Origin of the sequence: Gracilibacillus saliphilus (genome assembly GCF_010994085.1) — a bacterium.
GTDB classification, from domain to species: Bacteria; Bacillota; Bacilli; order Bacillales; family Amphibacillaceae; genus Gracilibacillus; species Gracilibacillus lacisalsi.
Map to the genome: position 1 here is coordinate 1 of NZ_WJEB01000014.1, position 57,671 is coordinate 57,671.

55 protein-coding genes and 3 other annotated features (1 of these 58 running past the window's edge) are annotated in these 57,671 nt (G+C 37.2%); of the genes, 7 read left to right on the forward strand and 48 right to left on the reverse strand.

What is annotated here, in order from left to right:
- From GHT08_RS11580 to GHT08_RS11595, 4 genes are all read right to left on the reverse strand, one after another.
- On the reverse strand, window positions 1-170 hold a 170-nt coding region (locus tag GHT08_RS11580), incomplete at its 3' end, for a helix-turn-helix domain-containing protein (RefSeq protein ID WP_163581570.1).
- A 525-nt stretch (window positions 171-695) separates the two neighbouring features.
- Complete coding sequence (gene sdhB / locus GHT08_RS11585; RefSeq protein ID WP_018931323.1) at window positions 696-1,457, reverse strand: succinate dehydrogenase iron-sulfur subunit; 762 nt, start codon at window positions 1,455-1,457, stop codon at window positions 696-698.
- Window positions 1,458-1,472: 15 nt separating this feature from the next.
- Window positions 1,473-3,224 carry a succinate dehydrogenase flavoprotein subunit gene (gene sdhA / locus GHT08_RS11590; RefSeq protein WP_163581571.1) on the reverse strand — a complete coding sequence of 584 codons (1,752 nt, stop codon included), beginning with the start codon at window positions 3,222-3,224 and terminating at the stop codon, window positions 1,473-1,475.
- Window positions 3,225-3,256: 32 nt separating this feature from the next.
- Window positions 3,257-3,865, reverse strand: coding sequence for a succinate dehydrogenase cytochrome b558 subunit (locus GHT08_RS11595; RefSeq protein ID WP_163578400.1), 609 nt, complete (start codon window positions 3,863-3,865; stop codon window positions 3,257-3,259).
- Window positions 3,866-4,207: 342 nt separating this feature from the next.
- On the opposite strand from GHT08_RS11595, the gene GHT08_RS11600 reads away from it, so the two are divergent.
- A complete protein-coding gene (locus GHT08_RS11600) occupies window positions 4,208-4,633 on the forward strand; it encodes a YslB family protein (RefSeq protein WP_163581572.1) in 426 nt (141 codons plus the stop codon).
- Between the two features lie 74 nt (window positions 4,634-4,707).
- Here the strand turns inward: GHT08_RS11600 and uvrC are convergent, their stop codons facing one another.
- From uvrC to zapA, 7 genes are all read right to left on the reverse strand, one after another.
- Complete coding sequence (gene uvrC / locus GHT08_RS11605; RefSeq protein WP_163581573.1) at window positions 4,708-6,486, reverse strand: excinuclease ABC subunit UvrC; 1,779 nt, start codon at window positions 6,484-6,486, stop codon at window positions 4,708-4,710.
- Window positions 6,487-6,627: 141 nt separating this feature from the next.
- Entirely contained in the window at window positions 6,628-6,942 is a 315-nt protein-coding gene (gene trxA / locus GHT08_RS11610) for a thioredoxin (protein WP_018931318.1), read from the reverse strand.
- Between the two features lie 198 nt (window positions 6,943-7,140).
- Window positions 7,141-7,548, reverse strand: coding sequence for a DUF350 domain-containing protein (locus GHT08_RS11615; protein ID WP_163581574.1), 408 nt, complete (start codon window positions 7,546-7,548; stop codon window positions 7,141-7,143).
- Window positions 7,549-7,562: 14 nt separating this feature from the next.
- On the reverse strand, window positions 7,563-9,911 hold the full coding sequence (locus GHT08_RS11620; protein WP_163581575.1) for an endonuclease MutS2: 2,349 nt from the start codon (window positions 9,909-9,911) through the stop codon (window positions 7,563-7,565).
- A gap of 19 nt (window positions 9,912-9,930) precedes the next feature.
- Window positions 9,931-11,643 (reverse strand): DNA polymerase/3'-5' exonuclease PolX, encoded by a 1,713-nt coding sequence (gene polX, locus GHT08_RS11625; protein ID WP_163581576.1) that lies wholly within the window; start codon window positions 11,641-11,643, stop codon window positions 9,931-9,933.
- A gap of 75 nt (window positions 11,644-11,718) precedes the next feature.
- Entirely contained in the window at window positions 11,719-12,270 is a 552-nt protein-coding gene (locus GHT08_RS11630) for a CvpA family protein (protein WP_163581577.1), read from the reverse strand.
- A 7-nt stretch (window positions 12,271-12,277) separates the two neighbouring features.
- Window positions 12,278-12,538 (reverse strand): cell division protein ZapA, encoded by a 261-nt coding sequence (gene zapA / locus GHT08_RS11635; protein ID WP_018931313.1) that lies wholly within the window; start codon window positions 12,536-12,538, stop codon window positions 12,278-12,280.
- A gap of 170 nt (window positions 12,539-12,708) precedes the next feature.
- On the opposite strand from zapA, the gene rnhC reads away from it, so the two are divergent.
- Window positions 12,709-13,650: a ribonuclease HIII gene (gene rnhC, locus GHT08_RS11640; protein ID WP_163581578.1), complete on the forward strand. Its 942-nt coding sequence runs from the start codon at window positions 12,709-12,711 to the stop codon at window positions 13,648-13,650.
- 446 nt (window positions 13,651-14,096) lie between these two features.
- Here the strand turns inward: rnhC and pheT are convergent, their stop codons facing one another.
- From pheT to GHT08_RS11655, 3 genes are all read right to left on the reverse strand, one after another.
- Window positions 14,097-16,523, reverse strand: a complete 2,427-nt coding sequence (pheT, locus tag GHT08_RS11645; protein ID WP_163581579.1) for a phenylalanine--tRNA ligase subunit beta — start codon at window positions 16,521-16,523, stop codon at window positions 14,097-14,099.
- Window positions 16,524-16,538: 15 nt separating this feature from the next.
- Window positions 16,539-17,573, reverse strand: coding sequence for a phenylalanine--tRNA ligase subunit alpha (gene pheS, locus GHT08_RS11650; protein WP_163581580.1), 1,035 nt, complete (start codon window positions 17,571-17,573; stop codon window positions 16,539-16,541).
- Window positions 17,574-17,648: 75 nt separating this feature from the next.
- Window positions 17,649-17,884, reverse strand: a binding site (T-box leader).
- Window positions 17,885-17,942: 58 nt separating this feature from the next.
- Window positions 17,943-18,683, reverse strand: coding sequence for a TrmH family RNA methyltransferase (locus tag GHT08_RS11655; protein ID WP_163581581.1), 741 nt, complete (start codon window positions 18,681-18,683; stop codon window positions 17,943-17,945).
- A gap of 96 nt (window positions 18,684-18,779) precedes the next feature.
- Here GHT08_RS11655 and sspI point away from each other — a divergent pair, with 96 nt between their 5' ends.
- Entirely contained in the window at window positions 18,780-18,989 is a 210-nt protein-coding gene (gene sspI, locus GHT08_RS11660; RefSeq protein WP_018931308.1) for a small acid-soluble spore protein SspI, read from the forward strand.
- A gap of 209 nt (window positions 18,990-19,198) precedes the next feature.
- Window positions 19,199-19,834 (forward strand): lytic transglycosylase domain-containing protein, encoded by a 636-nt coding sequence (locus GHT08_RS22400; RefSeq protein WP_272953895.1) that lies wholly within the window; start codon window positions 19,199-19,201, stop codon window positions 19,832-19,834.
- 96 nt (window positions 19,835-19,930) lie between these two features.
- Here the strand turns inward: GHT08_RS22400 and GHT08_RS11670 are convergent, their stop codons facing one another.
- Both GHT08_RS11670 and GHT08_RS11675 read right to left on the reverse strand, forming a co-directional pair.
- Complete coding sequence (locus GHT08_RS11670; protein ID WP_018931306.1) at window positions 19,931-21,013, reverse strand: M42 family metallopeptidase; 1,083 nt, start codon at window positions 21,011-21,013, stop codon at window positions 19,931-19,933.
- An 18-nt stretch (window positions 21,014-21,031) separates the two neighbouring features.
- A complete protein-coding gene (locus tag GHT08_RS11675) occupies window positions 21,032-21,517 on the reverse strand; it encodes a dUTP diphosphatase (RefSeq protein ID WP_163581582.1) in 486 nt (161 codons plus the stop codon).
- Between the two features lie 127 nt (window positions 21,518-21,644).
- On the opposite strand from GHT08_RS11675, the gene GHT08_RS11680 reads away from it, so the two are divergent.
- Window positions 21,645-22,028 (forward strand): hypothetical protein, encoded by a 384-nt coding sequence (locus GHT08_RS11680; protein WP_018931304.1) that lies wholly within the window; start codon window positions 21,645-21,647, stop codon window positions 22,026-22,028.
- 1 nt (window position 22,029) lies between these two features.
- Here the strand turns inward: GHT08_RS11680 and GHT08_RS11685 are convergent, their stop codons facing one another.
- The 22 genes from GHT08_RS11685 to GHT08_RS11790 all read right to left on the reverse strand — a co-directional run bounded on the left by GHT08_RS11685 (window position 22,030) and on the right by GHT08_RS11790 (window position 44,072).
- Window positions 22,030-22,608: a TVP38/TMEM64 family protein gene (locus GHT08_RS11685; RefSeq protein WP_163581583.1), complete on the reverse strand. Its 579-nt coding sequence runs from the start codon at window positions 22,606-22,608 to the stop codon at window positions 22,030-22,032.
- Window positions 22,609-22,839: 231 nt separating this feature from the next.
- On the reverse strand, window positions 22,840-23,091 hold the full coding sequence (locus GHT08_RS11690) for a DUF1294 domain-containing protein (protein ID WP_163581584.1): 252 nt from the start codon (window positions 23,089-23,091) through the stop codon (window positions 22,840-22,842).
- A gap of 12 nt (window positions 23,092-23,103) precedes the next feature.
- A complete protein-coding gene (locus GHT08_RS11695) occupies window positions 23,104-23,835 on the reverse strand; it encodes a DUF3784 domain-containing protein (RefSeq protein WP_163581585.1) in 732 nt (243 codons plus the stop codon).
- A gap of 160 nt (window positions 23,836-23,995) precedes the next feature.
- Window positions 23,996-24,352 carry a 50S ribosomal protein L20 gene (gene rplT / locus GHT08_RS11700; protein ID WP_018931300.1) on the reverse strand — a complete coding sequence of 119 codons (357 nt, stop codon included), beginning with the start codon at window positions 24,350-24,352 and terminating at the stop codon, window positions 23,996-23,998.
- Between the two features lie 201 nt (window positions 24,353-24,553).
- On the reverse strand, window positions 24,554-24,748 hold the full coding sequence (gene rpmI / locus GHT08_RS11705; protein ID WP_018931299.1) for a 50S ribosomal protein L35: 195 nt from the start codon (window positions 24,746-24,748) through the stop codon (window positions 24,554-24,556).
- A 50-nt stretch (window positions 24,749-24,798) separates the two neighbouring features.
- Window positions 24,799-25,305 carry a translation initiation factor IF-3 gene (gene infC, locus GHT08_RS11710; RefSeq protein ID WP_018931298.1) on the reverse strand — a complete coding sequence of 169 codons (507 nt, stop codon included), beginning with the start codon at window positions 25,303-25,305 and terminating at the stop codon, window positions 24,799-24,801.
- Between the two features lie 83 nt (window positions 25,306-25,388).
- Window positions 25,389-25,520 (reverse strand) — a sequence feature (ribosomal protein L20 leader region).
- Window positions 25,521-25,612: 92 nt separating this feature from the next.
- Complete coding sequence (locus GHT08_RS11715; RefSeq protein ID WP_163581661.1) at window positions 25,613-26,167, reverse strand: GNAT family N-acetyltransferase; 555 nt, start codon at window positions 26,165-26,167, stop codon at window positions 25,613-25,615.
- 416 nt (window positions 26,168-26,583) lie between these two features.
- Entirely contained in the window at window positions 26,584-28,527 is a 1,944-nt protein-coding gene (gene thrS, locus GHT08_RS11720) for a threonine--tRNA ligase (RefSeq protein ID WP_163581586.1), read from the reverse strand.
- An 83-nt stretch (window positions 28,528-28,610) separates the two neighbouring features.
- Window positions 28,611-28,840, reverse strand: a binding site (T-box leader).
- A 43-nt stretch (window positions 28,841-28,883) separates the two neighbouring features.
- Window positions 28,884-29,732 carry a putative sporulation protein YtxC gene (locus GHT08_RS11725; protein WP_163581587.1) on the reverse strand — a complete coding sequence of 283 codons (849 nt, stop codon included), beginning with the start codon at window positions 29,730-29,732 and terminating at the stop codon, window positions 28,884-28,886.
- 93 nt (window positions 29,733-29,825) lie between these two features.
- Complete coding sequence (gene dnaI / locus GHT08_RS11730) at window positions 29,826-30,761, reverse strand: primosomal protein DnaI (RefSeq protein WP_163581588.1); 936 nt, start codon at window positions 30,759-30,761, stop codon at window positions 29,826-29,828.
- Window positions 30,762-30,771: 10 nt separating this feature from the next.
- Entirely contained in the window at window positions 30,772-32,139 is a 1,368-nt protein-coding gene (locus tag GHT08_RS11735; protein WP_163581589.1) for a replication initiation and membrane attachment family protein, read from the reverse strand.
- A gap of 22 nt (window positions 32,140-32,161) precedes the next feature.
- Window positions 32,162-32,635 carry a transcriptional regulator NrdR gene (nrdR, locus tag GHT08_RS11740; protein ID WP_018931293.1) on the reverse strand — a complete coding sequence of 158 codons (474 nt, stop codon included), beginning with the start codon at window positions 32,633-32,635 and terminating at the stop codon, window positions 32,162-32,164.
- Window positions 32,636-32,655: 20 nt separating this feature from the next.
- Entirely contained in the window at window positions 32,656-33,045 is a 390-nt protein-coding gene (locus tag GHT08_RS11745; protein WP_163581590.1) for a cytosolic protein, read from the reverse strand.
- A 775-nt stretch (window positions 33,046-33,820) separates the two neighbouring features.
- Complete coding sequence (gene speD / locus GHT08_RS11750) at window positions 33,821-34,198, reverse strand: adenosylmethionine decarboxylase (protein ID WP_163581591.1); 378 nt, start codon at window positions 34,196-34,198, stop codon at window positions 33,821-33,823.
- A 233-nt stretch (window positions 34,199-34,431) separates the two neighbouring features.
- Window positions 34,432-35,040, reverse strand: a complete 609-nt coding sequence (gene coaE, locus GHT08_RS11755; RefSeq protein ID WP_163581592.1) for a dephospho-CoA kinase — start codon at window positions 35,038-35,040, stop codon at window positions 34,432-34,434.
- A 142-nt stretch (window positions 35,041-35,182) separates the two neighbouring features.
- Window positions 35,183-35,938 (reverse strand): manganese efflux pump, encoded by a 756-nt coding sequence (locus tag GHT08_RS11760; RefSeq protein WP_163581593.1) that lies wholly within the window; start codon window positions 35,936-35,938, stop codon window positions 35,183-35,185.
- Between the two features lie 67 nt (window positions 35,939-36,005).
- Window positions 36,006-36,833, reverse strand: a complete 828-nt coding sequence (mutM, locus tag GHT08_RS11765; protein ID WP_163581594.1) for a DNA-formamidopyrimidine glycosylase — start codon at window positions 36,831-36,833, stop codon at window positions 36,006-36,008.
- Window positions 36,834-36,847: 14 nt separating this feature from the next.
- Window positions 36,848-39,487, reverse strand: coding sequence for a DNA polymerase I (gene polA / locus GHT08_RS11770; protein ID WP_163581595.1), 2,640 nt, complete (start codon window positions 39,485-39,487; stop codon window positions 36,848-36,850).
- A gap of 464 nt (window positions 39,488-39,951) precedes the next feature.
- On the reverse strand, window positions 39,952-40,884 hold the full coding sequence (gene hflC / locus GHT08_RS11775; RefSeq protein ID WP_163581596.1) for a protease modulator HflC: 933 nt from the start codon (window positions 40,882-40,884) through the stop codon (window positions 39,952-39,954).
- Entirely contained in the window at window positions 40,868-41,875 is a 1,008-nt protein-coding gene (hflK, locus tag GHT08_RS11780; RefSeq protein ID WP_163581597.1) for an FtsH protease activity modulator HflK, read from the reverse strand. Before hflK ends, hflC begins: the two co-directional genes overlap by 17 nt.
- Before the next feature lie 122 nt (window positions 41,876-41,997).
- A complete protein-coding gene (gene pnpS, locus GHT08_RS11785) occupies window positions 41,998-43,377 on the reverse strand; it encodes a two-component system histidine kinase PnpS (protein ID WP_163581598.1) in 1,380 nt (459 codons plus the stop codon).
- Window positions 43,377-44,072 carry a response regulator transcription factor gene (locus GHT08_RS11790; protein ID WP_018931283.1) on the reverse strand — a complete coding sequence of 232 codons (696 nt, stop codon included), beginning with the start codon at window positions 44,070-44,072 and terminating at the stop codon, window positions 43,377-43,379. The genes pnpS and GHT08_RS11790 overlap by 1 nt, the downstream gene beginning before the upstream one ends.
- Before the next feature lie 324 nt (window positions 44,073-44,396).
- Here GHT08_RS11790 and GHT08_RS11795 point away from each other — a divergent pair, with 324 nt between their 5' ends.
- Window positions 44,397-45,416, forward strand: a complete 1,020-nt coding sequence (locus GHT08_RS11795) for an NADP-dependent oxidoreductase (RefSeq protein WP_163581599.1) — start codon at window positions 44,397-44,399, stop codon at window positions 45,414-45,416.
- A 471-nt stretch (window positions 45,417-45,887) separates the two neighbouring features.
- On the opposite strand, the gene icd is transcribed toward GHT08_RS11795, so the two are convergent.
- The 3 genes from icd to GHT08_RS11810 all read right to left on the reverse strand — a co-directional run bounded on the left by icd (window position 45,888) and on the right by GHT08_RS11810 (window position 48,974).
- Window positions 45,888-47,153, reverse strand: coding sequence for an NADP-dependent isocitrate dehydrogenase (gene icd, locus GHT08_RS11800; protein WP_163581600.1), 1,266 nt, complete (start codon window positions 47,151-47,153; stop codon window positions 45,888-45,890).
- Window positions 47,154-47,208: 55 nt separating this feature from the next.
- The gene (citZ, locus tag GHT08_RS11805) at window positions 47,209-48,324 is read right to left on the reverse strand and encodes a citrate synthase (protein WP_163581601.1); all 1,116 of its coding nucleotides are present in this window, start codon (window positions 48,322-48,324) and stop codon (window positions 47,209-47,211) included.
- A 179-nt stretch (window positions 48,325-48,503) separates the two neighbouring features.
- Window positions 48,504-48,974 carry a DUF441 domain-containing protein gene (locus GHT08_RS11810; protein ID WP_163581602.1) on the reverse strand — a complete coding sequence of 157 codons (471 nt, stop codon included), beginning with the start codon at window positions 48,972-48,974 and terminating at the stop codon, window positions 48,504-48,506.
- 96 nt (window positions 48,975-49,070) lie between these two features.
- Between GHT08_RS11810 and ytvI the strand changes: the two genes are divergently transcribed.
- A complete protein-coding gene (ytvI, locus tag GHT08_RS11815; RefSeq protein ID WP_163581603.1) occupies window positions 49,071-50,195 on the forward strand; it encodes a sporulation integral membrane protein YtvI in 1,125 nt (374 codons plus the stop codon).
- On the opposite strand, the gene GHT08_RS11820 is transcribed toward ytvI, so the two are convergent.
- The 7 genes from GHT08_RS11820 to dnaE all read right to left on the reverse strand — a co-directional run.
- Window positions 50,176-50,568 carry an FxsA family protein gene (locus GHT08_RS11820; protein ID WP_163581604.1) on the reverse strand — a complete coding sequence of 131 codons (393 nt, stop codon included), beginning with the start codon at window positions 50,566-50,568 and terminating at the stop codon, window positions 50,176-50,178. The genes ytvI and GHT08_RS11820 overlap by 20 nt on opposite strands.
- Before the next feature lie 133 nt (window positions 50,569-50,701).
- Entirely contained in the window at window positions 50,702-52,462 is a 1,761-nt protein-coding gene (pyk, locus tag GHT08_RS11825) for a pyruvate kinase (protein ID WP_163581605.1), read from the reverse strand.
- A 59-nt stretch (window positions 52,463-52,521) separates the two neighbouring features.
- Window positions 52,522-53,481 (reverse strand): 6-phosphofructokinase, encoded by a 960-nt coding sequence (gene pfkA / locus GHT08_RS11830; RefSeq protein ID WP_163581606.1) that lies wholly within the window; start codon window positions 53,479-53,481, stop codon window positions 52,522-52,524.
- A 782-nt stretch (window positions 53,482-54,263) separates the two neighbouring features.
- A complete protein-coding gene (gene accA, locus GHT08_RS11835; RefSeq protein ID WP_163581607.1) occupies window positions 54,264-55,238 on the reverse strand; it encodes an acetyl-CoA carboxylase carboxyl transferase subunit alpha in 975 nt (324 codons plus the stop codon).
- On the reverse strand, window positions 55,216-56,082 hold the full coding sequence (gene accD / locus GHT08_RS11840) for an acetyl-CoA carboxylase, carboxyltransferase subunit beta (RefSeq protein ID WP_238343564.1): 867 nt from the start codon (window positions 56,080-56,082) through the stop codon (window positions 55,216-55,218). Before accD ends, accA begins: the two co-directional genes overlap by 23 nt.
- Window positions 56,083-56,144: 62 nt before the next feature.
- The gene (locus GHT08_RS11845) at window positions 56,145-56,699 is read right to left on the reverse strand and encodes a FadR/GntR family transcriptional regulator (protein ID WP_163581609.1); all 555 of its coding nucleotides are present in this window, start codon (window positions 56,697-56,699) and stop codon (window positions 56,145-56,147) included.
- A gap of 88 nt (window positions 56,700-56,787) precedes the next feature.
- Window positions 56,788-57,671, reverse strand: the 3' portion of a protein-coding gene (gene dnaE / locus GHT08_RS11850; RefSeq protein WP_163581610.1) for a DNA polymerase III subunit alpha. The gene runs 2,404 nt beyond the window's last position; 884 of the gene's 3,288 nt are visible here — the last part of the coding sequence; the start codon falls outside the window, past its right edge — the gene reads right to left on this strand; it ends in the stop codon at window positions 56,788-56,790.

Here is a 57,671-nt window from a genome sequence, read left to right on the forward strand (position 1 = left end):
TTTACACCCAGCTTCTGCATGGCATTTGAGATATGATTCCTCACAGTTTTTTGCGAAATAAATAACTCTTGGGCGATTTCCTTTGTTGTTTTGTCCTGTACTAGTAGCTCAAATACTTCTCTTTCCCTTTTCGTTAGTAATTGCTTCGGCTTGTAGTCATTATCTTTCAAATGTGAACCCCTCCTTGCTAACTTTAGGGCGTTGAAAATAAGAGGGTAATTACTTAGTCAATCTTATAATATGTCAACCACAGTGAAGTTGTGCTCTACAAACGTCTAAATTGGCTACAAGTTTTTATGGATAGTTATTAGCATAAAAAGGTACATGCGATATCTAGATCATTGTCTTTATTCCCTCACATCTTCTCCTGGTACATAATAACTTATGATTGACAATTGAACTTTGCAATCAACTGTAGCCCATTGCCATTATTTCTTAACAAAAGGATTTTTACTAGCAAGTTTATGGTTTTATTGGCAACTCCGGGGGCTTTACTGGCAACCTTTCGACTTTACTGGCAACTCCGGGGGCTTTACTGGCAACTTTCCGATTTTACTGGCAACTCTGGGGACTTTACTGGCAACTTTCCGATTTTACTGGCAACTCCGGGGACTTTATTGGCAACTTACAACTTCAACTACAAGAAGCACAGAAAACCCTTCTCCATCTCTGGAGAAGGGTTTTGAATAATGATATTAGTGTGCGTTGTCGCTTCCGAAGAAGTTTTTGAATGATTGGATGTTGGTATCACGGTTTAGTGCTGCGATGGATGTTGTTAAAGGAATTCCTTTTGGACAAACTTGTACGCAGTTTTGTGAGTTACCGCATCCTGCTAGACCGCCATCTTCCATTAGTGCTTCTAAACGTTCACTCTTGTTCATCTCACCAGTTGGATGAGAATTGAATAGGCGAACTTGTGACAATGGTGCAGGACCGATGAAGTCGGACTTGCTGTTCACGTTTGGACATGCTTCTAAGCAAACACCACATGTCATACATTTGGATAATTCATATGCCCATTGGCGTTTCTTTTCTGGCATTCTTGGTCCAGGACCAAGATCGTGTGTACCGTCGATTGGAATCCATGCTTTTACCTTTTTTAAGGAGTCAAACATACGACTACGATCAACAACTAAGTCACGAACAACCGGGAATGTCGACATCGGTGCGACACGGATAGGTTGTTCTAATTTATCGACAAGCGTTGAACAAGCTTGTCGTGGTTCCCCATTAATTACCATCGAGCAAGCACCACATACTTCTTCTAAACAATTTGATTCCCATTGCACTGGTGCTACAGATTCTCCGTTTGCATTGACTGGATTTCTTTGTGTTTCCATTAATGCGGAGATAATATTCATATTTTTACGGTAATTTACCTTGAAAGTCTCCTCATAGGGAGCTGAATCTGGACTATCTTGACGAGTTACTATTAGTGTTAATTTCTCCTCTGCCATTTCGCGCTACCCCCTTTATTTTTTCTTACTGTAGTCACGTTTTCTTGGCTTAATTAATGACACATCCACATCTTCATATTCAAATTTCGGTGCTTGATTTTGTTCGTCAAAAGATGCTTTCGTTGTCTTTAACCATTCTTCATCATTACGATCAGGGAATTCTGGTTTGTAATGGGCGCCACGGCTTTCATTACGATTATATGCCCCTTGTGTAATAACGCGAGCTAAATGAAGCATGTTCTTCAATTGACGAGTAAACATAACACCTGAGTTATTCCAACGTGATGTATCGTCCATATTGATGTTTTCCCAACGTTCTAATAATTCCTGGATTTTTTCATCTGTTTTTAACAGTTTATCGTTGTCACGTACAACGGTTACGTTATCAGTCATCCATTCCCCTAGCTCTTTGTGGATCTGATATGCATTCTCGTCACCACGCATATTCAATAACGCTTCAAATTTCTCTTCTTCTTCTTTTAATTGGTTATCAAATAAAGTGGATGATACGTCTTCAACTGTTTTTTCTAGACCATCCATATATTTAATCGCATTAGGTCCGGCAACCATACCACCGTAAATAGAGGATAGTAATGAGTTAGCACCTAGACGATTGGCACCATGTTGTGTGTAATCACACTCACCAGCGGCAAAAACACCAGGAATATTGGTCATTTGTTCGTAATCAACCCATAGACCACCCATGGAGTAGTGTACAGCTGGGAAGATTTTCATCGGTACTTTACGAGGGTCTTCCCCAACGAATTTCTCGTAAATTTCGATGATACCACCAAGTTTTACATCTAATTCCTTTGGATCTTTGTGTGATAGATCCAAGTAAACCATGTTTTCACCATTGATACCTAATTTTTGGTTGACACAGACATCAAAAATTTCACGTGTTGCAATATCACGAGGTACAAGGTTACCGTATGCAGGATATTTCTCTTCTAAGAAATACCATGGTTCTCCATCTTTATAAGTCCATACTCGACCACCTTCACCACGAGCAGATTCACTCATGAGACGAAGTTTATCATCACCCGGGATTGCAGTTGGGTGGATTTGAATGAACTCACCATTTGCGTAAATACCACCTTGTAAGTAAAGAGCTGCAGCTGCTGAACCAGTATTAATAACGGAGTTGGTAGATTTACCAAAGATAATACCAGGTCCACCTGACGCTAATATAGTGGCATCCGCTTTAAATGCTTTTAGTTCATGAGATTTGATGTTTTGACCGATAATACCTCGTCCAACACCTTCATCATCAATAATAGCCGAAATGAATTCCCATCCTTCATATTTCGTTACAAGTCCTTGTACTTCATAACGACGAACTTGTTCGTCTAATGCATACAATAATTGTTGCCCTGTTGTCGCACCGGCATATGCTGTACGGTGATGTTGTGTTCCACCGAAACGACGGAAGTCTAGTAACCCTTCTGGCGTACGGTTAAACATAACTCCCATGCGATCGAGCATATGTATAATTCCCGGTGCAGCTTCACACATTGCTTTTACCGGTGGTTGATTCGCTAAAAAGTCACCACCGTAAACAGTATCATCAAAGTGCTCCCAAGGAGAATCTCCTTCCCCTTTTGTATTTACTGCACCGTTAATTCCACCTTGTGCACAAACAGAGTGAGACCTTTTTACAGGTACAATTGATAATAGATCAACGTGTACGCCTGCTTCTACTGCTTTAATTGTGGCCATTAAACCTGCCAGACCACCACCAACAATAACAATATTGCGATCACTCATTTATACTCACTCCCTTTACTCCCTACTACTTATTAAACAAACGCGAACAATGCGCGAATACCGATATATGTTACTGCTAAGAAAACTAATAGTGTTGCATATGTAGCAATTTTTTGTGAACGTGGTGTAACGGTAATACCCCAGCTTACTAAAAAGCTCCACAAGCCATTTGCAAAGTGGAATGTAGTGGAAACTACACCAATCACATAGAACCAGAACATGACAGGATTAGCCAGAATGTTTTCCATTAAGCTATAATCCAATTCTTTTGTTCCCATTCCAATTTGAACTCGTGTCTCCCATACGTGCCACACAATAAATACAAGTGTAATGATACCTGTTATTCGTTGCAGATAGAACATCCAGTTACGGAAGAAACCATAACGGCTGACATTGTTTTTAGCAACAAATACGATATACACACCCAATACTGCGTGGAATATTATAGGAAGAAAAATGATAAATATTTCAAGCACGATACGGAATGGTAAATCATGCATAAAGTGTGCCGCTTTATTAAAGCTCTCAGGACCATAAACTGCAAAGTGGTTGACAACCAAGTGCTGAATTAAAAAGATCCCGATTGGCACAACCCCTAATAGTGAATGTAACCTGCGATAAAAAAATTCCCTATTCTCCACCTTTTGTGTACCCCCCTCTAGTTCATCATAAATTCAACATACGACTCTTTTTTTGCGCGAAAATTTTAAAGCGCTTTACATCTCGTTGTACGGATTCTTTCTTTCGTTTCCACCCTCTTACGAGACATCCCATCCAAAGAATTTCGTATATTGGTACCACAACTATTGTACTTCTATCAGGAAAAAGCGTCAAGAAAACGAATTCTTTTTCTTCAAATATTTGTCGATTATCCATGGAAAAACAGAGAAAGTTACTTTTGAACGATTGCAGAAAACGGTAAAAAAGGTGATAATAGTTGTAAAGAGTAAGGTTTTGATTGAGGTAAGAGAGGGGACAATGAAGTGACAAATAAAAAGACAAACATTGCTACAGTACTTACAAACCTTCAAACAACAAGCAGTGGCTATGATTTACTTCGCTATATCGGATTACCAGATATGTTGGGACAGGAATCCGATCTTATTTTATATGTTATGGGTAAAAATTTGGCCAGACAAGCGGAATGTGCATCAACAGAAGAAATACAGGAATTTTTCCAACATGTTGGCTGGGGAGAGTTAGCTTTAACACACGAAAAGCGGCGTGGTTTTATATATGAATTGGGTGGTAGCTTAGTTAAAGCACGACTGCAAACCTTAAAAGAGATTGATTTTCAACTGGAAGCTGGATTTTTAGCAGAAACTATGCTACAAATAACGGACAAAAGCTGTGAGTGTGTAGCTGAAATCAATAAAGACCATATTATTTTACACGTACTACATAATTAAAGCCCCTTATTCCTAATAGTCGGTATTGGCCACGTCCTGTGCCCATACCGACATCAAATTTAGGAAAAGGGGCTTTATTCATCGTCCTGGAGATGTTCTAAGATGTTTTCTGCAACAGGTTTTGGGATTCCCAGCTTTACGATCGAGTCAACAGGTGCCTGCTCGATATCCTTAATCGATTTAAAATGAGTAAGTAATAATTTCTTCCGTTGGGCACCTACACCATCAATTTCATCCAATTTAGAATGAAAGGCACTTTTTCCTCTGAGCTGACGGTGGAAGGTGATTGCGAACCGGTGTACTTCATCTTGTATCCGTTGAATAAAATAAAATTCCTGTGAACGCCGATCTAATTCGACTACTTTTGGCGGATCTCCATACAATAATTCACTTGTCCGGTGTTTATCATCTTTTGCTAAGCCACAAAGTGGAATATCTAAACCTAATTCATTTTCTAATACGTCTATAGCGGCCGACATCTGACCTTTGGCACCATCAACAAGGATTAAATCAGGCAGTGGTGCTCCTTCTTTTAATACTCTCGTATATCGCCTACGGATAACCTCTCGCATTGTTTCATAGTCATCAGGACCATCCACATGTTTAATTTTATATTTACGATACTCTTTTTTTGCCGGTTTACCATCAATAAAAACGACCATCGCTGATACCGGATCTGTCCCTTGAATATTCGAGTTATCAAACGATTCAATTCGGTGAGGTGTCTCGATATGCAGTTTGTCACCTAGTGTTTCGACAGCTCGGATAGTCCGTTCTTCATCTCGTTCAATTAAGCTGAATTTTTCCTGTAAAGCAATTTCGGCATTTTTCTGAGCTAACTCTACTAGTTCCTTCTTGCGACCTCTCATTGGGATATGAACATCTACATCTAATAATTGCTTGAGCAACTCAACATCCGTTGGAATTGGTACGAGAATTTGCTTTGGTTTCGGATGATGGTGGTGCATGTAAAAACTCCCGATAAAACTTAGGAAGGTTTCCTCTGCTTCATCATAAAACGGAAACAATGAGACATCACGTTCAATTAATTTTCCTTGGCGGATAAAGAATACTTGTACACACATCCAGCCCTTATCATAACTAAAGTTAAACACGTCTCTGTCAACCTGATCTTTCATCGTCATTTTTTGTTGTTCCATGACTGATTCGATATGCTGGATTAAATCACGAAATTCCTTAGCTCGCTCGAAATTTAAATCCTCAGAAGCAGTTAGCATCTTTTCTTTTAATTCCGCTTTTATTTTTTTATGTCCACCATTTAAAAAACTCGTGACTTCTTGGGTAATGTTGCGATATTCTTCTTTAGATGGTGGCTTATCAGCACAAGCCAAGCACTGACCCATATGATAGTACAGACAATGCCGCCCTTTTTGATTATTACATTTGCGCAATGGATATAGGCGATCTAACAATTTTTTCGTTTCTTTTGCTGCCAATACGTTAGGATAAGGTCCAAAATATTTTCCTTTATCCTTTTTGACTTTTCTTGTAATAATTAAACGCGGATGTCGTTCATTAGTAATTTTTAAAAAAGGATAAGATTTGTCATCTTTCAATAACACATTATATTTTGGATCATATTTTTTAATTAAGTTCATTTCCAAAATTAATGCTTCGATCTCCGAACTGGTGACAATATATTCAAAGTCTCTTATCTCACGGACAAGACGTTGCGTTTTTTGATCATTAGCCCCAATAAAATAAGAACGAACCCGGTTACGAAGAATTTTGGATTTACCGACATAAATAATCGTTCCATGCTTATCCTTCATTAAATAACAACCAGGTTGCGCTGGCAACACTGCTAATTTCTCCTTAATATGGTCGTTCACCACTTCACCCCCCAGAATTTCAAAATGTTTCTCTCTATTCTTTATTTTTCGGTGTAAATATTATTATAGTACAAAAAAAGACGTATTACGTAAAGAATCCCTTATTATAGGGTCTCTATAATAAGGGATAATCGCGTTTTATTAAGCGTGTTTGTTAATTAGTTCTACAAGCGCTTCTTTTGGTTGATAACCAACTACTTGGTCAACTACTTCCCCATCTTTGAAAAGTAGAAGTGTTGGAATACTCATTACGCCGTATTTTCCAGCTGTTTCTTGGTTTTCGTCTACATCAAGTTTGACGATTTTAACTTGATCACTCATTTCACCATCTATTTCTTCTAGGACTGGTGCAATCATTTTACATGGTCCACACCAAGTAGCCCAAAAATCAGCTAATACTAATCCCTCGCTAGTTTCATTACTAAAAGTGCTATCGCTAGCTGCTACAATTGCCATTATGAAATTCCTCCTTCATTATTCCGATTTCTTTACAAGTATAACATTGACAAAATAATCAGCCTAATACTTTGCTTATCGTTATTATATGTTGCCAAAAAAATACTATACAGTCATGATATAATAGATTCCTACTGCTAAAAAGATGACTGCTATAACCATTAAAACATAGGCTAATGTTTTCACGACGCCACTCCTTTACTGGATGCTTGACCCGATAACATAGGATAATCCAACAGAAATCACTAGCGATATAAAGCCTACAGCTCGGTTATCGTTGGCAATTTCCTGATCAATTTTATAAGTTGGGGTTAAAAATTCAAAAATAAAGTATCCGAATAACAGTAACAAGAACCCATATCCACCCCATGCAATGCTTTCTAAAATCGTATCATTATGTTGTATAGAATAGCGGATAACATTAGCAATCCCAAAAATTTTCCCACCTGTTGCCATCGCTACACTGAAATTACCTCGTTTGATTTCTTCCCAATTTTTATAAGAAGTGACTAATTCAAAAATAACAAGAAATATAACTAAACATAACACTGCTACACTATAACGAGCTGCGGTTTCGACAAAGATATTTCCCCAAAAGTCAGACATGACATGGCCTCCTTTTATTTTAATTCCATTACTGTAACACCAAGACCACCTTCACCCATATCACCATCACGTGCACTGGCAACTTTCGAATGCTTCCGGGCAAAATCTTTAACCCCTTTTCTTAGTGCTCCGGTTCCTTTTCCATGAATGATTGATACTTTGTTATAACCTGCAAGCAAGGCATCATCAATATATTTCTCTAGCTGTTGCACAGCATCTTCAAAACGTTCCCCACGCAAGTCTAACTCTGGTTTGACATGGTAGGCAGAACCTCTGACCGTTGCTAATGGTTTTTCCATTTTCGGCTCTTCTCTTCTAATAAATAAAAGATCTTTTCGTTTTGCCTTCATTTTCATGATACCTACTTGGACCTGGAATTCATTTTTACCTGTCTGTTCAGTAATAGTTCCTTTTTGATCGAGTGTTAATAATCGTACCTCATCACCAGGCTTTAACGCTTTTGCTTTTTCTTCATCAATGGTTGGTGCTTGTTTTTCCTGTTTTTTCGTTAACTCAGGCCTTGCTTCATTTAATAATTTCTTCGCTTCGATCCATTCATGCTCTTTTAATTCCGCCTCTGTCTGCATATTGCGCAGTTCAGATACGATGGTTTCAGCTTCTTCTCGTGCTTTAGTAACTGCTTTTTCTGCCTTTTCTTCCGCTTTCTTATATAATACTTCGCGTTCTTTTTCGAACTGCTGCCATTGTTTTTCCAGATCCTGTTTTAACTGTTCTGCATCTTCTAAAATGGCCTCTGCATCTTCATAATCGCTTTCCGCTTTTCGACGTGAATCTTCAAGGGATGCGATCATATTTTCCACACTTTTCGAATCCGTTCCGATATGTCCTTTAGCGTCTTCAATAATGACTTCATTTAGGCCTAGACGTCTAGAAATTTCAAATGCATTACTCCGTCCTGGTACACCAATCAGCAGGCGATAGGTTGGCTTTAATGTTTGAATATCAAATTCAACCGATGCATTTGTCACGCCTTCGCGGTTGTATCCATACGCCTTCAGTTCTGGATAATGGGTAGTTGCGATAACCCGAGCTTGTTTGCTGATGACATGATCGAGAATAGACATGGCTAATGCTGCCCCTTCTTGCGGGTCTGTACCAGCACCAAGCTCATCAAATAATAGCAATGATTTTTCATCGAAAGTATTCAAGATCTCTACAATATTCGTCATATGCGAGGAAAAAGTACTTAAGCTTTGCTCAATCGACTGTTCATCGCCTATGTCTGCGAATACATCTGAGAATATGGCTAACTCACAGCCGTCCAGTGCAGGAACCTGTAATCCTGATTGGGCCATTAACGTACAGAGTCCTACCATTTTTAAGGTAACGGTCTTACCACCCGTGTTGGGACCTGTTATGACAATCGCCGTGAAGTCTTCACCTAATTCAACATCATTTGCTACAACTTCATCTCCCGGAATCAGCGGATGGCGCGCCTGTTTCATCTTGATGACCCCACGGTCATTCATCGTTGGTCTGCTTGCTTTCATTTGATGACTTAATTTTGCCCTAGCAAAAACAAAATCAATCATAGCAAGTGCTTCGACATTTTGGATTAAAAATCCTTCATCAGCAGCGATTCTTTGTGACAAATCTTTTAAAATCCGTTCGATTTCCCTTTTTTCATCAACTCGTGCTGCTTGTAATTGATTATTTAATTCCACAACTGATTGCGGCTCCATGAACAATGTTTGTCCTGAGGCTGATTGATCGTGGACAATGCCTCCTATACTAGAGCGATATTCTTGTTTTACTGGAAGCACATAACGGTCATTACGAATCGTAATAATCGCATCTGACAGCATTTTTGCTTTTGTTTTTGTAACATTATCTAAACGATCACGGACCTTATTTTCATTAGTACGAATTTTAGATCGTAATCCTCGGAGTTTATCGCTTGCTCCATCCATCATATGGCCATGGTCATCAATACAGCTTTTGATCTCTCGCTCTAGTTCATTTAAGGGGACAATTTCATCTGCTAAACTCTGAATAATTGGTAATTCGATATCTTCTAACTTATCAATAAAAAGCTTTAACTGTTTACCTCCGTAAATAGTACTAGCGATATCCAAGCATTCATGGGTAGTCAATATCCCTCCAATAACAGCTCTTTTCACACTAGGTTTAATGTCGGAAATGCCACCGAGCGGGACATTGCCTTTTAAGCGAATGACATGATAAGCTTCATCTGTTTCCTCTTGCCAATTCACAACTTGATTGAGATCCGTTGATGGCTTCAACTTACGTATTTTTTCGATACCTAGGGAGGAAGCTGCTTTTTCAGCTAGTTGATCGATAATTTTATTAAATTCTAAAACATGAAGAATTCTTTCGTTCATAAACGGACCTCCTTTTAGTTTATTTCGTTAAAAATTCGATTAATTGTTCATTCGTCCACGTATTTACGACGGTTTGTTTTTTTAGTTTACCTCTTCTAGCCGTTCCTACCCCTGTCGTCATGTCTTCTAACATAGCATAGCTGTGGGCATCCGTATTAATTGCAATGTGCACACCTTGTTGTTGGGCAAGTTCCACCCACTTAGCTGCTAGGTCAAGACGATTTGGGTTCGCATTTAATTCTAATATCGTATTGGTTTCTTTGGCTTTTTCGATCAACCATTCTACATCAACTGAATATCCGTCTCTTCTGCCTAGGAGTCTTCCTGTTGGATGAGCAATCATATCGACATTCGGGTTTTCTAACGCATTTAGTAAACGTTCATGAATCTTTTCTTGTGATTGCCCGAAACTAGAGTGGATCGACGCGATTACAAAATCAAGCTCTTGTAGAAAGTCATCATCAAAATCCAAGCGTCCATCAGGTAAAATATCCATTTCAATACCAGCAAAAATATGAATATCTGAGTGTTTTGCTTGTACTTGCTCGATTTCTTTCCGTTGTAGTCGTAAGCGTTCCTCATTTAATCCGTTTGCGACACGAAGATATTTGGAATGATCAGTGATCGCAATAAATTCATAGTCTTTTTCTTTGGCACGGATCACCATCTCTTCTAAAGATTGTGCACCATCACTCCACGTAGTGTGCATATGCAGATCTCCACGAATCGCTGCTTCATCCACTAAATCTATTTCTGCTTTCGCTAGTTCTATTTCATCTTTTCCTTCACGAATCTCTGGTGGGATGAAGTGAAGGCCAAAACTTTCATAAAATGCTGCCTCGGTATTAAAGGTTTCAACTTCGCCTGTTTCAACATCCTCTACACCATACTCACTAATTTTTTTACCTTGTGCTTTTGCCAGTTGTCGCATCAAGACGTTATGATCTTTCGAACCAGTAAAATGATGTAATGTTGTCGGAAACTCTTTTTCTGTAACTAAGCGGAAATCAACACTTATATCAAAGCGCCCTTCCACAACAATCGAAACTTTCGTATCACCAGCGGCAATTGTGTCAATCAGGTCTTCAAACTGTAATAGCTTTTCACGTACTACTTCAGGCTCATCTGTTGCAATGATAAAATCTAGATCTTTGACCGTCTCTCGAAAACGTCGCATACTTCCAGCAATAGAAAACTGCTTAATCTCTTCAATCGTATAAAGGAAAGCTTCGATCTTCTCAACAATGGCTACTACCATTGATACTGGTAAACGTTCCGGCCGAGCTCCAGCACTATTTAATGCTTCTAAAATTTTTTCCTCTGTCTTTTTACCAAAACCTTTTAACCCACGGATCTCCCCTTTTTCGCATGCTTCTCTTAATGTTTGTTCATCGACAATATTTAGCTCTTGATACAGCTTAGCTAATTTCTTACCTCCAAGTCCTTGCAGGTTTAACAGCGGGATTAACCCTTGTGGTACCTCTTTCTCTAACTGTTTTAAAGTATCTGACTCACCATTGTCAATAAACTCCTTCATAACCGCTGCCGTCCCCTTGCCGACTCCTTGTAATTTAGTAAAGTCGTCTATTTCCGTAAGAGAACGATCATCTCGTTCCAGAGCTTGTGCTGCTTTACGGTAAGCAGAAATTTTGAAAGGATTTTCACCTTTTAATTCGAGATACGTGGCTATTTTTTCAAGTAGTTTAATGACATCTTTTTTGTTAACAGACATCTTGATTCCCTCACTTTTTCGTATTCTACATGTGAAATACCCTTGCATACTCCAGTGGCAAGGGTATATGATGGATTAACCATTATTGAATGGATCATTTTCAAACCAATACGTTGTTAATTTATCCGTTAATACTGGTGTATGTTCAATAATATAAGTGGCAATACTTGAACCATCAATATAGTCCTGAATAACGGAGACAGGTGCAAGTGCTAAAATATAAAGTACAACAAAAATAAGTAAATAAACTTCTATAAATCCTAAAATAGCTCCTAGCCAGCTATTAATAACATTCAGCAGTGGTAAATCCGCAACAAAATCAAGCATCGTTGCTACGATTTGCAAAATAATTTTAGTTACAAAGAACAAGGCACCAAACGCAATCGCATTATAATAGGCTGCTTCTAAAGGTAATGACTCTAAAAAGACAGCCCACGAAGAATCAGACATTAACTCAGGATATGGTATCCATAATTCTAATTTGGAAGCAACATCATCATAATATGTAGCTGCTACAATAAAAGCAATAATAAACGCAGTAAGATGAAGTACTTGCAGTATAAAACCTCTCCTTAGGCCAACAAGTACCCCGATAATTAATAAAACAATCAATATAAAGTTCACCATGACAAATTTATTCCTCTTTCTCCTCTAGTAATTTTTGTAATACTTCAAACTCTTCTTTCAGTTTCATATAATCGTTCATTGTATTTACAGCTGTCAAAACAGCCAAATTAGTGGAATCTAATGATTTATTCACAGCATGAATTTCACGCATTTTTTCATCTACTAAATTTGCTACAGCACGGATTTGCTCAGGTTTTTCATTTCCAACAATATTATATGATCTTCCATATATATCAACGGTAGTCCGTGTTTTTTCTGGCTGGGACACCATGATTCCCCCTTCTAGACAAATAACCTTAAAATTAATATTAACATGAAGCATCCAAATAGAAAACTATTCTGATAAAACCTATCTCTGTTATACTTATAGAAAAGAGGAGAGAGTACCGTTCTAGCCTCCTATTTTATACTCTTAGGTTAAAGAAAGGACGAATACTGTTGTCAAATATCGTATTACAATTTTCAAAAAATGAGTTATCTAAGGTTAAAGAATACTACGAAAAATATATTACCAAAGTTCCGCCAAATAGTCTTTTCTTAGCAAAAATCAATCACGTAACGATTACTGCCTATAAATCTGGAAAGGTTATGTTTCAAGGTGATCATGCTCAACAAGAAGCAGAGAAATGGAATGCGCAGTCTGAAGGGAAATCTTCCTCCAACCGCGCTAAAGCTTCGGTTAACGAGCATAATAACCAACCACCTGAAACACTTTTCACCCATGCACATATCGGCACAGATGAAGCAGGTACAGGTGACTATTTTGGTCCAATCACTGTTAGTGCTGTTTATGTCCCAGAGGATAAAATTCCGTTACTACAGTCCATGGGCATTACCGATTCCAAAACATTAACAGATATAAATATTGCTCGACTGGCCAAAGAAATTGTCCAAGAGAAGATTCCTTACACTTTGTTAACCTTAGATAATACGAGATATAATAAACTGCAGAAAAAGGGATGGAACCAAGGTAAAATGAAAGCAATGCTCCACCAGCACGCGATCCAAAAATTATTAGCGAAAATCGGTCAAGCTCCTAGTCATGGTATCTTAATTGATCAATTTTGTCAGCCATCCTCCTACCTAAAACATATCGGTCAGGAGGGAATGAAATTAGAGAAAAACACCTTCTTTATGACGAAAGCTGAAAGTTATTCCACTTCGGTTGCCGCAGCCTCGATTATTGCACGTGCTAAGTTTGTGAAAGAGATGGATCAAATGTCCAAGCAGTATGGCTTCACAGTTCCAAAGGGTGCTTCCAGTAAAGTCGATGAAGCTGCCGCATATTTTATTAAGAAAAATGGTTTAGATGCTTTATCTCATGTTGCAAAAATGCACTTTGCTAATACGGATAAAGCTTTGAAATATGTAAAAAGGTAAGGTACTGTACTGTAAAAGAAATTCTTTTACCTAATGTAATAATTTTGAGATTTTTATACAGTAATACCACCACTCCCCTTTCCGTGGGGTTTGCCCTTCAGCTAACTTTTCCGAGCAAAAACCACTCGAAAAAGTGGATCTTCAGGCCAAACGATTCCCACAGGAGTGGAAGTGGGCTGCCCTCCGCTATTATCATGCTCTACAACGTTAGCAAGAAGTAGCATGGTTGCTTTTATACTAAAGCAGCGATACTTTATCAACAGTAAAAAGTCAACATGTTATTCCTAACAAATGTTGTCGAGTCTTCCCTAAATAGTGATGGCCATGTTGAGGTATAGGAAACAACACTGTACAACTATTTTTTATTCGTACAGTGTTGACTTATTCTCTATAAGTAAAGCGAAGGATGAAAAAGCTGCAACTATACAACGTTGCAGCCCTTTGGTTTACCCTCTTAATTCAGCATTATGTTCGTTTGCTACTGCATCTAGAATCGCTTGATAAGATGATTCTACTTCTTCATCTGTTAGTGTTCTTTCAGGATCTTGATAGAACAAACTGAAAGCAATAGACTTCTTACCTTCTGCTAAATGCTCACCTTGGTACACATCAAATACTTGGATGTCTTTCACCAGTTCTCCGCCAGCCTGTGCAATCGTTGCTTGCAATGCACCTGCTTGAACAGATTCATCGACAACTAATGCGATATCTCTAGTTACACTTGGATAACGAGGTATTTTCGCAAAACTAGGTTCATTTTCATGGATGGAAAGAATATAATCAAAATCGATATCAAACACAAATGTTTCTTTCAAATCGTAATCTTTTTGTAATTGAGGGTGCACCTGTCCAACAAAACCAATTGCTTGATCACCTATAAGTAATTGTGCTGTTCTACCTGGATGCATTCCCTCCACTTTCGCCTGTACAAAAGTAATATCTAGATTCAATGTTTCAAATAATGCTTCTACAATTCCTTTCACAACAAAGAAATCTACTGTTTTCTTCTCTTGCTGCCAAGGATGTGTAAGCCATTCTCCAGTTAGTGCACCTGCTAATCGTACTTTCTCTTCTGGTTGCTTTGTTACTTTCTCTTCTTTGGAAATGAAGATACTACCTAATTCATAATAGGCTACATTCGCTTGTTTACGCGCTAAATTATAGGCAATAGATGATAGCATTTCAGGCAAAATGCTTAAACGTAATGTACTGTGCTCTTCACTCATCGGCATTGCCAACGATACGGAAGAAACCATTGCTTCAGCTACTTCCGGACTTACAAGCTCAGTTGCTCGTTCCTTACTTGTTAATGAATAGGTTACCGTTTCAGATAAGCCTGCACCTTCTAAGAATCGTTTAACATGACGTTTTAACGCTTGTTGTTTCGTTAATCCTCCTGCTTGTGCACCACCACTTGGTAAGGTGAAAGGTAAATTGTCATAGCCATAAATTCGTGCCACTTCTTCTAGCATATCTTCAAAAATAACAATATCCTGCCGACGAGTTGGTGCATAAACAGTAAATGTTTCACCGTCTTGATCATAGTTAAAGTTTAATTTTCGTAAAACATCAGCAATATCAGCATCAGAAATATTCGTGCCCAATCGATCATTAATAGTAGACGTCCAAATCGTTACAGTTTTCTCTGAATAGTCTAATTGATCATATTCTGCTATACCTTTTAAAACAGTTGCACCTGCGTATTCTTGTAGCAATTGGCAAGCTCTTTCACCTGCTTGTTTAACACGATTAGGGTCTACTCCTTTTTCAAAACGATTACTTGCTTCACTGCGTAAATCAAAGTCTTTAGATGCTTTACGGACAGTTTGACCATCGAAATAAGCTGCCTCTAATAACACAGTCGTAGTTTGCTCAGAAACTTCTGAATCAGCACCACCCATTACACCAGCAAGTGCTACAGGTTCTTTTCCATTTGTAATCACTAAATGCTCATTTGTTAATGTTCGTTCTTGGTCATCTAGTGTAACCAATTTTTCCCCTTCATTCGCCATTCTGACAACCACTTCATTTGATCCAAACTTATCAAAATCGAAAGCATGTAATGGCTGACCATACTCTAGCAACACATAATTGGTAATATCTACCACGTTATTAATTGGTCGAATTCCTGCTGCCATTAAGTAGTTACGCAGCCAAAGTGGTGACGGGCCAACTTTCACATCTTGAAGCAAAAATGCTCCATAGTATGGGTTTTGCTCAACTGCGTTTACTTTAACAGAAACTTGCTTCTCTATCTCCTCATCATTTGACTGATAGTTCGTCTGTGGCAAACGAATTGGTACATCTAAAATAGCCGCTACTTCATATGCTACACCTAACATACTTAATGCATCGGAACGGTTTGGTGTTAAACCAAGTTCGATAATAATATCATCGAGGTTCAATAGTTCGTTTACATCTGCACCAATTTCTGCATCTTCCGGAAATACGAAAATGCCACTAGCAAATTCTTTAGGTACGAATTTTTCTTCTACACCTAATTCTTGTAGGGAGCAAATCATCCCATTTGATTCCACACCGCGCAGTTTTGCTTTTTTTATCTTAAAGTTTCCTGGTAAAACAGCACCAGGTTTTGCTACAGCAACTTTTTGTCCTTGTGCAATATTTGGTGCACCACAAATAATTTGTAGTGTTTCGTCACCTACATTCACCTGACATAAATTTAATTTATCAGCGTTCGGGTGTTTTTCACAGCTATCTACATAACCAACAACCACATTATTTGTTGGGCTTGCAAAATGCTCTAACCCTTCTACTTCAATCCCAGACTTGGTAATACGTTCCGCTAAATCTTCTGGGGATAATTGATCGATATCTACATAATTTTTTAACCAATTTAATGATACAAACATGTTTCAGCCTCCTCCTTATGCTTGATGATACTGCTTCAAGAATCGAATATCGTTCGTATAGAAATGACGAATATCGTCCACACCGTATTTCAACATGGCAATTCGTTCTGGTCCCATACCGAATGCGAAACCACTGTATACTTTCGGATCATATCCTGCCATTTCCAATACTCGGGGATGTACCATTCCGGCACCTAGGATTTCGATCCAGCCAGTTTGTTTACATACGCTACATCCTTCTCCGTTACATACTTTACAAGAAATATCCATCTCAACAGATGGTTCTGTAAATGGGAAGAAACTAGGACGTAAGCGAATTTCTCGTCCTTGTCCAAACATCTGTTTCGCAAAACGATCAAGAACACCTTTTAAGTCGCTCATCCGTACGTTTTTGTCGACGTAAAGCCCTTCGATTTGCGTAAATTGGTGGGAGTGTGTCGCATCATCGGTATCACGACGATACACTTTACCAGGGCAAATCATTTTTACTGGACGTTTATCCTCCAAAGCATTCATTGTTCTTGCTTGTACTGGTGAGGTATGTGTACGCATCAATATTTCTTCTGTAATATAGAAGGAATCTTGCATATCTCGTGCTGGGTGTCCTTTTGGTAAATTAAGTGCCTCGAAATTATAATAGTCCGTTTCTACTTCTGGACCTTCGCGCACTTCGAATCCCATACCGATAAATAAGTCTTCAATCTCTTCAACAATACTTGTTAAAAGGTGTGGGCCACCTGTCGGAACAGGTCGTCCTGGTAACGTAACATCAATCGTTTCTTCTTCCAGCTGTTTTTCCAACTCTGCAGCTTCGATAGATGCTTTTTTGCTGTCTATTGCATCCGCGATATTCCCTCTTACCTTGTTAGCTAATTCACCGATTACCGGTCGTTCTTCTTTCGATAATTTTCCCATTCCTCTTAATACTTCTGTGATTGGACCTTTTTTACCTAAATAAGCAACTCTTACATCTTGTAATTCCTTGAGTGATGTTGCATCGTCCACTTTTTGTAATGCTTCTTTTTCTAATGCTTGTAACTGTTCTTTCATTTTGTGAACCTCCTTCATTTATTCAAATCTTTATCCTGACTGCGAAAGCAATAAAAAAAAGTCTCGCCCCCCTAAAAAAGGGACGAGACTGTATGTATCGCGGTACCACCCTTGTTGATATAGTTCACTATATCCACTCAAGTTAAAAGATAACGGTATAAACCGGAACACCTTTACTTGTCAAACAAGGTCCAAGTGTCAGCTCCAGAGTGAAATTTCAACATGTGATCGTTAGAAGCATTTCCAGTCCGTGATGCTTCTTCCCTTGAAACGATAAGTCACACATTTACTAGCTCTTTCGACGCTTTTATAAATGTTTTTACTTCATATAGTATAAGCAAGCATTGCAAATGTTGCAAGTCCAATTGTTTATTTTTTTGCTACTTCATACATAAGAATCGCTGCAGCAATGCTAACATTTAATGATTCTGCCTGACCGTATATCGGAATTTTAACATTTTGAGTGGCTTTTTTCATTAAATCAGGATCAACACCTGACCCTTCATTTCCAACCATTATTGCAAGCTTATTCGGTACTTCTAGTTCATGATAAAATGTTGCATTATCGAGACCTGTTGACCATACTATCGTACCTTCCTGCTGTAATCGATCGATTTCTTCATGTAAATCTGCTTCATAAATATGAAGATGGAACATCGACCCTTGGGTAGATCGAATCACCTTATCATTAAACAAATCGACAGTTCCTTTTCCTAAAATGATAGTGTCAAACCCTGCTGCATCTGCAGTTCGAATCATTGTTCCTAGATTGCCTGGATCTTGTACACGATCTACCAACAAAGCACGTTGCAGTAGTCTTTCTCTTGATTGATTCTTTCTTACTACTGCTAAAATACCTTGAGGCGTTTTCGTTTCCGTTAGAGCTGCCATTACATTATCGGAAACCTCATGTAATGAATAAGCATGCCATTCTGGATTAACCTCTACACCCGTTTGGTAGATAATTTCTGTTAATTCCCAATTACTTTTATGTGCTTCTTCAATGAGATGAAAGCCTTCAATCAAGAATTTCGACTCAATATCTCGCTCTTTTTTCTTTTTTAATTTTCGCCAATTCTTTACTTTTTCATTCTTAACAGATGTTAGCATTTAACTCATTCCTCTTTTTTGATGTTTCTATCATACATATTATCCTTTATAAAGGTCAAACTATAATGAAAAATGTAAAAGATGTGGGGTGATGATATGGATTTAAATTTACGAAAAGCCATCATGTCCAACGTGTCAGGTAATTCTGCTAATGATTTAGAAGCTACTATTGTCGATGCAATTCAAAGTGGAGAAGAAAAGATGCTTCCTGGTCTGGGAGTTTTGTTTGAATTATATTGGCAACAAGCAGACGAATCAGAAAAAACAGAAGTTCTTGATACATTGGAACAGGCTGTTAATCAATAAAACCCAAAGAATTCCGATCATCTAAAAACGATGATCGGAACTTTTGTGTTATGCCTCCATTCGTTTTATCAGTCACTTTCAAATATTTATCAGTCATTCACTATATTTCCATAAGCTTAGCTCTTTCCCTTTTCAAGATATTGCTTTTTCGTGTGATAAATTGTATATTTATAATAGATATATTTTACTAAAAAAGGGAGCGCACTTCAGTGAACGTACAATCCATTTATAATCTAATGCAAATGCAGGCGATGTCTAATCTAACAGGCAATTCTAATAACAATGATACAGAAACTGATTTTAGTCAATTATTGCAATCCTTAATCGGTAATTCTTCCTATATGAATACATCACATAATAGTAAGATTCCTGCTGAATACTTTCTGAATAATCCAGAGATGGCCCAATCAATCAGGTCACAGGTACATACCAATTCCGTTACAGATATATCAAATAATACGGGATTTACTTCTGATGTAACTGCTATTATTGAACAAGCAGCAAATCAGTATAATATCGATCCCAAATTAATTGATGCCGTAATCCAAACAGAATCAAATTATAATCAACAGGCTGTCAGTCATGCTGGCGCTCAAGGCTTAATGCAATTGATGCCTGAAACCGCCAAAGGATTGGGAGTTCAAAACCCATTTGATCCAGTTGAAAATATATTAGGTGGAGCAAAATATTTAAAACAAATGTTGGATCGGTATGATGGTAACAAAACTTTAGCATTAGCTGCGTATAATGCAGGTCCGGGAAATGTTGATAAATATAATGATGTTCCTCCTTTTGCAGAAACACAATCTTATGTACAAAAAGTACTTGGTAAATACTTAGCATAACTAGAAAAACATAAATAATTTGCTGATTTTTCTAAAGAAAAACACGAACATCGACTTGATGTTCGTGTTTTGGCGTATAATAATGTTTGATCAAGCTTAAGAAAAAGTAATATTATCTACCGTATCTTGGTCTAAATTTTTAATAACTTCAACAATTAATTGTACAGCATTTTCGAAATCATCCTGATGTAAAATCGCAGCGTGTGTGTGGATATATCTTGTAGCAATGGTAATCGATAAAGCCGGGACCCCATTTGCTGTTAAGTGAATCGAACCAGAATCAGTTCCTCCACCAGCCAAGTGTCCATATTGATATGGAATTTGATGCTGATCAGCTGTCTCAACAACAAAATCTCTTAATCCTTTATGAGATACCATAGAGGCATCATACAGGATTATTTGCGGGCCATCACCTATTTTGCTATCTGCATCTTTATCTGAAACACCTGGAGTATCTCCTGCAATACCAACATCAACCGCAAAACCAATGTCAGGCTCAATCGCGTATGCAGAGGTTTTTGCGCCTCGTAATCCAACTTCTTCCTGTACTGTTGCAACACCATAGACACGGTTAGGATGATTTTCTCCTTTTAATCTTCGTAAGACTTCGATCGCAATTGCACAACCGATACGATTATCCCATGCTTTGGCCAGTAATAATTTTTCATTTTTCAAAGGAGTAAATTCGAAGTATGGGACAACAGAATCACCAGGTTTAACACCAAATTCAGCTGCTTCTTCCTTACTAGATGCTCCAATGTCAATAAACATATCTTTAATATCTACTGGTTTCTTACGAGCTTCCGCTGAAAGGATATGAGGAGGTTTTGAACCAATTACGCCTGTAACATCTCCACTTTTGGTTAGGATCGTGACGCGTTGTGCCAGCATCACTTGACTCCACCAGCCACCAACTGTTTGAAAATAGACAAAACCTTTATCATCAATCCGTGTTACCATAAAGCCAACTTCATCCAAATGACCAGCTACCATTATTTTCGGACCATTTTCGTCGCCATTCTTTTCGGCGATTAAACTTCCAAGATGATCGGTATAGACTTTGTCAGCATATGGTGAAATCCATTTCTTCATGACTTCACGTGCTTCTCGTTCATCTCCTGGAATTGCTCGGGCATCTGTTAGTTCTTTTAACATCGTTAATTGCTCATAGTTTGACATCAGATTTCCTCCTAGAAATTAATAACCTTGATTTTGTCGTTCAAAGTTAATTTTATTTTTATCCACATAAGCTTTTTTTATATCATTTGCAGAAAAGCCTAATTTTTCGCCTAAAATTAAATATGTATCAAAGACATCTTTATACGCTTCTACTGACTGTTCTTCCTTTAACACAGAAATGGAACGGAAAACATGATGAAACAAGGATGTTAAATCTTCATCACTAGTTTGATTACTTGACTCGTATTGATCTAGTCCTAATTCCAATCCTAATGATAAGATGAAATGGATTCCGTCCACATATTCTTCAGCAATGACAGCCTTCTCACTAGCTGGTTTGACACTCCAATACTTGAAGCACCTGGTTTCATTTGCTAATTCGCCAACTTCTACCAAGAGCGCTAATACCTTTTTATCAAAAACATTTTCGTTTTTCAAATCATGTTGTGCTAAAATATAGTTATCTAATTCTCGCTGCATATCAAAAAGTGTTTGCCAATTCATATTGTTCTCCCTCTAGTTTTTGGATTTATTCTTATATTATAGCATGGTTGGTTTATTTTTTTGAAACCAAAGCATCCATGAATTCGTATGCCTATTTAGAAGTCTTGTATATTAGGAGTTGATTATCGTGATCGTTATTCTTTTTCGTTTTTTAGTAGTTATTGCTATGATTGTATTAATATATACTGCCTATAAATATATCGTTAATCCAAAAAGGAAACTAGAAGTTGCCCAGGAAAAAAGTGAATTCTATTTCCTTGATTATAATGATAATATTAAGAAAAACTTTTTTATTACGTATAAAGGATTTTTATTTGAAGGGGAAAAGTATTTAGGCACAACAGAGGATGCCTTTGAAGTGATTAACATCGTGATGCATACGAGAAATCCAGAGAAATTGAAAGGGTTTGAGCGCAAGGATCTCTATTTCTTAGAGGAAGAAATATTGATTCGTTATCCTCACGCTGATATTGAGTGGAAATATCCCATTAACAAACTACATTTAAAATAATTCAGGCTGCGTTTTGCTGAAAAAAAGTTTGCCATTTAATAATTACCTGTTTTCTTCTGACCAAATAGGCAAGAATTATTACCATTACTACAAGTGGAATTGCATAATAGATGGATATTTCTTGGATCGTTTTACCTAAAGTAGTATAAAAACAAGCAACAGGAATCACCGTTAAAAACGTTGTCCGTAAGTAAGAGGAAAAACTTACGGATTTTTTATATATGCAAAAAGACATAAGGTGGAAGTGAATAAATGGCAACATTCTTAAGAGCATAATTTGAAACGTATTTAACGATAATTCATTACCTAACAACTTTTCTTCCAACCGTTTACAGCGTTTTTCAATGGCAGGTAACAAGTGAATGATCAAATAAAAGATAATGCTCGAAATCATTAAACCGATAATCGAATATATCGTACCAGCTAATAAGCCAAACACAAGCCCACCGGTAATACATAGCAGCAAGACTGGAATAAAAAATAGTGGGCGAAGGATATGAACCATAATAAAAAGCACAGGGGCTACAAATGCATAGCTTTCCATTACTTTCATTTGGCTAAGCATTTCAATTGGCATCATTCATCAGCTCCTTCTAATTAACAATATGACAAGAGACGAGCCTTTATGACAGCCATTATAAGAAAAGCTCAGAGCGCCCGTTTAGAAACTTAGCGACTTCAGCATCAACTGAGATAAAGGAATCACGGTGAGTTTACGAACCGATGATGACTTACCGTAGGGCGATTCGTGAAGTCGCCTAGTTTCTGGGCGTTTGCGTGGACATCTGCGCAAATTTTATACTTTCTTGTCTTATATGAAAAAAATGATGATCAATAACCATTGAATAATGGCTATAAAAGGTAAACCGATTAGAAATAGTGTATGTTTCGTTTTATGTCGACATACATACATCCCGATAGTCGCTCCCAGTGCACCACCAATAATTGCAAAGAACCAAATTCGTCCTTCCGGTATACGCCATTTATTCTTTCTTGCTTTCCTTTTGTCTATCCACATAGTAAACAACGAAATGATATTAATAATTGCTAAGTACACAAACATTTCTTCACACCTTTATCGAGATTGTAGTTGTTGATATAATCTATCTAATTCTGATTCATTTTCTCTGTTAAAAATGATAAGTCCTTCCTCTGTTTCCACTGTAACATAATAACTGGACTTCCCTGCTATAAACAATCTGATCGATTCTTCCGATTTTTCTGTCAGGAATTTTCCCTTTAAACGATTACTCATAGCAAATCCGTTTGTCTTAGCTGTAATCTCTGGAAGTTGGTCTATCTTTTCCACTTTACTAATTTGGTCTAATGGAATATTATCCCCGTACATCCCTTCAATCACTAGTGTGTTATCAACAACTACCATATCATTTTCTCGATAGCCAAATATTGATAAGAAAGCAATAAATATAACAATAATTCCTGTAATAATCCCAATCAGCCAATAGTTTCTTTTGCGTTTACGAGGTACCTCGTATCGCTGTAACCAGAGCGTACCTGCTAATAGTACAATTAGAAAAATAGCCATACCAACCTCAAAGCCATACGGAACAGAAAACACACCTAACAAAAAGGACAATGCTAATAGACTAAACGTAACCGTTAGTAGTTTACCGACCGCTTCTATATATCCGTTCTGTTTTAAGTATGCTTGTTCTTCTTCGGGACGATTAGCGAATCCCGAAAGGAGAAAATAATCTTTTTTCTTCACAACTAAAAACGTAAGCCCACCATAGATGAGTAATGTCCATCCCATGATAATTAGAAAAATAATAAGTCCTTTCTCCACCTGTAACACCACCTTAAAATTTTTACGAATGTGTAGAATAGAAGGTTTCATATTTTGGAGCGGAACTTTAGCAGTCTTATAATAATGGATAACCTGTGCTATTAGCGTATATAAAAAACGGATAACTCTAAACAGAGCTATCCGTCATTCTTAGTTATCGTTATTTTAAAGCAGATTTTGCTTGGTCTGCTAATTGTGCAAATGCTTTTTCATCATTTACAGCTAAGTCAGCCAGCATTTTACGGTTTACTTCAACACCAGCAAGCTTTAATCCGTGCATGAAACGGCTGTAAGAAAGATCGTTCATACGTGCCGCAGCGTTGATACGAGAAATCCAAAGTTTACGGAAATCACGTTTTTTCTGACGACGGTCACGATATGCATATTGACCTGATTTCATTACTTGTTGTTTTGCAGTTTTAAACAATGAATGTTTTGAACCATAATAACCTTTAGCTAGCTTTAATATACGTTTACGACGTTTACGTGTAACTGTTCCACCTTTAACACGTGCCATAATAATTCCCTCCTATAAATCAACGAATCTGTTTTGTTATTTCAATCAATGTCTAGCTCGGAGTGACCAGAAACTAGGCGACTTCAGGAAAGTGCCCTACGATAAGTCATCTTCGGTTCGCAATGCTCACCGTGATTCCTTTATCTCAGTTGCTTCCTTCCATTCGCTACGTTTCTAAACGGTCACTTTCGCTTTTCTACTTTATTTTGGTAGCATTTGTTTAATGCGTTTGTAGTCTCCAGCTGATACAAGAGCGGACTTACGAAGTTTACGCTTTTGTTTTTGAGACTTGTTTGCAAATAAGTGACTTGTATATGCGTGGGAACGTTTTACCTTCCCAGAACCTGTCTTTTTCATTCTTTTAGCTGTTCCGCTGTGTGACTTCATTTTTGGCATTATTACTTCCTCCTTGAAACTAAATCTATTTAACTCAACGCCTGAGCTAGTTATTTCTTTTCGTTTACAGGTGCAAGCATCATGAACATACTGCGGCCTTCCATTTTTGCTTTTTGTTCAACAGTGGAAAGGTCTTTACATTCCTCTGCCATACGTTCTAATACTTTTTGACCTAATTCTTTATGGGTAATCGCACGTCCACGGAAGCGAATAGAGACTTTTACTTTGTCTCCTTTTGTTAAGAATTTACGCGCGTTACGAAGCTTCGTATTGAAATCATGCTCTTCAATACCTGGGCTTAAACGTACTTCTTTCACGTTAATTACTTTTTGTTTTTTACGTGCTTCTCTTTCTTTCTTTTGTTGCTCAAAACGGTATTTACCGTAGTCCATGATACGACATACTGGCGGTTTTGCTTTTGGCGCCACCAATACTAAATCAAGGTTTCGTGTTTGAGCAATGTCCAACGCTTCTTGACGAGATTTTACTCCTAATTGATCCCCATTTGAATCAATGAGACGCACCTCACGTGCACGAATACTCTCATTGACATTCATATCTTTGCTAATAATCAGCCACCTCCGAAATTTAATAAAAGCGTAATGAAACATGATCATTTTAACTAGACAAGTTTAAAATATTCATAAAAAAAGTGTCGGTACACATACTGCACCCACACATCCTAAATTTCATTACAAATAAGTCGGATTTGTACCTGTCAACTACAGTTGTGTGTCAATCAGGTGAGAAGCGGGTGCTTCTACTTGTCTCTAGTGATCATATTTAATTCACTTTATACATATTATCATCTGAAATATCCCATGTCAATAGTTAGCTGAGACAAAATTCACCTCGACTAAAATGTTAATCTTTTTGGATTTCCTCCCACTCTTCACGCAAGATCCCCATCTTAATAGCATCGAAATATTCCCCGTTTACTATACGTGCTTTCCTAATTCTTGCCTCTTCTTTCATTCCAATTTTCGTAGCTACTTTGATCATTCTTGTATTTCCAGACCAAGTAGACATCCCCAAACGATGTATTTTAATAGAACTGAAAATAAAATCAATCCAACGTTTATATGCTTCACTGCCATAACCACCGTTCCAATAGTTGCTATCATATATGACAATTCCCGTTTCAAGCCAGTTTGTCTGTTTATCTACCCAATAGGAACCAACATACCCAATTGCTTTGTCATCACATTTGATCACTAACGCCGCTGGAATTCCTTGCACGATCTCTTGTTTCCAATTCTTTCGGTACTCTTCTTTAGATATGTTCTCTTCTGGAATATATGGTCCATTCCACTTTTTGGCTTCTTGCTTAGGCTCCACGTATTTCCAATAGTAAAGTATATCTATGTCACTAATAGTTGGTTGCTCCAAAGTGATTTTATTCCCTTTGATCCTATCCATATGCAAAAGTTTCCCCTCCTCATTGTGTAGCATAAGAAAAGCGCAGAGCGCCCGATTAGAAACGTAGCGACTGGAACGAATTAACTGAGATAAAGGAATTACGGTGAGTTTACGAACCGATGATGACTTATCGTAAGGCAATTCGTGAAGTCGCCTAGTTTCTGGGCGCTCGGAGCTAGACATCTGCGCAAAATTTATACTTTCTTATCATATAAAATGAGACTTTCGTCATTGAAGATTTGAGGAGCGATTCAATACTAAGTATCCCCACTACTTCACGATCTGACACCAGTTACATACCTTTCATTTTAACATAAAATACCATAATAGAAACTAAATCCAATGAATTCTCCGTAATCGTGCCCAACATTCAAAAAAATGGCCCAAATCACTCTCGATTTGGACCATTCCCTTAGCTACTTACGCAATTTTTTATTTTGAATTTCATCAGTGATCAATGATTTAAATGCATCAAGCTCAATTGTTTCTGAATCTTTTTCTCCGTAGCGTCGGACGTTAACGGCATTTGCTTCTACTTCTTTATCACCAACTATCAAAGCAAACGGAATTTTCGCAGTTTGTGCTTCGCGGATCTTATAACCAATTTTCTCATCACGGTGATCGACTTCGACACGAACACCACTCATACGTAATTCATCTTCTACTTTCTTCGCATAGTCAGCATGGACTTCTGCAGAAACCGGAATCACTCGTGCTTGGATTGGTGCTAACCATGTCGGGAAGGCACCTTTATATTCTTCGATTAAGAAGGCAACAAAACGCTCCATGGTTGATACAACGCCACGGTGGATAACTACTGGACGGTGTTCTTTACCATCCTCACCGATATAGGTTAAGTCAAATTTTTCTGGTGAGTTAAAATCCAACTGGACAGTAGATAATGTTTCGTCCTTACCTAGTGCAGTTTTCACCTGAACGTCTAACTTCGGTCCGTAAAAAGCGGCTTCACCTTCAGCCTCTACGTATTCAAGATTCATGTCATCCATTGTTTCTTTTAATAATCCTTGTGCTTTCTCCCACATTTCATCATTATCAATATATTTTTCAGTATCTTCAGGATCACGATAAGACAAGCGGAAGTAGTATTGATCAATACCAAAGTCTTTATATACATTTTCCACTAATTCCACGACACGAATAAATTCTTCTTTTAATTGATCCGGTCGCGCAAAAATATGGGCATCATTTAATGTCATAGCACGAACACGTTGCAAACCTGCCAATGCTCCTGACATTTCATGACGGTGCATCATACCCAATTCAGCAATCCGTACTGGCAGATCTCGATAGCTGTGTAACTCATGGTTATAAATCATCATGTGGTGTGGGCAATTCATTGGACGTAAGATTAATTCTTCATTATCCATTTCCATCGGAGGGAAATTATCATCTTTATAATGATCCCAATGCCCACTTGTTATATATAATTCTTTACTACCAAGTACTGGTGTGTAAACATGATTATAACCAAGACGCTCTTCAAGATCTACGATATAACGTTCAATAGTACGGCGTATTGTAGCACCATTTGGTAACCATAATGGTAATCCTTGTCCTACTTTCTGTGATACGGTAAAAATACCAAGTTCTTTACCAAGTTTACGGTGATCACGCTCTTTTGCTTCCTCACGTAAACGTAAATATTCATCAAGTTGGCTTTGTTTTTCGAAAGCTGTACCATAAATACGTTGTAGCATTTTATTATTACTGTCACCACGCCAGTAAGCACCGGAAATGCTCAAAAGTTTAAATACTTTTATTTTACTTGTTTGTGGTACATGGACACCACGGCAAAGGTCAAAGAATTCTCCCTGCTCATAAAGCGTTACTGTTTCATCTTCTGGAATAGCATCCAGTAATTCTAGCTTTAATTCATCGCCGATTTCTTCATAGATGGCTTTCGCTTCATTACGACTGACTTCTTTACGAACTACTTCTAAATTTTCGTCAACAATTCGCTTCATTTCTTTTTCAATACGTGGAAGGTCTTCAGGTGTAATCGTTTCGTCCATATCAATATCATAATAAAAGCCATCTTCAATAGTTGGTCCAACACCTAGCTTAACATTATCATACAAGCGTTTAATTGCTTGTGCCATAAGGTGAGCTGTCGAGTGTCTTAAAATATCAAGACCTTCGTCTGTTTTAATCGTAATGATCTCGATTGCACCATCTATCGCTAATGGTGTACGCAAATCGTAAAGCGTATCATCCAATTTAATTGCTAATGCCTGCTTTTTTAGACCCGGTGAAATCGATGCAGCAATCTCTTCACCTGTTGTTCCATGATCAAACGGTTTTACAGTTCCATCTGGGAACGTAATATGAATCTTACTCATTTTCACACTCTCCTTTTTATATTAATGTTGATCACGCCAAACTTTTGAACATTAAAAAACGCCCGTCCCCCTACGAAAAAAAGTAAAGGGACGAGCGTTATACCCGTGGTTCCACCCAATTTTCCACACATAAACGTGTAGCTCATTGACAATCGATAACGATGATGAATCGCTACTAATTACTAGCATAAGCATTCCTTAGTAGTGCTCAGAGGTGGTAATAGAATGCGGTCATACAGGAAGCTTTCAGCCAAGGCTTCCCTCTCTTATCCGTACGCCATACACACTATCATGTCCTCATCTTTGCTTGTTTATTAATGTTATGCGATTTATTATAACGATTGTCAACGAAAAAATCAAGATTCTTTTTCATCAGCGTGATAAAAAGGAAAATATTCTGTCGGATAAAAAGAACATCTTTCTTGAAAAATAGTGATTATCGTATGAGTTCTCGATTCTGCCTGATCTTCCCCATACATAAAAATATGGTTTGGCGCCAACATAATTAGAGGTGAAATATTCCATTCTTCTTGTTCTAATCCGAAAATAAATAATGGAAAACGTGATTTTACTCGTTGTAGATCTTCCATTGTGTAGACTTCCCCATTATCTCTAAAAATGCGAAACCTTTCACCTTGCAATACATGAACAACCTCTTCTTCCGGTGACTTACGTCTGACAAACTCCCTAATCGAGTGAATAAAGTCTTGATATTCTTCTTCTCTCTTAAATTCATCTATTGCCAGACCGACCATTTCCGTTAATTGGTCGATATAGTGATGTAATCTGAAATGAACAATTGAATCAAAGCGGATAAAAGAAGAGTCTATTTGTAAGGAGAAAATTGTCGTTAACGTGTCGCGCAATTCATGTTGATGGATTCGATCCTCATAAACAGATTCATCTTTTTCCAATAATGATCTGGCAATGGTTGTTATTCTCTCGATCTCCTCTTCACTTGAAAAATAATACTTTTTCATTAGTATATGCTGAATCATAGAAGTTTCTCGACACTGAATAAATACCATACTTAACAATGGAGCAAGATGTTTCTTCTTTTCATCCCCATTTAAGTCTTCCAACAAATGGAGTTGCACAAGATTTTTCTTTGTTCGTTTACGTGTAGCTTGCCATTTGTCACTTTGTTTGGCTAAATGATAAAAAACCTCTGCTTCATTGTCATGCTCAAAATATACTTCTAACACATATCATCACCCTCACCACCATCGAACTGGTATATTATATGGGTGATGATGAAAAAAAATAACCTCTGTCCAAGGATTAGACAGAAGTCATGGTTATTCATTAGTTCGATAACGACTCGTCAATTCAATTGGTTTACTAAGCTGGGTAATTCGTTCAATTATTCTTCCTGCTTTGATCGTTTCTACATCTCCTCTGTTGGATGTAGATAAATGATCCTCTAACTGCTCTAAATTATAATTCGAAGTAAAGAAAACAGGCAGCTCTTCCATCATCCGATATTGCAAGATAGCACCAAGCACTTCATCTCGGAACCAGGGTGATATCGACTCAGCCCCAATATCATCAAACATGAGAACTTGCACCTTTTTAAAGCTTTCAATTTTCGACTGAAAACTATCATTTCCAATGGAGGCCTTTATCTCTCTTACAAATTCAGGCATGTAAATAATGTCTGATTGAATGTATTGTTTTTTTAGCTCGTTAGCAATAACACCAAGTATATAAGATTTTCCCGTTCCAAAAGGTCCATGAATATATAAACCACGACGGAATTCCCCTTTGGAGTAGTTTTGCACGAACTCAATAATCTCTCTTATGACCTCCTGACGTTCATAAGAATTACGGTCCATATTTGCTAAGTCAGCTTCTTTAATCTGTTTCGGTATATATAAACTGCGAACTAGTGATTCTTTTTCAAGCTGTGCTTCCTCATGGACTTTATTTTTACATTTTTCGTATCGTAAGGAAATATCTTTGCCGTCGATATCTAAATGAGGCGTATAACCTTTTAGAATATTTTTGCAACCTTCTAAGTTAGGGCAATCCGCACAATTTTTAGATGCCTGTTGATATTCGTATAATTTCATTAAATTACGGTTAATATCTTGCTCATCTATTTCAACATGTTCACTTAATTTTTGTTTGATTTCCGGATCATTGATAACTTTATTTCGTTGCTGGGTAAAATTATCTTTCATTTTTTTATTTTCTTTCATCCATTTTTTCATGGCAGATTGAATTGGTTCCATGATTATCACCCTATTCCTCATTCGCTTGCTGTTTCAAATATTGTGCAAGCATTTCATCCGTTTCTTTAGCGAGGCGTTCTTTTTCCTCTGTCGAAGTTTCTTTCTTTGTCTGTTGTTTAGTTTGCTGTTTTTGTTTTTTATACCAATCTGGTACAATGTCTTTTTTGGTATTTTTATACGAAAATCGTTGATTACTTTTCGAACTATTGGTCCATTGCTGATATTTCTTATTTTCAGACTTGGCAAGTGTCATAGCTTGTCTGACTGTTTTTACATTTTTTCGTGCCCAGTGACTGGCGATTTTCTCTAAATAACTTTTAGAAAGTTTCATATCTGTTTTTAATAAAACATAATGAATTAAAACATTCATAACACCTGGATTTAAGCCCTGGCTGGTCATAACCTCACTAATCACTTTTAAATCTTGTTGTGATGCCTGATTTCCATCTGCAAGGTCTTCTAAAAGTTGTCTTGGTGAAATGTGTTCCAACATTTCAATAAATTGCTCTTCTTTTGATTTTTTTGTTGTTTTTGCCGGTTTATCCGGTAATTTTTGTTTATCAGAACTAACCTGGATAGACACTTGCTTATTGGATCCGCTAATAAGGTCCATACAAGCATTTTTAAATTCTTCTGTTTGTAACTGGTTTTCATCATTAATAGACCAGAGCAATGCTTTTTCTATATCTTGATTGTGTAAATCGTATGCAACATACATTTGATTAATCAGTTTCCTTGTTGCCGAAGTTAAGATCGATTGGACAGGTAGCATCCGTTGTTTTAACATTTGCTCCAACCATTCAAAGTCCACTTTCTCCTGTATTGGCACTTCGACAACTTGCTCTTCCGCTTGTAGATCAGATGGATTTGGTTGTTGATCAACAAGTTGAAACACTTCCTCAAATCTTGCCGTCGTTTCTTTTTGTTCTTTCTTTTCACCGTCTTGTTTAACAAATGCTTGTTTTACTTTTTTAAACTTGTCACTTCCAAGCTGATGATATAATAAGTGACTTAAAAAATCATTCTCAAAAAAACGAACTGGTGATTGAGGTGGATGTAACAGATAATGATAAGCCTTATGTTCTTGTTGTTCTTGTTCAAATGTTTGCAATAAGCCAATTGCTTCCAGTTTTCTTCTCGCTCTATAAATACGATCGAGTGGTAAACCAATATAATTCATCAACATATGATGTGTTTGAAAATTGGTAGATAATGTTGACTCTGTGTACAGTGTTTGATAAAGGGATAGCGCATCAATACCGATAAGAGGTTGATATAAGTGTGTTAATGCATTGGTATAGGATAGTGGCAGCTCCTGAGACATTTCAACTAGATATAATTCTGATGGTAGTATTTTTCCGATGTCACCGAGTTCCATATGCACAACCCCTTCCTATCCATTACTCGTTCTTATCATTGTTATCATTACGGATTAAGTCCTTCAATTCATCTAAAAATACACTGATATCTTTAAACTGGCGATAAACCGAAGCAAATCGCACATAAGCTACTTCATCGACATCAGCTAAGCGATCCATTACCATTTCACCGATCTCATCACTTTTTACCTCTGAAGTACCTCTGTTACGTAATTCCTTTTCAATTTCCACTGCGATATGTTCTAACTGTTCGAGTGCTACAGGGCGTTTTTCACATGCTCGTATTAAGCCGCGCATTAACTTATCACGACTATACTCTTCCCTTGTCCCTTCTTTTTTAACTACAATTAAAGGTACTTCTTCGATACGTTCAAAAGTTGTAAAACGAAAATCACATGATTCACATTCTCTTCTTCGTCGAATCGATCGTCCTTCTTCAATTGGCCTGGAGTCTAAAACCTTTGTGTTTTTATAGTGACAATGTGGACATCGCAATCTCAATCATCCTTCGTTCATTATTCTTTCGTACCAATAAAGTCTAGTTCTTTTTTTATTCTATCATAAAGTTTAGGAATTAATTTATGGCTGTAACCAAAATCAAATGGAATAGCTGATTCTGTTGTTGCAGAAATATCAATGGCCGTACGATAAGGTTTTACCATAATAATAGTCATGATAACAAATACTTTTCTACCTGCCTTATAATTAAAGCTGATTTCCCCATGATCCTTTGAGATACCGACGATCTGACATTCTTTCATATTTCGGAAAAGCGGCTCTAATTTATCAAATGCTTTATCTTTAGTTGTTTTAAAATAGTGTGTTTGCAAAGCAGGGTCCCAATGCTTGTCTCTCGTTTCCGAATGATTATTAAAATTCTTATTTAACGTGTTACGAAATGACATAAACTTACACCTCATTATGTATTTTTGTTTACTTTTAATTGTAACATGTTTTTAAAAAGAAAACGATTAATCTCCATTAGAAACAGCCAACCATCTAATGATTACAACTCTCATAAATGACAATAATATACAACCCTCCCCCGTGCTCTAATAGATAGTAGATATATACTGCGAAGTTGTGAAAGTTTGTGAAGTGAGGCTTTCCTCCATTCTTTCCATAGGAATTACTGGAACACCGCTCCGGCAGAATACTCCGCTTTCCGTGGGCTCGGCTTCAGCTAACTTGGTGAAGAAAGGCACTTCACCAAGTGGATCTTCAGCTCTCGCTGTCCCACAGGAGTCTCCGTATTCTGCCTACGCTATTAGATAATTCTACTTTTATAAGAAGAAACACTCGGAAACCAATACCCGTGTATTACTTCTTTCAAAATTCAGAACAATACGCTAAGCGGAGGCAAGATACGTAGACTCCTACGGGAACAGCGCGAGCCGAAGACCCCGTGATGCACCTGCGTCTTCTAGTAACGCTTCGAAGTGGCTTCCTCGGTGCAAGGGAGCAAAGAAGATAATTCCAAGTAGTTCCTGGCTAAGGCCGTGCCCGTGGAAAGCGAAGTATCTTGCCGGAGCGCATGTAAGCACTCATCAAAATGTAGTACGGGAAGAGAGCAAATCCTTGCCATGTTGTTACGCAGTATATGTATGTTGTTCATCATTCTTCAAAAGTAAAAACCCGTTTCATTGGTTCTCGAAACGGGTTCTCTCGTTTTCAGCCTGTTTATTGTACTTTTATATTTTTCATTTGGACAGCACCCATACCTCTAGGTACTTCCATTTTTTCTGTTGATTTGGCTTCTAAGTGTTCTTCAATATATGCAACCGCAACATTAGGATCAATTATGTCACCACAAGTATATACATCAATACTTGCATAACCATGCTCCGGAAAACTATGAATCGTTAAATGGGACTCGGAAATAATGACCACGCCACTTACTCCAAAAGGTGCGAATTTATGAAAGGCAACCTCTCTTACCTCGGCACCTGCTTTTAGAGCAGCATTAACAAATATTCTTTCGAGACGTTCAATATCATTTAACATATCAATATTACATTCCCATAATTCTGCTATTACATGTCTTCCCATTGTATCCATATATTACTCCCCCTTGTTCGCTAATTCTTTCAAATAATAATGCCTGATATGCCTCGGGGGAAAGTTAGTCCAAAGAGGTCCTAACCCTTTAAGCACTCATTCGGTTGCCATTATTCAAAAGCTCTTAATACAAACTAATCATTCATTTAGATGATTTAGCTGCAAAAAGATTATATCTACTTTTGTCGACTTTGACAAGACAAAATTAGTTACCTTTGTATTTTTTACAATACTTAATCGATTAATTCCCATTCTTTGAGGATGTTTATTAATTGAATTTCTGACTCTTCGATAGAACCACTATTATCAATCACTGCATCAGCAAGTTCCCGTTTTTCTTCGATATTCATTTGACTATTCATTCGGTTTCTGGCTTCTTTCACAGTCAGGTCGTTTCGTTCGATAAGACGCTGTAATTGCACATCCTCTGTAGTATATACTACTATCGTTTTTTCAACTAAATATGTAAGATTATTTTCGAACAAAAGCGGGATATCCATCACAATCGATTGGTATCCTTGTTGAAGTAGCTCTTCTTTTTTGGAAATCATTCTTTTTCGAACAGCAGGATGGACAATAGCATTTAATTGTTCTCTCTTGCTCTGATCCTGAAAGATGATCGAGCCAAGTAGCTTGCGATTTAGCGTTCCATCTTCGAGTAAGATTTCTTCACCAAATGTTACTGCTATTTTTTCTAACGCTTGTTCTCCCGGTTCTACCACTTCACGCGAAACGATATCGGCATCAATAACCGGAATCAGATACTTTTCCTGTATCATGTTACTGATGGTTGACTTCCCTGTTGCTATATTACCTGTTAATCCAATAATCAATTCTTTCACCCTTTTCTACCGACACCTTGTCCACTTTTATCCATTAAAAAGGTAAAAATAGATAGTGGTACTGGGATACACGTCCTTCTTCGTATATCCCAGTTGCTAAATAAACTTAAGAACCCTTTTCATAATGAACGATGTGTCTTTTTTAAACTACCATTTTCCATATCCCAATAATAATAAGCAGACATCCTGGGATAAACGACATGTTCTTTAACCCTTTAATATTTGCGCAATATTTACCAACATTTACACCTAATACTAAAAAGACAACGGTTATGAAAAAGACATATAGTGGTGTAAAAATCGGGGAAGCACCTAGTATATAAATCCCGATTCCAGCACCAAAAGAATCTAAGGATAAGGCGATTCCAATCAGAATTGGTTCCACACCATTAATCTTTCCAGAACGGTCAATGTCAGCTGCCATTGGCTTCTTTAAGATATTTATAAAAAAAGCGCAGAGCGCACGTATAGAAACGTAGCGACTGGAGCGAATCAACTGCGATAAAGAAATCATAGTGCGCTTACGAACTGATGATAACTTACCATGGGGTGACTCGTGATTTCGCTTCGTTTCTTGGCGATCAGAGCTAAACAGATCGCTACTTTCTTTCGTTCTTAAAAAAGGAATATCTTTCTTCTTTTTTTCCTGAAATAGTGAAATTAATAAGACGACACCTACGAGTGCCAAAATAAATCCTCCCACTATTTCTGTAGAACGAATCGAGATAATAGAAGATAAAATCGAACCTGATAGCATTGATATGGCAAAAACTATCCCGACCGTCGCCGAAATTAACAGCAACGCTCGAACAGGTAACGTCAATCCTCTTAATCCGTACGTAAATGCTACTAAAAAGCTATCAATGCTAATTGCTATAATAAGTAAGGTTAACATCATCTTCTTTCATTACTCCTTCATAGGTCGTTTCTGTATTATATGGAGTAAGGAAAGAAGTTGTGAGAATTTAAATCGGCTGGCAGGTCGGACAATAGTGTGTTCCACGTCCATTTACTTTTATTTTCATAATGGTATCTTCACATCTACTACATGGCTTCTCATTTTGTGCATACACATTTAACTTTTGCTGAAACATGCCAATTTGACCTTGTGAGTTGACATACGAGCGAATCGTTGTTCCGCCTTGCTTTACAGCATCCTCTAACGTCAGAACCGCCGCTTGTTTGATTTTAATGACTTGTTCATCCGTTAGACTCACACCTTTCGTTAATGGATGAATTCCTGCCAAAAACAAGGTTTCGTCTACATAAATATTTCCTAAACCTGCAATAACCGATTGATCCAATAATATATTTTTAATATTACGCTCACTCTTTTGCACTTTCTCTTTAAATTTTTGCACGGAAAAGTCAGCTTCTAGCGGATCTTTTGCTAACAAAACAAGTGGCTTCTTCGTTATTTCCGTTCCTTTTTCCTGCAAATGCATCGTTCCAAATTTTCGAACATCCCGATAGCGTAAATCTGTTCCATCAGTAAAACGGAAAATAATGTGAGTATGTGGTACAACTTCTTCTTTCCTATCATGCACACCATATTTCCCTTCCATTCTTAGATGAGATACTAAGACATGCTCGTCCAGATCAAACAATAAAAATTTACCTTTCCTGCGAATATCATGAATTGTTTGTTCCTGGATTAATGCAATAAATTGCTCAATATCATCTGGCTCTTGAATGATTTTTGGCCAAAACACATCAACAGATTGAATGGTTTTGCCAATTACTAATTGTTTTAAGGTCTGTCTAATCGTTTCTACTTCAGGTAATTCTGGCATTTTCTTTTAACTCCTTACTTCGCATCATACCAAGTGTCCCCTTGTTCAACATCCACTTTCAAAGGGACACTTAGTTCGATCGCATTCTCCATGACATTCACAACAAGCTGAGATATCGCTTCTAATTCTTCTTCGGGTACTTCCAGAATCAATTCATCGTGTACTTGTAATAACAATTTTGCTTGGTAGCTTTCACTCTTGAGTTGTTGGTCTAATTCAATCATTGCTAATTTGATAATATCAGCGGCACTTCCTTGAATTGGTGTATTCATCGCAGTTCGCTCTGCAAAACTTCGCTGATTAAAGTTTCTGCTCGAAATGTCAGGTAAATACCTTCTTCTGTTCATAATCGTTGTAACATATCCATGTTGCTTCGCTTCTTGGACGATTTCATCCATGTACTCTTTTACACCTGGATAGCTTTCCAAATAACGGCTAATAAACGATTTTGCTTCTTTTCTAGTAATCCCTAAACTTTGTGATAGTCCATAATCACTTATACCATAAACAATACCGAAGTTGACCGCCTTAGCCTGACGTCGCATATTAGAAGTGACTTCTTCTTCTGCTACATGGAATACATCCATAGCGGTTTGAGTATGAATATCCTTATCTTGTTTAAATGCATCCTGTAACCTTTCATCCTTAGCAATATGTGCTAACACTCGTAATTCAATTTGCGAGTAGTCTGCTGCAATCATCTTCCAACCTGCAGTAGATGGAATGAATGCTTGACGGATTTTACGCCCTTCCTCAATTCGGATTGGGATATTCTGCAAGTTAGGATCAATCGAACTTAATCTTCCTGTCTGTGTTAATGCCTGGTTAAAACGAGTATGAATTTTACTAGTGTCCTTATGAATTACTTTTAATAATCCCGCGATGTACGTGGAATCTATTTTTTTCAATTGACGGTATAATAAGAGCTTGTCAATAATGGCATGTTTTCCTTGTAATTGCTCTAATACATCAGCTGCAGTAGAATACCCCGTCTTGGTTTTCTTAATCACAGGCAATTCTAATTTTTCAAAAAGGATCGGACCAAGCTGTTTTGGTGAGTTTATATTAAATTCTTCACCAGCTAACTCGTAAATTTCTTTTTCTAAAGTAGCAAGGCTCGCTTTTAACTCTTCACCCATATCAACGAGACGCTGTTTGTCCACCTTTACACCTGTTGCCTCCATCTCACCTAAGACAAGGGCAAGTGGTAACTCCAGATCAATGAGCAATGCCAATTGCTTATTCTCTTTTAATGCTTGTTCCATTTGTTCTTTCAGTTGATAAATCATAATCGTCTTCCGGACAATATGCTCTTCCCATTGCTTGGTTTCATCAGGTAAACCTTTCTTTGCTCCTTTACCATATACCTCTTCATCAAACAGCACATTTTTTTGACCAAATCGGTGGCTAATCGCAGGAATGTCATGATTGTTTTCAGATGGATTAATTAGATAAGATGCTAACAGGGTATCGAAGGCAATACCTTTGATGGAAATCGATAATCGCTTTAATAGAACAGTAATTTTCTTAGCATCAAACACATATTTCTTCTGGTTTTCATCTTCTGCCCATTCTTTGAACACTTGTGAACTTTCAAGTGTAGAAATCGGAATGAAATACTTACCATTGTCATTCACCAATGAAGCACCAATCATCTTCTCAGTATGATAATTTTCATCTAGTATTTCTATTTCAAATGCGTCATGTCCTGTAAATATATCTTTTTTAATTTCTGTCAGATTTTCATATGTAATATCTTCTAATGCTTCTGACTGTTCAGTCTCTTCCACATCACCGTCTAATCGATTTAATAAGGACTGGAAGCCTAAATCCAGAAAGATTTCTTTAACATTTTGGTCGACGTATCCTTCGTACACTGTATCATCTGCTGCTATTTCAATTGGTGCTTGTAGATTTATCGTTACAAGCTCTTTGCTCATAAAGGCTTCTTCTTTATTTGCTTCTAGCTTCTCTTTTAATTTTTTTCCAGATACTTCATCTAAATGTTCATATAAATTTTCCACCGTTTCAAACTGTTTAATCAGTTTGACAGCTGTTTTTTCTCCAACACCTGGTACACCTGGTATATTATCAGATTTATCTCCCATCAATGCTTTCAGGTCAATGATTTGTTCCGGTGTAACTTCCATATCTTCTTTCAATGTTTCTGGTGTATAGGTCATGACATCACTAATACCTTTTTTCGTTAGTCTGACATCGACTTTGTCAGAAACTAGTTGTAACAAGTCCTTATCACCTGATATTACTTTGACTTGCCAATCCTTATCTTTAGCCTGATCGGCAACCGTACCAATAATATCATCTGCTTCATAGTTTTCTAATTGATAATGTTTAATGTTAAAGGCATCTAATAGTTGTCGCAAAACGTGAAACTGTTCACTTAATTCAGATGGCGTTTTCTCTCGTCCGCCTTTATATTCCTTGTATGTTTTATGGCGGAATGTCGTTTTCCCAGCATCAAATGCAACTAGCATATGAGTAGGCTGTTCTTCTTCCAAAATTCTTAATAACATAGTGGTGAAGCCATATACCGCATTCGTGTATACGCCTTTATCATTATTTAATAATGGTAAGGCGAAAAATGCACGATATGCAATACTGTTTCCGTCGATTAATATTAATTTATTCGTCATTTTACCGATCTCCTTTTCGATTCTATACATTGCTTCTATTTTACCATGATTGCAAGTGATTATAAAAACTTTCGTTACTCTTATTACCGTCTTTATATAAATTAACTAATGTAAAATAGATATAAACTGTGAAGTAGCTTAGTTACAAAGTTAACAGGACTTCTCTTCCGGGGATATCTCTTTCTCTTCCGAGGATACCTCGTTCCCTTCCCTGGATATCCTTTGCTGTTCCGGGGATATGCCCTTCTCTTCCCTGGATATAGTCGTTTATCCTCGGAAGAGAAGATCTTTTCCCTGGAAGAGAAGCCTTTTTCCTCGGAACAGATCGGCGCTTCCGGGGATATCTCTTTTCCATATCCTACGTTACTGCACAGTTTATGGATGTTGTTCATCAATTTATACTTCACTAAAAATAGGACCAACCTGATTCCACATAAGTGGACACAGGTTGGTCTAAGCACTGATTATTCGATATATCCTAACAATAAATCCGCATACGGTGATCCTTGCGGGATAATGATGGTTGTTTCACCATCTATTGTTTCTTTGTATGATTCAAGTGTTCGATAAAGCTGATAGAATTCCGGATCTTGGGAGAATGCTTCATTATACATTTCTGCAGCTTCCAATTCCCCTTCAGCACGAATTTCTTCTGCTTCTGCATCTGCCTTCGATAACATTTCTGTTACATCACGATCGGCATTGGCGGTAATTCTGCTCTTTTCCGCTTCCCCTTGGGATAAATATTGCTGAGCTTGTGATTCACGTTCAGAGATCATTCGGTTAAAAACAGATTGCTCGTTTTCTTCAGGCAAATCTGTACGCTTGATGCGAACATCGTCTACCTGAATACCATAGTTATCTCGTTCTAAGAGTGTATTAACACGTTCCAAGACCCTTTCATTAAGGGCACCTCTTGTGCTTCCTTCATCATTAATAATTTCATCGTAATCCATGGCTCCAAGTTCGGATCGAATGACAGAAAAGATAAACTCTCCCATTCTTGCTTCTGCACCCATTTCCGTTCGGGCATTCGCAATCATCGAAGCAGGATCTGTAATTTCCCAAATGGCATAATTATCAATAATCATACGTTTCTTATCTAACGTATTGATTTCACGCTCCATTACGTCATATACTAACTTTTTCTTTGGAAGTGTTGTAATGGATTGTAATATCGGTACCCTAAACTTAAGTCCAGGTTCGTCTTTAATAGCAACTACTTCACCAAACTGACGAACAACCTTGTATTCTCCTTCTTTCACAACATACATACTACTTACAAAAATGATCAAAAGCACTACTGTAAGTAAAATAGCAAGACCCATTTTAATTAATCTTCTGATTTCTTTTGGTGTCATTTTCTTCATTTCATAAACATTATTCTGATCTGTCATTATTATTTCCCTCCTCACTATCGTCAGTATCACTATCTGATTGATTATCTTCGGAGGACTCTGTTACTGGTGGTTTGGCAGACGATGTGTTTTCTCCTAACGGTAGATATTTCAATGTATTTCCATCATCATTCATAATGTAAATGTTTGCATCTGGCAAGACTTGATCAAGAGTTTCTAACACTAGTCGCTGTCTTGTAATATCAGGGTTACTTTCATATGCATCATATAATGCGTTAAATCCTGCTACATTCCCTCTCGCTGTTTCAATTCTTTCAATTTTATCACCTTCAGCTCTTGAGATAATGGCATCCTTTTCCCCTTGAGCTTCCTCATATATCTCATTACGATATTTATCTGCTTCATTTTTCTTGGTATTCATTGTTTCACGTGCATCGGTTACTTTCATAAAAGCCTGACGCACTTCCTCATTAGGTAAATCTACTTCTTGCAGTTTAACATCCTGAATCGCAATTCCGACTTCATAATCTTCCATAAGCGTTACTAATAAGTCCAATACTTCATTCTCGATTTCTGCTTTACCATCAGTTAGTGCTTCGTCAATTGTCGAAGATCCTATAATACTTCTTAAAGAAGCCGAGGTCGCGTTATAAAGTACTTGTTGTGGATCATCTGAATTAAATAAGTATTTGCTCGGCTCAATTATTTTCCACTGAACGACTAAATCTGCTTGAAGAATATTCTCATCCCCGGTAATCATTCGCACAATATCTGCTTCTTCTTCGTTTTCCGGATCATATCCAAAGTTCAAACTGAACGTTTCCCTTGATAAAGTTTCTACTGTTTGAATCGGCCATGGCAATTTAAAATGAAGACCTGGTTCAGTCGTTCCTTCTTCTGCTTTACCAAATGTGATTAAAACAGCTTGCTCTGATTCATCTACGGTATACCAACTCGTTGCTGCAAATAAACCTAAGACAACTACAGCTACAACAATCCCGATCCAGCTGTATATTTGCTTTAAAGTCATTCTATTTCCCCCTTCTGTACTTCCTCTGTAACTTTACCATACAACCAGTACATACGTAAGATGTTACAGAAAAGTTTCATTTTCTTTACAAAAAAAGTGATGAAAGAATCTATACCATTCTCTCACCACTTTTTAGGAATTTTTACGGTAAAGCACGATCCTTTGCCCATTTCACTTGTTACGGTTATCGTGCCTTGATGTGCTTCAATAATATGTTTTACAATGGCTAAGCCTAAGCCTGTTCCTCCCGTATTGCGGCTTCTTGCTCTATCTACACGGTAAAATCTTTCGAAAATACGTTGTCTTGCTTCGTCAGGTATACCAATTCCAGTGTCTTCAACTTCGATTATCACTTCATGATCATTTTCATCAACTCGAAGGAAAATACTTCCTTCTTCAGTAGTATAATTAATCGCATTATACATTAAATTTAATACTACCTGCTGTAAGCGGTCTGGATCACCATGAAAGGAAATGTTCGGTTTTATTTCTTTGGTAAATTCCAGTGATTTTTTACTTGCTTGTTGCTCGATTAACGTTAAACTACTTTGTAACCATTCGTCCACTTCAATAAGTTTGGTTGAGAGCTTCATTTCTTCTTTTTCTATTTTGGACAGCTCGAGTAAATCATGCACTAACGATTGTAAACGAGTACTTTCTTTTAAAATGATCGTTAAAAATTGTTCTTTAATTGCGTCGTCTGCTTTTTCATCTTCTAACAATGTTTCAGCAAATCCACGAATCGAGGTTATCGGTGTCTTCAATTCATGAGACACATTTGCTACGAAGTCTTTTCGCATTTCTTCGACTCGCTTCAAATCTGTTATATCATGAAAAACAAGGACAGCTCCCTTTAAATCCTTTACATCGTTAATAACAGGTGCTCCTGCAACTTCAAAGTAATGTTTTTCACCATTTATTGTTTTGGTAATATTACCAGTCATTTTTTCTTCATACAAAAAAGTTTCCTGCACCACTTTATGAATCGTCTTATCCTGTAACACGTCATAATATAGGAAGCCAATATAGTCAGCAGATTTTTTACCAAACATTTGCATGAATTTGCGGTTGATCAAATGGACATATCCTCGTTCATCAATTAACATCAATCCACTTTCCATGTTATTCATCACAGTTTTCCATTGGCTACCTTGCATTTTTTCTTGAATGGTCATTTCTTGTAAATTTCTTGCCAGTACATTAATTGCATTACTTAACTGTTGTGCTTCACCGTGAGGCTTTACATAAGTACGGGCATTATAATTCCCTTTAACAAGTTCATTTGTAACATTAATGGACGCTCGAATTGGACGAACATAGTTTTCAAACATATGATATATTAATATCAATAATATGATAAATCCAATAATTAAGGAAAAAAGTACAAAAAATTGCTCTTCCCCAGATGTAAGAGGCAAAATAACAATACCGATTAAAATAAATACAGAAGCTGTCATTAAAATGTAGCGATAAAACAGATTTATTCTTTTTTTGGCGTCCATTAATATGGCTCCTCCATTTTATAACCAAGCCCTCTAATCGTTTTAATATAAACCGGATGTTTCGTATCTGGTTCAATTTTTTCACGTAAATGGCTAACATGCACATCTACAATTCTTGTATCACCAACAAAGTCATAATTCCACACTGCACTAAGCAATTGGTCACGTGACAATACTTTGCCTTTATGTTTAGATAGATAGTGTAATAGCTCAAATTCTTTACGGGTAAAGCTGAGAGGTTCCCCTTTGATCGTAGCTTCATATTGTTGTGGATAAATAAGTAAGTCAGAAATTTTAATAAACGGCTGGTCTGCTGCTCCTTCTTGCTTTCTAGTCCTTCGTAAGATCGCTTTAATTCTCGCGACTACTTCCTTCGGGCTAAACGGCTTTGTTAAATAGTCGTCAGCACCCAATTCTAGCCCCAAAACTTTATCAAATTCATCATCTTTTGCCGTTAACATTAAAATAGGTGTTTCAATTTGCTTCTGTCTTAAAGCTTTACACACTTCTGTACCTTCCATACCTGGTAACATTAAATCTAATATGATTAAGTCAAATTCTCCGGTAGCCGCTTTATGTAAACCTTCTACTCCATCGAAAGCAGTATCCGTTTTAAAACCAGATTTTTCAATGTTATATTGTAATAAAGTTACAATAGATTGTTCATCATCAACGATTAATACTTTCTCTTCCATAAAAAAAGCACCCCATTTTTATATCTATCTTAATTTAATCATACATGGACGTGCAATTAATGTGAATAGATTTACACTAGAAAAGTGATAATAACTTGTAAATTTTTCTTTACAATATTAATTTTTATTAATGTTTTAGATATTAGGGAATTTGATATTTTATACAACAGTTATTTAACTCAAGTGAACTGATAACAAGCAAACGTTCTTCCTGTTTTAAGTCTCCTATTTACAAATGAATGGTAAGCACTTGATTTCTGTTAACCGTTAGTTTTTTGTTATGTTAAATGTGTAAGAAAATAATAATTGACGGGAGAGATAAAAATGAATAACAAGAATAAACAAATACTTTTAGCTAAACGTCCAAGTGGAACGCCCAGTAAAGATACCTTTCAGTTTGTTACAACAGAGATAAAACAACCCGAGAAAGGCGAAGTACTTATTCGCACCTTATATGTTTCAGTTGATCCGTATATGCGCGGGAGAATGATTGATGCTCCTTCTTACGTAGCACCTTTTCAGTTGAATGAAGTAATTGAAGGTGGAGCAATTGGTGAAGTAATTGAGTCACAGTCTGATCACTTTGCTGAAGGTGATATAATCATTGGCGGATTTGGATGGCAGACATACTATACTGCTAAAGAAAAGGAAATTAGAAAACTAGATAAAGATATTGCCCCTATTTCTACTCACTTAGGTATTCTAGGGATGACTGGATTAACCGCATACTTTGGATTACTCGAAATTGGTAAGCCCAAACAAGGTGAAACTGTCGTTATTTCTGGAGCAGCAGGAGCTGTTGGATCTGTTGTTGGCCAAATTGCTCGAATTAAAGGTGCAAGAGTTGTTGGAATTGCTGGTTCAGATGAGAAACTTCAATACCTAAAAGAAGAATTACAATTCGACAAAGCAATTAATTATAAGACAACACCAAACCTCAAGGATGATTTGGCAAATGCTTGTCCAAACGGTGTAGATGTTTACTTTGATAATGTTGGTGGAGAGATCTCTGATGCAGTACATGTACTCTTAAATAAATTCGCACGCATTCCAGTTTGCGGTGCCATATCTGGCTATAATCTGGAAGCCGAGGATGTTGGTCCACGTGTACAAACAACGCTTATCAAGAAAAGTGCTTTAATGCAAGGTTTTACCGTTGGAGATTTTGCCAATCAATTCCCCAGTGGTACAGCTGAACTTGCAAAATGGCTGAACGAAGGAAAATTAAAATATCAAGAAACAATCAAAGAAGGCTTTGAAACTATCCCTGACGCGTTCCTAGATTTATTCAAAGGTAACAACATCGGGAAACTATTAGTAAAAGTCGCAGATATATCTAATTAATAGCTTTCTTTCAATTGAAATAGGAAAAACTGAGCAAAAACCGCTCAAAAAAGTGGATCTTCAGGTCAAACAATTCCTCAGGAGTTGAAGTGGGCGGCCTTCGCTATTATCAGGCTCTACAACGCTAGCATGAAGTAACACAGCTGTTTTTATACTCACGGATAGCGGTCAATTGTAAAAAAAGTCAACCTATTACTTCTGACTAGAATTGTTGCACATTCTCATAGCGGAGACTAATTACTTAGACTCCTGCGGGAATAGCGCGAGCCGAAAATCCACTTTGCAAAGTGTTTTTCTTTGCAAAGTTAGTTGAGGCCGTGCCCGCGGAAAGCGAAGTAATTAGTCGGAGCGTTGGCAACCACACATAAAATATGTCAAAATAACTACTTCGTTAAACATGGTCATTGCGCTGATTATATACTTCCTTACCTTTTAACATAGAAAAAGCACCGGTTATCCGGTGCTTTTTTCTTAGTCCATATTTTTGATTAATTCATCAGCAAATTCTGATGTTTTCACTTCTGTTGCCCCATCCATTAGACGTGCAAAATCATATGTTACTACTTTAGAACCGATTGTTTTGTCCATAGATTTAAGGATTAATTCACCAGCTTCTCTCCATCCTAGGTGTTCAAGCATTAATACACCAGAAAGAATAACAGAAGATGGATTTACTTTATCAAGACCAGCATATTTAGGAGCAGTACCGTGTGTAGCTTCAAAAATAGCATGACCTGATTCATAGTTAATGTTTGCACCTGGAGCAATACCGATACCACCAACTTGTGCAGCAAGTGCATCAGATACATAGTCACCGTTTAAGTTCATTGTAGCAACTACATCAAATTCTTTTGGACGAGTAAGAATTTGCTGTAAGAAAATGTCGGCAATCGCATCTTTTACAATAATACGACCAGCTGCTTCCGCGTCAGCTTGTGCTTTATCAGCTGCGTCACGACCTTGTTCTTCAACGATTTTGTCATATTCAGCCCATGTGAATACTTTGTCACCGTATTCTTTTTCAGCTAATTCATAACCCCAGTTTTTGAAAGAACCTTCTGTAAATTTCATAATGTTACCTTTATGTACTAGTGTAACACTCTTACGTCCTTCATTAATTGCGTACTCAATTGCAGCACGTACAAGACGACTAGTTCCTTCTTTAGATACTGGTTTTACACCTAGACCAGAAGTTTCAGGGAAACGAATGTTTTCAACACCCATTTCATTTTGAAGAAAGTCGATTACTTTTTTTACTTCGTCAGATCCTTCTTGCCACTCAATACCAGCATAGATGTCTTCTGTGTTTTCACGGAAGATTACCATATCTGTATCTTCAGGACGTTTAACAGGAGATGGTACACCTTCAAACCAGCGAACTGGACGCAAGCAAGTAAATAGATCTAACTTTTGACGTAGTGCTACGTTTAAGGAACGGATACCTCCACCGATAGGCGTAGTAAGAGGTCCTTTAATCGCAATTTTATAGTCACGAATTACATCAAGTGTTTCTTCTGGTAACCACTCACCAGTTTGGTTATATGCTTTTTCACCAGCAAGAACTTCTTTCCATTCAATGCCCTTTTCACCGTTATAAGCTTTTTCAACAGCAGCTTCTAAAACTCGACTAACTGCAGCCCAAATATCTGGACCAGTACCGTCACCTTCGATAAAAGGAATGACTGGTTTATTAGGTGTTTGCACAACACCATTTTCTACAGTAATTTTTTCACCCATAATTCATATTCCTCCTAGATTCATTATTATTTATATCATTTTCAAAAGAAAATGGTTAACGCTGATTGATATCCACGTAAACTTGTTTTTGTGGACCTACATATTCTGCACGCGGTCTGATTAAACGGTTGTTTTCATATTGTTCTAGAATATGTGCAATCCAACCTGAGAAACGACTCATCGCAAAGATTGGTGTGTAAAGATCATGTTTAATCCCTAAACTATGGTACACCGAAGCGGAATAGAAATCAACATTGGCAGGTAAGCCTTTTTCAGATTTAATATATTCTTCTATCTTTTCAGACATTTCATACCATTTTTCCATTCCATGCCGAGCTGTTAGTTCTTTGGACATTTTTTTCAAATGTTTTGCACGTGGGTCGCCCGTCTTATAGACACGGTGGCCCATACCCATGATCTTTTCTTTATTCGCCATTTTTTCTTTTACATATGGAATCGCATTTTCGACTTCACCGATTTCAAGTAGCATTTCCATTACACGCTCATTAGCACCACCGTGAAGCGGACCTTTAAGCGCACTAATTGCAGCAGTAATACCTGAATAAATATCTGATAATGTCGCGACACATACACGTGAAGTGAAAGTAGACGCATTTAATTCATGATCTGCATGAAGCACTAATGCTTTGTTAATTGCTTCTGTTTCTAGATCACTAGGCTCTTCCCCATTCAGCATATATAGGAAGTTTGCTGCATAGCTTAAGCCTTGTTTCGGTTGAATGATACCCTTTCCATCGCGAATGCGAGAAAAAGCGGTTACGACAGAAGCAACTTGTGCTTGCAACCGTACAGCTTTACGCTTGTTTGCCTCATCTGTCATCTCATCAGCTTCCGGATCGTATAATCCAAGCAGTGAAACAGCTGTTCTTAAAGCAGCCATTGGATGAACATTATGTATATCATAAGACTTAAAATGTTCTACAACTCCATCTGGTAATGTCATATTTTCAATTAAGTCTTTTTCCAGCTCAGCTAACTCTTCTTTGTTTGGAAGCCTTTTATTCCATAATAAAAAGACAACTTCTTCAAAGCTAGCATTTTCTGCCAAGTCATCAATCGTATAACCGACATATGTGAGCTGGTCATCAATAATGGAACTTACCTTTGACTCTGCTGCTACTACCCCTTCAAGTCCTTTCGTTGTTGACATAACATCCCTCTCCTTTTCTTATCCAAATTGCTTTTATTTCTATCGTTCAAGCGATAAAAATAATGGTGCTTTTGAACATCCCCATGCCTATTATAAACAAACAAAAAAAGATAGTAAATGAAAACGATTAAAATTTATCATATAATCTTGTTTTCTCTCATAGCTTGTATTACCTTTCCTTACTTAAGAAATGGAAGTGCGTCAAGCATTCTGATAATAACATATGCAATTCCTGCGCCGATTAACGGACCTACTGCAACACCTTGAAACGCTACAACGGCAATGATAGTACCTATTACTAATGCAGTTGTGATCTCGGGATCGTTTGCTAACAATGAAAGTCCATGTTTGGCAACGACTGCTACAAAAATACCAGCAATAAGGGCCACCCAGGCATGATACGACTTTACACTTTGCAATAATTCTTTAAACCCAATCTCACCTGTTGCAATCGGGATTAACACAGCAACTGTTATGATGATGACACCCCAGCCAATTCCTTTATCTTGAATGTATGGAAAAAGCTTGTCATCAATTTTTAATAATTTCATGCCAAAAAGTATGTATACAGCTACCATAATAGCCTGATTTTTTGCAATGTACCCTAGCAAAAATAGTATGAGTAAAAAAATCGTTGAACTACTTAACATAACATGTCCTCCACTGCATTCTAACCAATGCTTATCTTATCACAAAGTGCAAAATTTTTAAAAAAATAACCTCTGATTTCAAAGGAGACTTTCAATATGATGAACAGGCAAATGCTACTTAGGATTTTTTACCTAATTGCAATTCTTTCTGCGTTATTATTAACCACTTATCTTATTATCCAATTTCTATTTCCATTCTTTTTGGCTTGTCTATTTGCCATTCTTTTATATCCAATTATTCAATTAATACATGTTCATCTCAAAATTCCTTATGTGCTCAGCTGTCTATTGGGAATAATAATCGCTATCGTTAGTACGATTATGGCGCTATTTTTTATTGGTGTGGAATTATTACAAGGAATTATTTATTTAGCAAAATGGATTCCAGATAATCTCCGGTTTTTACTGGAACAGTCTATGAATCATTTTAATCAATGGGTTCAACCGCTCATTCAAAAAGCAAATCAATACATCCATAGTCTGCCTGAAGAACAACATACCATTATTGAAGAACAATTAGCCGAAATAAGTATAAGTATTGCCGATCAAATCGCCTATTTATTAGAGATCATCTTAAATTGGCTTGGAAACCAAGTATCCAGTTTACCTGGATCTGTTATGATCTTAATTTTTTCTTTCTTATGTACTTTCTTTATCTGTAAAGATTGGGACAAGTTCTATCAATATGTTGTGAAAAAAGTCCCTTTATCATTCATCGAAATTGCACAAACTGTTTCTAAACAAATAAAGTCAAAGATTATTAGATATTTAAAAGCACAATTAATACTAATTTCCATTACTTTCACTATTATCCTGATAGGGTTGAGCTTATTTCAAATTAAACATGCTTTTACAATAGCTATTCTGATGGCATTAGTAGATCTATTACCGATATTAGGAACGGGGATTATTTTTGTACCATGGAGTTTATATTTATTTATGACAGGAGAAACGACTTTGGCTATCTGCTTATTTTCACTTTATTTGTTCGTCATTCTACAAAGACAAATACTAGAGCCAAAAATCGTTTCTAATGCTTTGGGGATTCATCCAATCTTGACGATTATGACCATCTACTTAGGTTTTCAACTATTTGGCGTTAAAGGAATTTGGCTAGGGCCTGCTATCCTATTTGTTGGAAAAGCATGTAGTGAAGCCAACCTGTTCTATATCCTTTGGCAATACATTAAGCATAATCGGATTAGCGTCGATAAATCGTGAATCTTCCACTATCCATCCATTTACGTGCGATGTTTTGGAACATATTTTTAAACGGTCTTCTCGTGAAAGGAATTAACAGACAAAAACCGATAGCATCTGTTATAAACCCTGGAGTTAACAGGACGACGCCACCAATTAAAATACAAATCCCGTCAAAAATGGAGTCCTGTGGTGCATATCCCATACTCATGGACTCTCTTGCCTTTCTTAACGTTTCTAAACCTTGTTGTTTAGCTAACCAAGCACCAATCACTCCGGTTAATATAATCAATAGAATGAGCCACCATGGACCAATATAGCCACCTGCCCAAACAAAAACACCAATTTCCAATGCCGGAACTACCAAAATAAATAAAAGTAACCAACGAAACATAGTATCACCCTTTCGATTAAGAAAACTTAGTTTGTCGCCGTATGGAGGCGAAACCCACATTTTCTTATACTATCTTAAAATCTGAAAGTGTAAAAATAGAGAAGAAGGCAACCTTCTTCTCTATTTCTCCAGCTTATAATACACTAGCATGACCAGCGTAAATATCACCTTTTTGTGCATCAATCGTGATGTCTTGTCCATTATTTATCAATTCAATCGCTCTTTCTACACCTACGATCACCGGAATACCTAAGCTTAGACCAACAACTGCTGCATGAGAAGTCAAGCCACCTTCTTCTGTAATAATTCCCCCGGCTTTCTCGATAGATGGCATCATGTCTTTGTCTGTACCATAAGTGACAATGATATCATCTTGCTTTACTTTTAACTTAGCTTCTTCTGCATCTTTGCAAATTACGGCTCTCCCGTAAGTACTACCTTTACCAACACCTTGACCTTTAGCCAAAACATCTCCAATTACATGAATTTTTAGCAAGTTAGTTGTACCACTTTCACCAACTGGAACACCGGCAGTAATGATGACACGGTCACCGCGTTTGAAATGATTAGTTTTCAACCCTTGTTCTATTGCTTCTTCCAACACATCGTCTGTAGTATGTGCTAGTGTACCAACAATTGTTTCGACACCCCATACTAACGCTAATCTTCTGCTTACTTGCTCTTCAAAAGTAACAGCAATAATAGGTGATTCCGGACGATATTTCGAAATCATACGAGCTGTAAAGCCACTAACTGTTGGTGTTAAAATCGCATCAACATTTAGATTCATCGCTGAATGATTAACAGATTGACTAATTGCATCGGTAATGGTTACGTCTGACGCCTTGGAACGAAGGTCAAGCATCGCTTTATGATCAATCGCTGTTTCTGCTTTCTTCGCAATATCACTCATTGTTTCTACCGCTTCAATTGGATAGTCACCAGCAGCAGTCTCACCTGAAAGCATAATGGCATCTGTTCCATCTAGAATTGCATTGGCAACGTCTGATGCTTCCGCTCTTGTTGGCCTTGGATTGCGTTGCATAGAATCAAGCATTTGAGTCGCTGTAATAACAGGTTTACCAGCATTGTTACATTTATAGATCATTTCTTTTTGAACGAGTGGAACTTCCTCTGGCGGAATTTCAACCCCTAAGTCACCACGTGCAACCATTAAACCGTCACTTACTTGGAGAATGGCATCTAAGTTATCGACACCTTCCTGGTTCTCTATTTTAGGAATAATTTGGATATGTGTTGCATTCTGTTCTTCCAATAATCCTCTAATTTCCAACACATCTGATGCACGTCGAACAAATGAAGCAGCTACAAAATCAACGCCTTGCTCAATCCCAAATTTAATATCTGCTGCATCTTTTTCTGTGATGCCTGGTAGATTTACACTTACATTTGGAACGTTAACACCTTTTTTATTTTTTAGTAATCCAGAGTTTAACGCTACAGTTTTTAATTCGTTTCTATCTTTAAGAATTTCTGTAACCTCAAGAGCTATTAAGCCATCATCTAATAGTAATTTAGACCCTACTTTAACATCATGAATTAGTTGCGGATAAGTTACTGAAATTCGTTCATCGTTTCCTTCAATATCATCCATTGAAACATACACGGTATTACCTTTAACAATATCAGCTTTTCCATCTTTTAAAGTACCTGTACGAATTTCAGGCCCCTTCGTATCTAATAAAATGGCAACTGTTTTTCCTAATTTTTTCGCAGCATTACGAATGTTTTTAATTCTAGCCCCATGCTCATCAAAATCTCCATGGGAGAAATTTAAACGGGCAACATTCATCCCTGCCTCAATCAATTGTTCTAATTTTTCCTCTGATTCTGATGCTGGCCCAATCGTACAAACGATCTTAGTTCTTCTCATTTTGCTTCCTCCTTCAATCTCTAAACCTATTATGACTATATGTCTCGATATTTATCAAATTAAATAGACAGTTGATTAGCTAATTTATACATGTTCATGTTAACTGCATGTTTTTTAGCTAAAACATCTGATATATCATGATCAACTACAATATTATTTTCAATACCAACCATGCGACCGCCGATGCCATCCAGCAATAAGTCCACAGCTTTTGCGCCTAAACGACTTGCTAATACACGATCATATCCTGAAGGTGAACCACCACGTTGAATATGGCCAAGTACTGTTACACGTGTGTCCATATTAGTTTCTTCTTCAATACGCTTGCCATATTCAACACCACTGCCGACACCTTCAGCAAGAATAATAATACTATGTTTTTTACCTCGTTCCTGACCACGGTTCAACTTACCTACAACACTTTCGAAACTTTCTTCTTGTTCTGGAATGATGACAGTTTCCGCACCATTTGCAAGACCAGCCCATAAAGCTAAGTCACCAGCATCTCTCCCCATTACTTCAATTACATATGTACGCTCGTGTGAGGTAGCAGTGTCTCGAATTTTATCGACTGCATTAACAATGGTATTTAAAGCTGTATCAAATCCAATCGTATAATCAGTACCAGAAATGTCATTATCAATAGTACCAGGAACACCGATACATGGAAAACCTTTTTGAGTCAATTTTTCCGCACCACGAAATGACCCATCTCCACCAATAACAATGAGTCCTTCAATTCCAATTTTTCGCATTTGCTCGATTGCTTTTTGTTGCCCCGCATCTGTTTTAAATTCTTCGGAACGAGCGGAGTATAGAATTGTTCCACCTCGTTGGATAATATCCCCAACAGAACCTAGTTCCATTTTCTTAATATTACCTTCCATAAGACCTTCATATCCGTTATAAACGCCATAAACTTCTAATTCATGATAGATTGCTTTACGAACAACGGCACGAACTGCTGCATTCATTCCCGGTGCATCTCCACCACTTGTTAATACACCAATTTTTTTCAAATCAATCACCTCATTAACAAAATAAATTGCCCTACAACATTTCTCCCCATCTTTTATGTCTTTTAAACTATATAGGAATTCCACCTAAGATTATACATGAAATAAAAACGAAACTCACCCCTAAACATTATAATTTTAGCGTATTTCTCTCCACATTGAAAGTTTTTTTGTTTATTATCGTTTATCAAATTCAAAAAACTCTCTATTTATCTTTATAATAAATAGTATTAGATATAGTAATGAAACTACTGTTTGCTCGAAACTTAATTTACAGTCACCTATGAAGTAATGTTGACATTTATCTTTATCATGATCGCCACTCCGGATCCCCACTTCCCTTCCTATAATCGTTTATCCCTGGAAGAGAAGATTTTTTCCTCGGAACAGGATAGCTCTTCCGAGGATATCCCCTTCTCTTCCCTGGATATAGGCGACTATCCCCGGAAGAAAAGACCTTTTCCTCGGAACAGGATAACTCTTCTTCCGGGGATATCTCCTTCTCTTCCCTGGATATAGGCGATTATCCCCGGAAGAGAAGACTTTTTCCTCGGAACAGCCCTTCCGCAGGGTTTAAACGATGGCATAGAAAACTATACGAAAGTATTTTTTGATTGAGTAGATGTTGAACTTGTTCCCAATAAACTATTCTGCCGGAGAGGTTTGTCTGCACTCTCCTAAGGAAGATTGGAAGAGAGCAACCTCGTAGTCTATGTATTTTCTTCACTATTTTCACAAACTCAATTAGAAAAACCCCTCCTGAAGTTGGAGAGGTTTATGTGAGTTTAGACTTCTACTTTTTCTATTGATGATTGGACTTCGCCGATTTGTTTGTACTTTTCCCATCGCTTTTCGAGTAGAGAAGTTTCATTTTCCTCTTCTAACTCTCGTAACGAATCATCTAATACTTTGCTAATACTTAAGGCTTGGGTGACCTTGTCACGGTGAGCTCCGCCAAGTGGTTCTGGTATCACTTCATCAATAACATCTAATTCTTTTAAATCAGGAGCAGTTATTTTCAACGATTTTGCAGCTTTTTCTGCTTGTCCCGAATCTTTCCAAAGCAAAGCAGCTGCACCTTCTGGAGAGATAACGGAGTAAGTGGAATTCTCTAGCATGTGAATTCGGTCTCCGACACCAATACCTAAGGCTCCACCACTTCCACCTTCACCAATTACCACACAGATAATAGGGACTTTAATACCTGCCATCTCCATCAAGTTTTTAGCTATTGCTTCACTTTGACCTCGTTCTTCTGCAGCTTTACCTGGATAAGCACCTTTGGTATCAATAAAAGTAATAATCGGTCTGTTGAACTTCTCTGCTTGTTTCATGTGGCGCAATGCTTTCCGGTATCCTTCAGGGTGAGGACTCCCAAAATTACGTTTAATATTGTCTTTCGTATTTTTACCACGTTGTTGTCCAATAATTGTAACAGGCTTTCCTTTATACTTGGCGATTCCTGCAACAATCGCTTCATCATCACCGAAAAAACGATCTCCATGAAATTCAATAAAATTAGTAAATAATTGCTCAATATAATCCAATGAAGTAGGACGTTCTGCGTGACGTGCGATTTGTACTCGATCCCAAGGTTTTAACTTCCCGTAAATTTCATTTTCTAATTTAGCTAGACGTTCTTCCATTTTACTTATTTCATCAGATAAATCTATATCACTGTCTTTTGTCATAGTTTTTAATTCTTCTATTTTTTCACGTAATTCAATAACAGGTTTCTCAAACTCCAGCACTTGTTTCAACTGTTTCACCTCCATATCCATGGATATCCAATATCGTTCCGAGTGTATCTCGCATCTCTGCGCGCGAGATTACTTTATCGACTTGTCCGTGTTTCAACTGAAATTCAGCTGTTTGAAAATCTTTCGGTAACTTTTCACGAATGGTTTGTTCAATAATTCGTCTACCAGCAAAACCGATTAGTGCACCTGGCTCAGCGAAATTGTAATCGCCAATCGAAGCAAAACTAGCAGATACTCCACCTGTAGTAGGATTTGTCATTACGGAAATAAATAAACCATTTTCACTATGCAAACGTTGAATGGCAATGGACGTCTTAGCCATCTGCATCAAACTTAATATACCCTCCTGCATACGAGCGCCACCTGAGGCAGTGAAAATGATAATCGGCATTTTTTCTTCACGAGCTCGCTCTATCGCTCTTGCAATTTTCTCGCCTACAACAGACCCCATACTTCCCATTCGAAAACGTGAATCCATAATTGCGATTGCAGTTCTGCTCTCATGTATTTTGCCTTCACCAGTTACTACAGCTTCATTTAATCCTGTTTTTATTCGATCTTTTTCTAATTTTTCTTCATACTGGGGGAAGTGTAGTGGATTTTGTGATAACAAGTCTTTATCCCATTCCTCAAAACTACCTTCATCAAATAGACTGTTAATACGGTCATATGCAGAAATTTGATGATGATGTCCACACTCCGGGCAGACATTTAAATTTTTAATAAGCTCTTTTTGATAAAATATTTTTTTGCATCCACTGCATTTTTGCATCAATCCTTCTGGTACATCTTTCTTTGCATTCTCACCAGGAATGGAAGCATATTTTTTCTTTTTTCCAAACATCAACAAGGAAGATTCCTCCTTCTTCATTACACTACAATGTATTCAAATCTAAAATCGCTTATTCAATTGTATTTTTTTAACATATCACAATAATATTGATCATGGTAAACATCTTGCTCAATATTCTCTGAAAAGTCTTGCATAAGTCGCCATATTCTTAACAAAAGTTGATTGTCATTTGCTTTAAAAAAAACCAGAAAAAAATGATGATGTTTTTCCTCTTTCGACAAAGATGAATCAGCTAAAATCTCTCTCAGCTGTTTTAGTTGTTGATCGGAAAGGGAATCAATGGATAATACATGGTTTTCTAATATTTTTTTCGCTTGTCGTAACTCTTCTTGTATCCGAGAATCTTGTAAGACAAATGAAGCTAACAATTCTACGGCATGGTACGTTTGATAATCCCTTAAATACGTACCTTCTCCTTGCCTTGTTTCGATAATCCCCAATAATTCAATAGCTCTTAAAGCTTCTCTAACAGAGGATCTAGCTGCGTCCAATTGCACAGATAACTGCCTTTCTGATGGCAGTTTATCTCCAGGTAAATACCCATCTTCTTTGATAAGACGTTGAATTTCACTTAGTACTTGCTGATATACTTTACTGCGCTCTGACATCACTTTCCCCCTGTTAAAGTCTTTACTGGTCAGACCAATTAACTATTACATTATATCAGATCAATAAATGATGTAAAGAGGAACCCTTTTATGAAGAATGCCTAATCACTACATTATCTTCTCCAAAATATTGTTTTAGTTCTTTGACAACATTCCACGCGCTATCTAAATTATAGTGACTCGATAACTTAAACAATTGACGTTGATTCTCTTGATAAAGGTAAATAGTTGAAGACCCGGGAAACTTCGTTGCTAACTCTTCCAATTTCGCTAATGAGTCTTCTTTCTCATCTAGTACTTTAATATACACACTGTCTGTGGTTAGTTGCTTCTCTTCCAATTGATATGGTTGAATATCATTGACAATTAATTGTTTTTTTTCATTTCGTTCTTCTAATTTTCCTTCCACAAACACGAAACTATCTTCTTCAAGCCAATGATTTACTTGCCGGAATATATTAGGAAATATGACAGTATCCATTTCACCCGATTCATCCGAGATCGTTGCAAAAGCCATTGTTTCTCCTTTTTTAGTTCGGATAACTTTTAGCGACTGGACTACTGCAGCCATCTTGATCTGTTTCTTCTTTAGCTGGTTTGCTTGTTGGATCGAAACATATCCATACTTACGAATTTTATCACGTACCTGTGCTAATGGATGAGTGGATACAAAGAACCCTATCACTTCTTTCTCCATCATCAATTGCTTCATAATTGGATAGGGATCTGTCTCGGTATAAGAAACATCTAACGCTAAATCCCCCTCAAAGAAATGAATTTGATCATCAAATTCTCTAAATAACTCGCCTTGTTCCATTGCCTCATCAAGACTAGCTAACAGGGTTGCACGGTTGTCATGCAGTTCATCAAATGCTCCAGCTAATATTAGTGACTCAATAATCGTCCGGTTGATTTTTTGCAATGGTACACGTAAGCAAAAATCAAATAAATTTTTAAATCGCTGATTTTTTC

Excerpts from the sequence above, each read along its gene's own strand:
- sdhB (WP_018931323.1), bottom strand. The coding sequence starts at position 1,457 with ATGGCAGAGGAGAAATTAACACTAATAGTAACTCGTCAAGATAGTCCA.
- sdhA (WP_163581571.1), bottom strand. The coding sequence starts at position 3,224 with ATGAGTGATCGCAATATTGTTATTGTTGGTGGTGGTCTGGCAGGTTTA.
- trxA (WP_018931318.1), bottom strand. The coding sequence starts at position 6,942 with ATGGCAATTGTAGCAGCTAGCGATAGCACTTTTAGTAATGAAACTAGC.
- GHT08_RS11615 (WP_163581574.1), bottom strand. The coding sequence starts at position 7,548 with ATGTCTGACTTTTGGGGAAATATCTTTGTCGAAACCGCAGCTCGTTAT.
- GHT08_RS11620 (WP_163581575.1), bottom strand. The coding sequence starts at position 9,911 with ATGAACGAAAGAATTCTTCATGTTTTAGAATTTAATAAAATTATCGAT.
- polX (WP_163581576.1), bottom strand. The coding sequence starts at position 11,643 with ATGTCTGTTAACAAAAAAGATGTCATTAAACTACTTGAAAAAATAGCC.
- GHT08_RS11630 (WP_163581577.1), bottom strand. The coding sequence starts at position 12,270 with ATGGTGAACTTTATATTGATTGTTTTATTAATTATCGGGGTACTTGTT.
- pheT (WP_163581579.1), bottom strand. The coding sequence starts at position 16,523 with ATGTTTGTATCATTAAATTGGTTAAAAAATTATGTAGATATCGATCAA.
- pheS (WP_163581580.1), bottom strand. The coding sequence starts at position 17,573 with ATGAAAGAACAGTTACAAGCATTAGAAAAAGAAGCATTACAAAAAGTG.
- GHT08_RS11655 (WP_163581581.1), bottom strand. The coding sequence starts at position 18,683 with ATGCTAACATCTGTTAAGAATGAAAAAGTAAAGAATTGGCGAAAATTA.
- sspI (WP_018931308.1), top strand. The coding sequence starts at position 18,780 with ATGGATTTAAATTTACGAAAAGCCATCATGTCCAACGTGTCAGGTAAT.
- GHT08_RS11670 (WP_018931306.1), bottom strand. The coding sequence starts at position 21,013 with ATGTCAAACTATGAGCAATTAACGATGTTAAAAGAACTAACAGATGCC.
- GHT08_RS11675 (WP_163581582.1), bottom strand. The coding sequence starts at position 21,517 with ATGAATTGGCAAACACTTTTTGATATGCAGCGAGAATTAGATAACTAT.
- GHT08_RS11685 (WP_163581583.1), bottom strand. The coding sequence starts at position 22,608 with ATGATGCCAATTGAAATGCTTAGCCAAATGAAAGTAATGGAAAGCTAT.
- GHT08_RS11690 (WP_163581584.1), bottom strand. The coding sequence starts at position 23,091 with ATGTTTGTGTACTTAGCAATTATTAATATCATTTCGTTGTTTACTATG.
- rplT (WP_018931300.1), bottom strand. The coding sequence starts at position 24,352 with ATGGCACGTGTTAAAGGTGGAACAGTTACACGTAAACGTCGTAAACGT.
- rpmI (WP_018931299.1), bottom strand. The coding sequence starts at position 24,748 with ATGCCAAAAATGAAGTCACACAGCGGAACAGCTAAAAGAATGAAAAAG.
- infC (WP_018931298.1), bottom strand. The coding sequence starts at position 25,305 with ATGAATGTCAATGAGAGTATTCGTGCACGTGAGGTGCGTCTCATTGAT.
- GHT08_RS11715 (WP_163581661.1), bottom strand. The coding sequence starts at position 26,167 with ATGGATAGGATCAAAGGGAATAAAATCACTTTGGAGCAACCAACTATT.
- thrS (WP_163581586.1), bottom strand. The coding sequence starts at position 28,527 with ATGAGTAAGATTCATATTACGTTCCCAGATGGAACTGTAAAACCGTTT.
- dnaI (WP_163581588.1), bottom strand. The coding sequence starts at position 30,761 with ATGGAACCAATTCAATCTGCCATGAAAAAATGGATGAAAGAAAATAAA.
- GHT08_RS11735 (WP_163581589.1), bottom strand. The coding sequence starts at position 32,139 with ATGGAACTCGGTGACATCGGAAAAATACTACCATCAGAATTATATCTA.
- GHT08_RS11745 (WP_163581590.1), bottom strand. The coding sequence starts at position 33,045 with ATGTCATTTCGTAACACGTTAAATAAGAATTTTAATAATCATTCGGAA.
- speD (WP_163581591.1), bottom strand. The coding sequence starts at position 34,198 with ATGGATACAATGGGAAGACATGTAATAGCAGAATTATGGGAATGTAAT.
- GHT08_RS11760 (WP_163581593.1), bottom strand. The coding sequence starts at position 35,938 with ATGATGTTAACCTTACTTATTATAGCAATTAGCATTGATAGCTTTTTA.
- mutM (WP_163581594.1), bottom strand. The coding sequence starts at position 36,833 with ATGCCAGAATTACCTGAAGTAGAAACGATTAGACAGACCTTAAAACAA.
- polA (WP_163581595.1), bottom strand. The coding sequence starts at position 39,487 with ATGACGAATAAATTAATATTAATCGACGGAAACAGTATTGCATATCGT.
- hflC (WP_163581596.1), bottom strand. The coding sequence starts at position 40,884 with ATGACAGATCAGAATAATGTTTATGAAATGAAGAAAATGACACCAAAA.
- hflK (WP_163581597.1), bottom strand. The coding sequence starts at position 41,875 with ATGACTTTAAAGCAAATATACAGCTGGATCGGGATTGTTGTAGCTGTA.
- pnpS (WP_163581598.1), bottom strand. The coding sequence starts at position 43,377 with ATGGACGCCAAAAAAAGAATAAATCTGTTTTATCGCTACATTTTAATG.
- GHT08_RS11790 (WP_018931283.1), bottom strand. The coding sequence starts at position 44,072 with ATGGAAGAGAAAGTATTAATCGTTGATGATGAACAATCTATTGTAACT.
- GHT08_RS11795 (WP_163581599.1), top strand. The coding sequence starts at position 44,397 with ATGAATAACAAGAATAAACAAATACTTTTAGCTAAACGTCCAAGTGGA.
- icd (WP_163581600.1), bottom strand. The coding sequence starts at position 47,153 with ATGGGTGAAAAAATTACTGTAGAAAATGGTGTTGTGCAAACACCTAAT.
- citZ (WP_163581601.1), bottom strand. The coding sequence starts at position 48,324 with ATGTCAACAACGAAAGGACTTGAAGGGGTAGTAGCAGCAGAGTCAAAG.
- GHT08_RS11810 (WP_163581602.1), bottom strand. The coding sequence starts at position 48,974 with ATGTTAAGTAGTTCAACGATTTTTTTACTCATACTATTTTTGCTAGGG.
- ytvI (WP_163581603.1), top strand. The coding sequence starts at position 49,071 with ATGATGAACAGGCAAATGCTACTTAGGATTTTTTACCTAATTGCAATT.
- GHT08_RS11820 (WP_163581604.1), bottom strand. The coding sequence starts at position 50,568 with ATGTTTCGTTGGTTACTTTTATTTATTTTGGTAGTTCCGGCATTGGAA.
- pyk (WP_163581605.1), bottom strand. The coding sequence starts at position 52,462 with ATGAGAAGAACTAAGATCGTTTGTACGATTGGGCCAGCATCAGAATCA.
- accD (WP_238343564.1), bottom strand. The coding sequence starts at position 56,082 with ATGTTTGGAAAAAAGAAAAAATATGCTTCCATTCCTGGTGAGAATGCA.
- GHT08_RS11845 (WP_163581609.1), bottom strand. The coding sequence starts at position 56,699 with ATGTCAGAGCGCAGTAAAGTATATCAGCAAGTACTAAGTGAAATTCAA.